A 57,671-nucleotide genomic window follows, 5' to 3' on the forward strand; every position below is an offset into this window, starting at 1 on the left:
TGCGATGGATTTGCATATAGAAAACAACATTAAGCTCGGAATCGTTAATTCATTGGATGAAGCGGATCGATTGCCGGAAGATTATGAGCCTTTGCTGGTTGGGGAAGGAAAAATTCCCCTCAAAGATATTGTTGAGGATGAGCTATTGCTCGCCCTGCCTGATTTTCCGCGTCATTCGGAAGCTTGTTTTAGAACTGAGACAAGTATCGATCGTCAGGATTCTTTGGATGTCGAGCAATCGAATTCTAATAACCCTTTTTCAATTTTAGCCAAACTAAAGCATACTGGAGTGAAATAATGGCTGTACAAAAAAGCAAAGTAACCCGTTCAAGACGTGGACAGCGTCGTTCTCATGATGCGTTAACCAGCAAGACCCTATCTCAGGATCCGTTGACTGGAGAAACTCACCTGCGTCATCACGTTAGCCCCGATGGTTTTTTCAAAGGCCGCCAAATCGTGAACACTAACGACGAAGACTAAGTTAAGTCGATTTCTTTTATATCAAGATGCTCAACCGAACCGGATTTATCCGGCTCGGTTGAGCATCTTATTTTTCAGGGTCATTCGCAGGCGTGAGTTTAACAATTTCAATTGATGCGATGGGCGGGGACCATGGGCCCGCGGTAACTATTCCGGCGTCATTGGATTGCTTAAAGAACAATCCAAACTTAAAACTGATCTTAGTAGGCGACGAAGCCGTGCTAAGAGATCATATGCCTCAGGCTTTGGTCGATTTTGCCGGTCGGCTTTCGATTCGACATGCATCGCAATGCGTCGGCATGGACGAGTCGCCTTCTAAAGCATTAAAAAATAAAAAAGATTCTTCAATGCGTGTCGCGATTAATCTGGTTAAGAGCGGCGAAGCCGATGCTTGTGTGAGCGCGGGTAATACCGGTGCGCTGATGGCGACCGCGCGCTTTGTTTTAAAAATGATTCCGGGCATAGATCGACCGGCGATTATCTCGACAATACCTTCGATATTCGGTCACACCCATGTTTTGGATTTAGGCGGCAATGTCGATTGCACGGCAGAGCATCTCTTTCAATTCGCGGTAATGGGATCCGAATTGGTCAAAGCCGTTGAAAACATCGATAATCCGACTGTTGGTTTACTCAACATCGGCGAAGAGGACGTGAAAGGTAACGAGCAAGTCAAAGCCGCCGCCAAATTGCTTGAAAACTCATCGTTAAATTATATAGGTTATGTAGAAGGGAATTCCTTGACGGCGGGTAACGTCAAGGTCGATTTGATTGTCGCCGACGGGTTTGTCGGTAATGTAGCTCTAAAATCCATTGAGGGAGCCGCTAAGATGATCGGTACCGTTTTGAAAGAAGCGTTTAATAAAAATATTTTTACGCGACTGTCTGGTTTGCTAATCTATCCGGTCATTCGATCCTTCAAGCAGCGAATAGACCCGCGGATGTATAATGGTGCCAGTTTTCTTGGCTTAAATGGTTTAGTGATCAAAAGCCATGGCGGTGCGGATGCTCTGGCGTTTAAAACGGCCGTGCAATTAGCGGAAATAGAAGTTTCCAAAGGCGTCATTAGAAAGATAGGCGAGCAGGTCGAAACCATATTATCGAAAAGAGAGAGTTTATGACGCATTGCTCTAAAATAATCGGCACAGGCGGTTACTTACCTAAGCAAATTCGCACAAATGACGATATTTCAAAGATCGTCGATACCTCTGATGCTTGGATTTATGAGCGTACAGGTATTAAAAGTCGTCGTATCGCGGCACCCGACGAGACTGCGTCAAGCATGGGGGAAATTGCCGCTCGCCAAGCTATTGAAGCAGCCGGCATAGCTCCTGAGCAAATCGATATGATTATTGTCGCGACCGGCACTCCGGATCGCGTTTATCCGAGCACCGGCTGTTTATTGCAAGAACGCTTGAACATCAAAAATTGTGTGGCGTTCGATATTCAAGCCGCTTGTTCGGGCACCATCTATGCGTTAAGTATTGCAGACCAATATATTAAATCGGGAGCAGCTAAAACCATTTTAATTGTCGGCACCGAAATTTATTCCCGGATCATGGATTGGAGCGATAGAAGCACCTGCATACTCTTTGGCGATGGTGCCGGCGCCGTTTTATTGCAAGCTTCCGATAGCCCCGGCATTTTATCGACCCACATCCACTCGGACGGCGGATATGAAGAGTTGCTCTATTTACCTAATCCGCAAGTCGCGGCAGAGTCTAATCGCGATGAACCCGGCTATGTCAATATGCGCGGTAACGAGGTGTTTAAGATTGCTGTCAATACACTCGGCCAAATAGTCGATGAAACTTTGGCGGCGAACAATATGGAACGCTCCGAGATCGACTGGTTGGTCCCGCATCAAGCCAATACGAGAATCATTGCTGCAACCGCCAAGAAGCTTAAAATGTCGATGGATAACGTCATATTGACATTAGAGACTCAAGGCAATACGTCATCGGCATCCGTGTTGCTAGCATTGAATGAAGGCATTAGAGACGGGCGAATTCAGCGCGGTCAAGTGCTCTTATTGGAGGCTTTCGGAGCAGGGTTTACGTGGGGTTCCGCTTTAATCAAATACTAGAGAATAAATGAATGACTGAACAAATTTATAATTTGGCTTTTGTCTTTCCGGGGCAAGGTTCCCAGTCGGTAGGCATGTTATCGGCCATGGCGGAAGCCTATCCGGAAATTAAGCAAACCTTTGAGCAGGCTTCCGAGGCGTTGTCTTATGACTTATGGGCGATCGTTGAAGCCGGTCCTTTAGAAAAATTAAATCAAACGGCAATAACTCAACCGGCTATGTTAGCTGCCGGCTACGCTGTTTGGAAAATCTGGAACAAGCAGTGTCCTGTCCAACCCGGTTGGGTGGCAGGACATAGTTTGGGAGAATATACCGCATTGGTTTGCTCCGGTGCGATGGCTTATGAGGATGCAATCAAGCTAGTCTCCGAAAGGGGTCGCCTGATGCAGGAGGCAGTTCCGGCAGGACAGGGCGCCATGGCTGCAATTTTAGGACTGGAAGATCACGAAGTCGTAAAACTATGCAAAGATGCGGCAGAAGGTGGTGTGGTAGCGCCGGCTAACTTTAATGCGCCTGGTCAAGTTGTCATTGCCGGGGATAAAGCAGCGGTCGAGCGCGCAATGGCGAAGGCTAAGGAAGTTGGTGCTAAACGCGCAGTTTTGCTTCCGGTTAGCGTCCCTTCGCATTGCGCGTTAATGCAGTCGGCTGCGGAGCAATTGGGCGACCTCTTACAGCAAACCAGTATCGATTCACCTCGAATCACTCTGATCCATAATGTTGACGTCAGCACCCATAGCGCTCCCGAAGTCATTCGCAATGCGTTAAAGGAGCAATTATTTAAACCGGTGCGTTGGGTAGACGGCGTCAAGTTTATGTCCGACCAAGGTGTTACGGCGTTTGTTGAATGCGGCCCGGGTAAGGTTCTCATTGGCTTGAATAAACGAATTGCCAAGAATGCCGAACATTTAAGCATCTATGATCCTGACTCATTAAATCAAGCCTTGGAGATAGTGAATGGTTAAAAATATAGCATTGGTAACCGGTGCGAGCAGAGGTATCGGTCGTGCAATTGCCGAGCAATTGGCTGCCGACGAGTTTTTTGTAATCGGAACAGCAACAAGCGACCAGGGTGCTGAAGCGATTGCCGCATACTTAGGCGACGCAGGAACAGGCATTAAACTCAATGTCGCCGATCCTGACTCGATTGATACGGTAATTAAAACCATTAATGACAATTTTGGGACGCCAAACGTTCTCGTCAATAATGCAGGTATTACCCGTGATAACTTACTGATGCGTATGAAAGATGACGAATGGGATGAGATTATTGCTACGAATCTTTCATCCGTTTTTCGCATGAGTAAAGCCGTTTTACGCGGCATGATGAAAGCTAAAACCGGTAGAATAATCAATATTTCCTCGGTAGTCGGTGCGACCGGCAATGCCGGCCAAGCCAATTATGCCGCCGCTAAAGCCGGCATCGTGGGTTTTTCCAAGTCGCTGGCCAAGGAGGTCGGTTCGCGCGGCATTACCGTGAATACTGTTGCTCCAGGGTTTATCGATACCGACATGACCCGTGAACTGGCCGAAGAGCATAAGCAGGCACTTTTAAGCTCAATACCATTAGGTCGATTGGGCGATGCTAAAGAAATTGCCTATGCCGTTTCTTATTTAGCATCGGAGCGTGCCGCGTATATCACTGGAGAAACGCTGCATGTAAACGGCGGCATGTTCATGGCATAATATTGTGATATTTTTATAATATAAAGTATAATTCCCCCGCCGTCTGGAATGAGATGACGGGATTTCTAAGTAAAACAAATAACTATACTATTGTAAGTATTATGATTTAAAAATAATCTTACATTGTTGAGGATAATAATTATGAGTAATGTTGAAGAAAGAGTAAAAAAGATTGTCGCTGAGCAATTAGGTGTTAAAGAAGATATCGCTAACGATGCTTCTTTTGTCGATGATCTTGGTGCAGACTCTTTGGATACCGTTGAACTCGTCATGGCCCTTGAAGAAGAATTCGAATGTGAAATTCCGGACGACGAAGCCGAAAAAATCACTACTGTTCAACAAGCGATCGATTACGTCGAAAAAAACGCATAAAAACTGCTTATATTTCGAACGGTCATGTTCTCGGCGATTAATGCATGATAATTTTGTTCGACGCATACACGGAAGTAAGCAGCAAACTGAGGTGTCAGCGTTATAGAACAAAAGAGCGCGCCAAACCACCGAAAATATAACCGTTCGAAGTATGTAAGTGGATGCTGTTAATATCCACTTATGCATGCCTAAATATCCCCTCTTTAAAATTAACTTCGGGTATAAAACATTGAGCACACGCCGAGTTGTAATAACTGGACTAGGCGCGGTTACGCCTTTAGCTAACACAGTTTCGGAAACCTGGGACGGAATCGTCAATGGTAAAAGCGGTATTTCCGCCATTGATTCCTTCGATATTTCTGCCTTTGCCACGACTTTCGGTGGCGTAATAAGAAACTTCGATATCTCTCAATACATTCCTGAAAAAGACGCAAAACGCATGGACGGTTTTATCCATTACGGGTTAGCCGCAGGATGCCAAGCGTTCGAGGATTCCGGCATCGAGGTTAATGATAATAATGCCGAAAGAATCGGTGTGGCAATCGGTTCGGGAATAGGCGGAATAACAGGTATTGAAGACTGTTACGCGGTATATGATAAAAGTGGGCCGAGGCGTATTTCGCCGTTTTTTGTGCCCGGCAATATTATCAATATGATTTCCGGTAATTTATCGATTAAATATGGCTTAAAAGGACCTAATTTTGCGATTGTTACCGCCTGTTCAACCGGCACACATAACATTGGCGATGCCGCTAGACTGATCAAATACGGTGATGTCGACGTAATGATCGCCGGAGGTGCCGAGCGTTGCACCACTTCACCGACCGCGATGGGCGGGTTTGCGTCAGCGAAAGCCTTATCGAGAAGAAACGATGATCCGCAACGTGCGAGTCGCCCATGGGATCGTGATCGTGACGGCTTTGTGTTAAGCGACGGTGCCGGTGTTGTTGTTCTGGAAGAGTTGGAACATGCCAAAGCACGCGGTGCGAAAATCTATGCTGAACTGGTGGGTTACGGCATGAGCGGAGACGCTTATCACATGACTTCACCTTCGCCAGGCGGAGAAGGCGCTGCTCGATGCATGAAAAATGCATTACGCGATGCCGGTTTGAATCCTGAAGACGTCGACTATATCAATGCGCATGGTACTTCTACGCCCGCCGGCGATCTCGGTGAAACACAGGCGATGAAATCCGCGTTAGGCGATCATGCCTATAAGGTTGCAGTCAGTTCAACCAAATCAATGATAGGGCACCTCTTGGGTGCTGCAGGCGGCATCGAAGCGGTACTGACAGCCTTGAGTCTCAAAAATCAAATAGCGCCGCCAACTATTAACTTAGAAAACCAAGATCCCGAATGCGATTTAGACTATGTGCCTAATGTTGCTCGGGATATGTCGATGAATGTCGCTTTGTCGAATTCTTTCGGCTTTGGCGGAACTAACGGTACGTTGATTTTTAAGCGATTCGAATAATTATCTCGATACCATAGGCGAGGCTCCGGTGTCTTTAATCAATGGTGCGATGGGGAGCACCATCGATGTTTCGGATCGCGGATTTCAATATGGCGACGGTTTATTTGAAACGATTGAAATCAATAAAGGCCGGCTGGTTTTTTTCGACAGACATATCCGCAGACTAAAGGAAGGTTGCCGGCGTTTACAGATCCCTTTAGAAGATACCGAAAATTTAGTCGCGGAAGCCGAGAGTGCAGCTAAAGATGTCGTCCGGGGCGTGTTAAAAATTATCGTAACGCGCGGAACGGGTGGGCGAGGTTATCGACAACCGGACAGAATCGAACCGACTCGAGTTATTAGCGTTTATCCATTTCCTGATTATCCCGACAATTATACTCGCAATGGCATTACTGCCAGGGTTTGTTCTACCCGTTTAGGACTAAATCCGGCACTTGCCGGCATTAAACATCTCAATCGCCTCGAACAGATTTTAGCTCGCGCCGAATGGAACGATGCTAACATTCATGAAGGTTTGATGCTCGATGCCGATGGGAACGTTATAGAAGGAACGATGACTAATTTATTTTATGTCATTAACCGACAACTCCATACCTCCGAGATTATTAGCTCCGGCGTAGCCGGCATTATGCGCGAAATTATCTTGGAACTCGCAGAATCAAATGCGTTAGTCTTGTCGAAACGTTATTTCAGTATCGGCGAATTATTAAACGCGGATGAAATATTTGTTTGTAATTCGATCATCGGTTTATGGCCGATCACCCAAATTGATGGCAAGCCATTTGCTGTCGGCCCTGTAACCCGCGAAATAACGGACTGGCTAGAACAATACAAGAAAAAATGGCTCCAAGCATGCTGAATAAACTCGTGGGTATTTCGATTGTATTAACCAGCTTTTTACTCGGCTGGCTATGGATCGATTACCAGCACTTCGTGGCTACGCCTTTAGCCGACAAGCCGGTTTATATTGAAATCAACAAAGGCGATTCGTTCGGACGTATTACTGAAAAACTTAAGGAACAAGAATTAGCGGTTAAACCGATATGGTTAAAATTATTAGCCCTGCAAACACAATCCGCAGGTCGTTTAAAAGCCGGAGACTATGAAATCGCTCAAGGCGCTACCGCTTTTGATATTCTTTCGTTATTCGCATCCGGAAAAAGCAGGCAATATGCCATTACCTTTCCGGAAGGGTGGAATTTCAATCAGTTTCTTGAGCAGATCAATAACCATCCTAATATTCAAAAAACACTAGATAAATCGGATAGCGAATCCTTACTCAGTTATTTAAATTCCGATTACGCTCATCCCGAAGGCCTTTTTTTTCCCGATACGTATTTCTTTGACAAAAACACGACCGATCTGGCTTTATTAAAAAGGGCCCACGATCGCATGCTGAGTATCCTGGATCAGGAGTGGCAGCAAAAACAGGATAATCTTCCGTTTGAGTCTCCATATCAAGCATTGATACTGGCATCGATTGTCGAAAAAGAAACGAGCGTTCCCGAGGAACGTCCGATCATTGCCGGCGTATTTATTCGCAGGCTTGAAAAAGGCATGTTACTGCAAACCGATCCAACCGTTATTTACGGCATGGGCGAGGATTATCAAGGCAATATTCGCAAAAAAGACCTGTTGACGCATACTCCATACAATACCTATGTCATTAGCGGGTTACCGCCGACGCCGATCGCGATGCCCGGAAAAGCCTCGATACATGCGGTTCTTCATCCTGAGGCAGGGGAGAGCCTCTATTTTGTTTCTAAGGGAGATGGCACGCATGCTTTTTCCGCCAATCTTGACGAACACAACAAGGCTGTAACCACTTATCAATTAAAACAATGATGATTAAAGGAAAATTCATAACGCTTGAAGGTGGAGAAGGGGTCGGTAAAACCACCAATATGAGTTTTTTAAAGGATTATCTCAGCTTACACGGAATTCCAGTGATTCTCACTCGTGAGCCCGGAGGGACCCGACTCGCTGAACATATTCGAACCTTACTATTAGAGTCATCCGACGAAGTCTTCACCGATCAAGCGGAATTGTTATTGTTGTTCGCAGCCCGCGCTCAACATCTCAAACAGGTAATCGAGCCGGCCTTACATGCCGGTTCCTGGGTAATATGCGACCGCTTTACCGATGCAACCTACGCCTATCAGGGCGGGGGGCGCAATATGAGCGCTCAAGCGATTCAGTGGCTGGAAAATTTCGTTCAAGGCAATCTACGGCCTGATTTAACCTTTTTATTCGATGCGCCGGTCGAAATAGGGCTCAAGCGCGCTCGTCATCGCAGTTCGTTAGACCGCATCGAATCCGAGACGTTAGCTTTTTTCGAACAAGTCAGGCGTGCTTATTTATTGCAGGCTAAATTGCAACCAGAACGTATCAAAGTTATTAAATCCGACCAAGCACTTATCGATGTACAAAGCGAAATAACACGTTTTTTGCACCCGTTTGTTTTTAATGACCATCACTCCTGATCTATTGCCTTGGCAGGAAGCGGACTGGCAGCATCTTGTCCGCTACATCACCGGTCAACGCATACCTCAAGCCGTATTGTTTGCCGGAAATAAAGGCATAGGCAAAAGCCGGTTGGCGGAGCGTTTCGCACATTCCTTGCTTTGCTCTCAAACAGATACTAACGGACTACCTTGCGGGCAATGTCATAGCTGTCAGTTAGTCAACGCACAAACTCATCCTGACTATATCAGATTGAATCCGGAGGAGCCCGGTAAAGCTATCAAGGTCGATCAAATCAGACACATCCTCTCGGTGTTATCATTAAAACCGCAATATGAAGCAAATCGTGTCGTCATAGTTGAACCGGCCGATCAATTAAATATCTCAGCGGTTAATGCTTTTTTGAAATTTCTTGAAGAACCGAGCGAACGAACCGTTCTGTTACTCATCACGGATAAACCAAGCCGACTTCCGGCTACTTTGATGAGTCGATGTCAAAAGGTCTATTTTTCGAAACCCGATCCGGAACGTGTTAAACAGTGGCTGTTCGACCAAGGAATAAAAAAAGATAGTGAATTATTGTTAAGCGTATCGAAAGGCTCGCCCTTGTTGGCCTTGGATTATGCGAGTAACAATACCCTTGAATTACGTCGAAAATGTTTCGATCAATGGCTCGACATCGCCGCTTTGCGCACTCATCCGTATATTGTCTCGGAACAATGGGTTAAACTGGATCCAGCCCTATTGTTGACTTGGATAACGGGATGGGTTACGGATTTAATTAAATGTTGCTTTCATTTACCTGCCGAAAGACTGATTAACCGTGATTTATTCGAAGACTTGCACAAATCCGCGCAAACTTTAGAATTATCTCGTTTGTATAGCGTCTACGATCTTATGCTTACCAGTCGAAACCGCATCGATACCCAACTCAATAAGCAATTATTATTCGATGAGCTATTAATCGAGTGGGCGCAGCTTAACGAAAAATAGGAAAAAGCATGTCTGAATCATCATCGCCCAGACAAGGAATATTATCCTTGTCGATTAAAGATAAAAACGCATTATATGCCGCTTATATGCCCTTCATTACCAATGGCGGATTGTTTATTCCGACAAATCGCGAATACGAAATGGGGCAGGAAGTTTTTATGCTGTTGAATTTAATGGAAGAAACGGAGCGATTGCCGATTGCCGGTAAAATCATTTGGAAAACACCAGCCGGTTCGGAAGGGTATCGTACTACCGGTATCGGCGTTCAGTTCAGCGACCAGGATGGCGGTATGGCACGTAATAAAATAGAAACCTATTTAGCCGGTGCGCTGGAATCGGATCGAGCCACCCATACAATGTGACGGTTTGGTTTTGTCGGGCCTTAGGATTCGGTCATAAATAACTTTCCTATTTTTAATGTTAAGGCAGGCAGGTTCGGAACCGATTGACAGGTGTCGTCGGCAGGGCAGATTTTTGCTACTACAAAATCTGTATTCATGCCATCTTTGGCAATCAGTCGCCGCCTTCAAGCCACGGATGTATTCGCGGTGTTCGGTCAAGCGAGTAACCGAACCCGCTACAAAGCTCATAACTACAGGAAATTATTTTTCACGAAATCCACGTTCCAATTTTTCCAATTAGACTCAATCCATAACATCAGTTTTACCCAATGCTAATCGACTCACACTGCCATTTAGATCGTATCGATCTTACTCCTTATCAAGATGATTTTTCTTGCTTCATGGAAGAAGTATCGAAACAACAAATTGAGCACATGCTGTGCATCAGCATCGATCTTGAAGCTTATCCTTCGATGTGCGAACTAGTAGCTCCTTATCCCCAGATCTCCTTGACGGTCGGCGTGCATCCCAATGCACATGACGGAAAGGAACCGACAACTGATGAATTAATCACGCTCGGCCAAGCCGAAAAAGTCATCGGCATCGGTGAAACCGGATTAGATTATTTTAGAAGTGAAGGGGACTTATCTTGGCAACATCAGCGATTTAGACGGCATATCGCGGCGGCGAAGAGTTTAAACAAGCCGTTAATCGTCCATACGCGAGAGGCTCGAGAAGACACTTTACGTATTTTGCAAGAAGAAGGTGCCGATTCGATCGGCGGTATCATCCATTGTTTTACCGAAGACTGGGAATTTGCGCTTCGTGCGCTCGAGTTGAATTTCTACATTTCTTTTTCTGGAATTGTAACGTTCAATAATGCCAAAGCAATACAAGAAGTAGCGCAAAAAATTCCGGTGGATCGATATTTGATTGAAACCGACTCGCCTTACCTAGCTCCGGTTCCTTTTCGCGGACGGCCTAATTATCCGATTTATGTTCGTCATGTGGCAGAGTTTATAGCAAAATTGAGAAACACAACATTTGAGACGATTGCTCAGCAAAGCAACGAGAATTTCAAGCGGCTTTTCAATTTATATCCATCGTGATAAAAATTCGGCACCGGGTTCGGGGTTGTCCGTCAAAGGACGCAGTACGTTCGTCATGTAAGCTCTATTCCAGCTCCGTGCTGGCGAGCACCCCGGCGCCTCCTAAGGCAATGCTGAAATTTGAAGTGCGAAAGGTATACAATGATACCTCATGTCTTTAACAGGATTTTTCGCCTGAAACTATTACAATATTAACGCAACAATAAAAACAATTGTTATCAGAAAACTTTTTTAGATTTTCGCGCCAATGTTTTAACGTTGACTCTTTGATGCTTTGGCTAGCTAAAGCTTGATCTTCCACACTCTGCTGCATAGAAAGAAAATTAAACAAATTATAATCGGTTAGACAAATTGGCATAACCTCTACAGATGTGTTTGTAAAGCCAGTCTGCTTGAACAAGCGATGTAAATTTCGGCCGGAATATCCATTATTCAGCACCTGAGTGATTCGATAATTCGAAAGAATTTGTTCGGTTTCCGGATGTTCGGTATCAATGGATAAACTGCTCCAATCGGTATCGGCAACCACAACGATACCTCCTCTTTTCGTCACTCTATGCATTTCGAATAATGCCCGCTCGGGATAATTGAGATGCATAAAAAGCCTTTCGCTCCGGCATGCATCAAAATAACGATCTTTGAAGGGTAGTTTGTTTGCAGTCCCTTGTATGAATTCAATTTTTTTATTCCTCAGATTGCTTTCACAACATTGCGCCGCATTTTTCAACATATCGAGATCATGATCAATCCCGATTACCTCTCCAGTGGCCCCTGTCAGTTTAGATAGCGCATTAACATCGATTCCAGGACCGCAACCTACATCAAGTAGAGTAGCGCCAGGAATAATATGCATTCGCTCATAGGTGAGCTGTTTGATAGGCAAGAAAATTTCTGCGGCTTTTTGTAGATATAAACTGTTCACTACCCCATGAAAACTGTTCATTGATTTACTAGACTCCTGGATAAATAATGGCTTTCAACTATGCTTTAAGTCTAGTCAAAAACTTCAATTAAGACAGGGAGTCATTTATGAATTCCAATTTGAGTTTGATAGATCATTATTCGAAATATTTTTGTACCCAAAAAGCTTTGACGCCGGATTTAAAAAGACAAGCATATAACCTTAGATATCGTGTGTATTATGAGGACCAAAAAATGATATCTGCCGATTCAGTTTCCAATGAACTGGAGTTTGATGAATGGGACAATGATGCGATACATAGTCTTCTGATATTGAAAAAAAATCATCTTCCAATTGGAAATGTAAGGCTCATTATTGTCAATGAGTCGTCTGATATGAAATTGCCTGTTGAGAAGCATTACAAGCATCAGTTCGACTTTTCCAAGCTAGGGTTGACAACACTTAGATCAGGAAAAACCGGGGAGATTTCAAGAATGGCTATTCTGCCATCATTCAGGCGAAGACCGGCCGATATCGATTACTCTGCCAATCAAATCGATAATCAAGTCGATTTGGAAAATAGAAGATATCCTATTAACTATATGCCGATGTGTTTAGCATTTGCAGCAATCGAATTAATGCTGGAGCAAAAACTCGATTATGGAGTAGCGTTAATGGAGCCTCGCTTAGCCAAATTGTTAGTCCGATTTGGGATCGAATTGAAACAGATTGGTCAATCCATTGAATATTTTGGTCTACGTGCGCCATTTTGTATTTTTCCTGAACATTCGTATCAAAATTTATCGCCGGAATATCGAATTCTTTTCGATACCATCAGATCGGAACTAATTCGATCTTAAGCTCGACGCACTTTCATTTACTACATGCGAACTGTTAAAAAAAATAAACAGCCGTCTCTCAGTCTGGTTTGGAAAACAATACTCGCTGTCGGCTTTGCAACCGCATTAGCGTCCGGCGCGATTGTTTTGTTCGGACAATTTTCATTGAACCAGAATTACCAGCAAGAAAGATCTCGTGTTCATCGCTTTTATCGACAAGCATTTAAAGGTATTTTGGAAGGCATCAAGAACGACAGGGTCGATATCGGTTGGTTGATTCCGGCATTTATCGATGACAAAACCAGCCCTAAAAACGCATTGGAGGTCATTAACCATTTTATCGATAACAATTGGTTTAAAATTGAAGTCGAATCGGATATTGAATCGGCATTTCTGTTTAGCTCGGATGAAAAGTTAGTTGGCTCTTGGGGGAACACGCTATATCAAGGGCAGTTTTCAGAATGGTTGGATTATGTAATTACCCACGAATCACCGTTCGATAATATTTTGTGTGAGGAGCGCTGCGTTCATTTTCATGCTACGCCGTTTTTACATCACGGAAGTTTTATAGGCGTATTTATTTTTGGTATCGATCTTGCCGATACTGTTTTAAAGATGAGAGACTTGACCGGTTCCGGGATTAGCATCTTAACGTTACCTCATGAATTTACAAATCCAAAAAAAGAATTACTTTCTATTCAGCCATGGCAAGCAAATATAGTGGCTTTAACGGATTCAGAACGGAATATCGGATTACTTAACGCCTTTAGTCGGCAATACCCCGATGGAATACCCCTTCATCCGGAGATTTTTATATTTGAGAGTAGGACTTATGAAGTAATTCCTTTTCCATTTAACGGAAACAACAACACAATACTTTTGATTATTGAAGATATTAGTCGGGGCTTAGATGAAATCAAAAAAGCAACCGCTCTCTATGCAATTAATGGATTGCTTAGTTTATTGTTGTCAGGTGGAGTATTGTTACTATTATTGATTGGACCGACACAAAAATTAAAAAGACTAATTGTATTATTGCCGTTGATCGCAAAAAAACAATACGACTTAGTGGCTAAATTATTACTTCATTCGAAAAAACACAGTTTCTTTAAAGATGAAATCGATGTTTTAGAGTCTGCCTCACATCAACTGATTTCAACCCTTAAGCAATTGGATGATGAAGTTAATTTACGCACCCAACGCCTTTCCGAGCAGGCTTTGGAACTGCAAATTGAAAAGAATTTTATTGACAATATTCTTAATTCGGCTCAAGTCATTATTATGACGGTCGATAGCGTGGGGCGTATTAAATCGGTCAATCTGTATGCGCAACATTTGCTTCAATATACGGAAGCCGAATTATTAAATACAGATTTTGTCGAATTTATTCCTACTGAAGAACATAGAGGAATGATTGAAAGTTCAATAACACAACTACCGGATAAGCATAACAATACCTTTCAATACGAATGTCCGATTTATTCCGCCGACGGTGCTCAACTCTATATCTCATGGTTTTTATCGCCATTAGTGCTCAAAGAGCTAGGTATCGATGCCGATCCTGAAGTTCTCATTGTCGGGTTGGATTTAACCGATAGACGCAAATCCGAAAAACAATTGACTTGGTTAGCCGAACACGACCCGTTGACAGGTCTATATAACCGCCGAAAATTCGAAAAAGAGTTCGAGCATGCTATCAATATGGCGACTCGCTATCATCATAGTTCTGCTTTGATATTTTTCGATGTCGATCAATTTAAATACGTTAACGATAGCAGCGGCCATCAAGTCGGTGACGAACTACTAGTTAAAGTGGCCGAAAAACTACGAAGCTTCACTCGCGATACCGATGTTATCGCTCGCTTTGGAGGCGATGAATTTATCGTAATGGCTCCTGAAATTAGCCAACAAGCAGCTGAAGATTTAGTGCAAAAAATTTGTACCGGAATGACCTCGGTATCGATAACGGACAACAATCAACAGCACCGGGTCTCGGTTAGTGCAGGCTTGTTAATGTTTCCAGAGCCTAATTGTTCTGCTCAAGACCTTTTGGCTACTGCCGATGTTGCGATGTATAAAGCCAAAGAATCCGGCCGGGGAGGGTGGCGACTCGCAAATAACGAAGATATTCATCGGAGCGAAATCAAAACGAAGGTTAATTGGAAAGCCAAAATTGAACAGGCACTGAACGATCGGCAATTCAAGCTATATTACCAACCGATCATGCATATTCGTAATAAGAGTATATCTCATTACGAATGTCTATTGAGGATGCTTGGAAGCAACGGTGAAATAATTCCGCCAGGTATGTTCATCGAAGTTGCCGAACAAACGGGACTGATTTTTCAACTTGATATGTGCGTTGTCGAACTCGCTTTTATGAAGCAGGTTGAATTGATAGAGCAAGGCGTCGATATTAGGTTGTCAATTAATTTGTCCGGGGAGACACTTTCAAATGTCGATGCATTTTCAAAAATCGATAAATTGCTGCGTTCATATGGGCTCGATGCACATAAATTTATTTTTGAAGTCACCGAAACGCAAGCCGTAACCAACCTACAGTCCGCCCATGAATTTATAAATAAAATAAACAGCATAGGCGGAAGTTTTGCTTTGGACGATTTCGGCGTGGGCTTTTCATCGATGAGCTATTTAAGACAACTGCCGGTTGAATATTTAAAAATAGACGGGTCATTTGTAAAAAATATTAATTCAAGCCTGGATGATCAATTATTTGTCAACGCCATTAACAGTGTAGGTCAAGGAATGGGCTTAAAAACGATTGCCGAATTCGTTGAAAATGACGCTATTTTCGAAAAACTGGCAACACTGGGTGTCGATTATGCCCAAGGTTACGGAATAGGCAAGCCGATGCCGTTTCTTGAATTCCATAAGTAAATTAGAAATCGTAAGACATCATAATAGTATACATGTCCCAATGCTGTGTTGTTCCTTGGGGGTTTTCCAAGTTGGATAGCCAGCCGGTTCCATTAATTCGGTGGTATTCGGCACTAAAATTTAATGCCGGCAATATTTCATAACGTAAACCAAAAGTCCAATCCTGAGCAAACCTAGAATGATTGGTAATTCCGGGTGCGGCTTGCGCGAGTTTCAAACCTTTTCTATCATCCATATCCCAAATTAAGTCGTCATAACGCACTAACGCTTCCAGAGAAGAAGTTAGTCTATAAGTGCCTTGTATATAAAAACTTTGGCCGGTAAATTGAGTATCCGGAATAGCCCCGAAATTTCTTAATTGAGCTCGGCGTATGGCATATTCGCCGGTAAGCGACCATTTTTCGGCATTGTATTGAGCGGATAAAATCAATGGATTGAATCGCCAAGAACCAGGCTGTAAAAGAGCGCCGGAGGACGGTTTATAATCGCCATTAAAGTCGGCATAGGTGACGGCCAACTTGACTAAGCCGTTTTCCCATTCATAACCGGTACGCAATACCCAGGAAATATCGCCTTCCATTTTTCCAGGGTCGGGGCCTACAATAACATTCTTGAAATCAGGATCGTCCAATCGGGGCATAACTACACCGAAATTCAACGAAAAATCGCCATAGTCGGTTCTATGCTCTCCGTAGATATAGCCGCCATCGGCTGATAACGCCAAATTTCTATTGACATCGAAATAAATCGATTGGGGTAACAATATACTAGGCCGAGTCGAAGCAACGTCGCGGGTGTCGTTGTATAAACCCAGCGGAGTAGGGACCCTGCCACCCCTGAGTGTTAATAATGAATTTTCCGACGAATACAAATTATAGCTGGCTAGTCCGTAATCGATTCGGACATTGCTATCGTCTGTTTTACCCGCATCACGCCAAACTACCTGCATGGCGACTTGTAATTCCGGCAAAATTCTATAAGAGGCATTGATACCGAGTTCTCTAAAGTCGGTTGATATCGAGTCGTCAGTTTTACCAAAAAAATTATTATCGGAAGTATGAATAAATCCTTGGGATAAAAAACCGTGAATCTGAAGGTTCTGAGGTAACCAATCGCTTTCGAAGGCTTGAGCGTTTGTAAACAGGCAGCATAAAACTATTACGATTCCGTAGTTATGCAATTTAAAAAAACAGTTTAAAGTCGACGTATGACGCATGACTGGAAAAGGCCTTATTTAATGATCAGGATTTTGATATCTTCAGTGATGTCTTCATCGCTTAAATATCCGATTGCGCCAGGTGTAGATGCGATTTTATCAACCATTTCATCCTTGCTGGCAACGGTAACGGGGGCCTGGCCGGTCCCGCTAAATACCAGCTTGTTCCAGCTTCGACGCATCTGATGTGGAAACACATTTAACACTTGTTTGCAAAATTGCTGATGGAGAGGATTGTTGTCACGCAATACAAAAACAGTGATGGGTGACCCGTCTTGCCATTGACGAAGCCGCATTCTAAAAATAGCACTCAATCCGTTTCGGCTAACAGAGTTTTGCGTTAATGCGCTGTTGACGACAGGGTAAATGCTTGGTGTGGGAGCGGATAAAACCTGCGACATCAAAACAAAGAGCAACACTAAAAATCCAAATTGCTTTCGTCGTAGATTTTTATTCGATTCGTTTGACTTCAAATGGGAAGCGCCTTAGGTCTTAAAGTGAGCTGTAAAAAAGAAATCAAAGTTTAGTTACTATTCTGTGAATATCAAATGATGGAGGGGTTAATTGATAAAGATTATTACAAGCGACAATCCTATATCGCCAATATTTAACATAATATACATTATGCGCTGTAATAGTTCTTCCAGTTTCGGGCTTCTTGGCATCCGGAAAATTACGAGTGTATCCCCAATCATTAATCCGTTTCTAGATTTAAGGTGTCGGACATTGATTTATAATATAGACGTAAATGACACGCGTAAACTCGACCAAAAAAAGCAATGGAGCCTTAAAATTGAGTCTAGAAAATCAAAATTGGTATCAAAAGATAAATTATTGACTGATCTGAAGAAAAACAATTATGAGAATCTAATAATAATTGCCATCGCTTTTCTATGGATCATTATTGAATACTTGCTAAGATTCAGTGATTGATAGTGAAAATTAACCACCAAGAACCCAAATATTCCCTTGGTGGTTAAATACCTTTTATGACGCGAGAACCTAATAGAAACTAACTACCATTGTGACTCGCCGGTTTCCGGATCGTACATCTCATGTGCGATTTTATGGCGGTTCGCAATCAATTCCTCGATGCTTGGCGATTGTGTCATCGCACGCTGAATGGCCAACTTCATTGCTTCGTAATTGGTTCGATATAAATCCTTGCGGTCGAGATCCGAATTAGTTGCGCATTCCGGCGCAATCCAAATCATTGCAATGATGCAAATTTCATTGGCCTGATCGGCCGGGATCACGCCATTGATTACACTGTCCAGTACTGCATCGGCGACTGCCGATTGCACGGGACCGCCGAATAGATTCACATAGTCGGTCGATTTTATCGTGACTTTAGGCACCATAATAGTGGCTGGCCGGACTTGTTGGTTACAGGCTCGTATGGCGAACATACGGGTATGCCCTTCGGTTTGCCCCATCAGGTTAGCAAATGCGTGACCAGCCGGCCCTCGAACGCTACCGATAAGAATTTCAGGCATGGCATCCGTGCCTTGCCCTTCACTGGAAAATACGGTGGCTTCGCCGGTTCTAAACCAAATTGACTCTGACATATAAAATACCTGTTATCGAGAAGGTTAAAAACCGGCATTCTATGCCTGACTTATAGCAATTCGCAACGAAAAAATTGCAATCGTTATCTACGGCCCAATTCGTTGCCGAGCAATGAGCCGGCCGCCGCGCCGATTCCCGATGCAATCGGATCGCCTCTTCCAACTTCATAACCTAACATGCTACCCACGGCGCCGCCTACCAGTCCTTGCGTGGATCTTTGGTCATAGCGGCTATAGCGCGGAGCCGGTACATAAGCGGGTTCCGGTATATAACGAGGCACTGTCTCGTAAACAGTGACTCTTTGCGGATAGTAATGAACCTCTTCGCGATAATAAACGCGTTCGACAGGCCGGTATCGTTTAGCTCTATGCTTCGGTTGGTAATAATGTTTGCTATAACCTTTACCTCGGCCTGGATGATGGTGTCCGCCTGAAGCCAAGGCCGATGTTGAAAAAACCAAACCCGTGATGATTATTGCTATCAATTTCATCATTGTTGAATCTCCTGAAAAAAAGTAACGCGTATAACGGTTAAAGTATCCGTAGCCGTAGTCATAACCGTTAAGCTAAGACCGGGTTACATTTTCCAAGGATTAACTTAATGACGACTTAACGAATTCCGGCAGCAATTCCCAGTTTGAGAAATTTCGCCGTATTCAGGATGCGGGGTATGCCTGTCATGAACGCCGTAAACCCATCCATGGGGCTTGACAGCGGCTCGAACGCCAAGGACGGCGTGAATGCAGATTTTGCAGGAGCAAAAATCTACGCTGCCCCTGACATCCCCGCCAAGCACACCCCGCACCCTTTTTTATCCTCAAATTGGGGATTGCTGGAATTCCGGGGTTCGCTTGCGTAATGGTAATTTTTTGTTTTCGCTCAATGCAAAAAACACGATCAGGAAAAACAATAAACTGAGTCGAGGCGCTTCGAATGGGCTACCAACCGTACCGACAACAACAAATCCCGAAATCGATGAGAGTAAGATCGCTGCATAGTAGTCACCTTTGCTAAGCGCTTTAAGCTGTCGATAACAAACATAAATCAGTAAGATTATAAATGCAGTGGTACCAAACCAGCCTAGATCGAATAATAGATGCACCCAAAAATTGTCGATATTGAGGGCTTGATGATTATCGATCGTAAAAAACCAATAATCGGTACCTTCGGAAAAGTCACCATTGCTAAGCAGATTTTTATCGTTAGAATCAATCAAGCTGATATTATCGATGTCAATGACATTGCCTTGGCTATTATTGTAAACACCCAATTTAACCGGACGTCTCGATAATTCTCCAGCTGTTTTACCCAAACTGGATCCTACATATTTTGTATTTAAGATTTTTTCCGCCCGGCTCCATGTACCCGGCTCGGAATCGATTCGTAAGGTACTCCAGACGCAACGAAACGAATATAATAACGATTTTTCACAGATGGGTAAGGTAATCGCCCCTCGCCCCGACTCCGAACGTAAATCCGCGGACAAACGATATTCAGTGTCGGGCTCTATCGCGACCCGTTGGTCTAAATAAAGCGCCCCACCTGACCCTAAACGCAAATAACGATTTCCGTCATCGCTTTGTATCTTGTAGGTGGCCGGCATACCGATGCCTCTATGCCACCAAAAATAGGTTCTTGGGTAACTGCCAACGCCCATTCCAAATAAGGTTGTCATAACATCGTCATCTCTCATGTCGAGAATAGCTTGCCAATGCTGCAGGCGAACATCCAGGTCTTGATCGATACGCTTGAAGCGCTCTTGTATAAATCCGCCTTGAAAGACCGGAATAGCCATTACCGGAACGAGTAATACCACACTCAACAGCGGTATTGATTTTCTGTTAGTACGCAAATGCTTCGCGTTAACGGCAAATAATAGACTGATCAAAAAAACGATAAACGCTACCGCAAAAGCCAGATAAGGGCCTCGGGAAAAGGTCACCATTAAGACATAAAGGCCGGCAGCAAAAATTCCAAAGCCAGCCATTCCGCCCATCAATCTGCGAGGCGAGTACAGAAACAACATTGCAATAAAAGGTAATGCCAAGACTAGATAGGCATCAATATGCCCACCACCGGTATGCATGGTTGAAAACATTGCGGTGATGCGATAATCGCTTTCGAAATTGAACAAACCGGAAAACAAAAAGCGCTCCCAAATCGAAACGCCAATGACGCCAATCAATCCCAACAACGCTCCGTAACCGAAATACTGTTTTGCCTTTGGGTATTGCTGCAATGTCTGTTTTAACAGCGGTAACAAAAAGAAGGCCCAAATGACCCCCTTGCCTACTCGTAAACTATTATAGCGGCTGTAGTAATTTGAAAAGGCGTTGATATCGATGTCTTGTAGTGGAAATAAGCCTCTGTATACGCTAATTAGATAAATTAATGCAAATAATCCTAAACATAACTTAACTGTTCCGGAAAACTGTCGGCTTGATCGAATGCTCGATTTTTGCCAATAATAAACCGCAAGGGTTGTCATGACGACCAGATCGAACTCGTCAAAAAAGAACCGACCGGTCCAAGGGGCAAAGTCTAGAACCGGTAGCATTGCCGGTAAGAGGAATAGCCAGGCATGAGGATAACGAAACAGTAAAACAGCGTAAGCAATTAATAATGCCGATAGAAATGGTGCGCCGAACGGATAATTCAATAAAGCCCAACCAATAATCAGCGCAAGAATTCCCGAGAATAAGCGCCAACGTTTATCGATTTCTTCCGGTTTGACGGTTGTCGATGATCGAATCGGATTATCTTCCGAAATAGGATTATCGTGATCGTGAAATGCTTCGGCGATCGATAAGCCCCTTCCCTGCTTGATCGTACCGTCAGCAAACCAGCGCATCGCATGATTCAGCAATTCATAGACCAATGCCGCCGAAGCAAATGCGATCAAAACATCGGTCGGATCGGGATGCTTAGGTGCTAAAAACAACTTGCCGGTTTCTATCAATGTGGCAAAAACAGCGGCAGTTAATCCGACTAAACACCAGTGAAAGCGATCGGGTTTGGAGTCTGCATAGTTCCATAACCAAAAAGCCAAGCCAATCGGAAAATACATGCCGATGTTGCTGAGCAAGCTCACCATGGCCAAGGATTCGGTCGTGTAATAGAAATAGTAAAACGGTAAAAACCGAATCGTTTCGAGTTTTTCAAACGCCTTTTCAAGACCGATCCAATTCCCGCCTGTCCAGCCGTTCAGCGCGGCTACCAAAAAGACATGGACTGGCAGAAGCGTTAACATCGTGGGCTTTAACCAAGCGATCCAATAGTCTTTGTCATGTTTAGAAAAAAAGGCAAACACGACCGCGCCTAGCCCCAGGCCTGTCATGCGCGTCAGAACCGAAATACCTTGCGACACACCAGACGCCAGAAATAATTGACCGGTTTCGACAAACAATCCGATAAAAAAACCGGTCAAGATGCAAACCAGTTTGGGGTGAGAAATATAAGGCAATAAACAGAGTAAAACTCCTAACGGAATCAATACGACTATTTCTGCCCCGAGTTTGACTAAACAGCGAATACCATCGGCGCGACAGGTATCGATGGACATAAAAAGACTGTGACTTCTGGAAGTCAGCCGAGTGTCAAGCTCTTGATGGGAAATAACAAAATCGAACGGAAAAAAACTTAAGGCAAAATAGAAGGCGATATAGAAAATAATTGCCGCTTTGATCGATAGAAAATTACCAAGCGAAAGATGACGGGATAAACGTCGAAAATAATCGCCTGAAAATAACCAAAGTCCTACGCCCATGGCCGAGCCCATGGCCTCGGCGATCAAATCATTGATTGAAACGGTACGGGGAGGGAAAAATAACTGAGCAAATTCGACCGAAACAGCCAAAACCCAACAAAACAGCAAAACCGGCACAGCAACCAGTAGTCTGGTGTATCCGCGAAATTGGCCGCCAAAACCAGCTGCCCACAAGTAAGCCAGCGGTATGTAAAGCAAAATATTCGCAACCCAGTCCGCACGCGATTCTATGCCCAGATTGAGATAACGAATATTTCGGAACTTTTCCAGCGCAACGTCGAAAGGCATTGGTCGGTAATCGAGCGGAACCAAGCTGCCATAAACGACAAACAAAGTGTATAGCGTTGCGCCGATAAGAAGTTTTTTATTCATACGAAAGCCCGCGAGTGACCATCAAGGAGCCCACAAGTCCGCCAGGGCCAGTTCAACTGCATCAAAAGGCGGCGCCTTGACTGTATCGTCATTTTGCCAGGTATGCTCAAGCAACCAATGTCCTTCCAGCAAACGATAGATTTCAAGGGTTTTTGGCCCCGGATCGACCAGCCAAAGCCACGAGACCTCGCATGCCGCATAAGTCGGCATCTTGACGGCGCGATCGATGCGCGAAGTGCCGGGCGAAATCACTTCGCAAATCCAGTCGGGAGCAATACTGAAATAAGCCTCTTCGGGTAGTTGCGGCATGCGTTCTCGCCGCCAACCGGCTAAATCCGGAACCAGAATATTTCGACCCAAATGCAATTCTGGTTCGAACAATATCCACCAGCCGCCAGGCCCTCCTCTACCTCGATGATAAGGACTGATATACTGGTCGCTGATCACCGAAGCGGCCAATGCATGCCTCGGCGCCGGACGCGGTTGAGTCATTAACTGCCCGTTAATGATTTCGCCGATGATATGTTCGGGCAGATCGAACAAGTCTTCGTAAGTCGCCTCGCGTAAAGCCGGTTGATTCATGATGGACTCCTCGGTCTAACCGTTTTGTCTATTACATTTCCTTTTTGCTCGATAAAGTCCTTTTCAAGTCGTAATGATAAATGAAACCAGGCAGCGCGAATACAACGAATAGCGACAAGGTCGTCTCATAAAACTCCCAGTCTTGACGATGTATCACGCCGTTTTGACGATATTCCAAAAAGACAGCGAGCAAACCGATTAATCCATACAGAATCAGCCATTCCAACCAGCGCCACCAGGCATTTTTCCGGATAGGAAAACGCCCAGAAAACGTTCGTTAAGCCACGGTAGATTGGCTTAGACAAACGCAGCGATTAGCATAAACACATAGGCACTGGATTACATGCTTAGTTCTTAGGCCGAAGATGCGGGAACAACAATACATCTCGAATCGACGGCGCGTCGGTAAACAGCATCACCAGACGATCGATACCTATGCCCTCGCCCGCCGTCGGCGGCATGCCGTGTTCCAATGCCGTGACATAGTCGGCATCGTAATGCATCGCTTCGTCGTCGCCGGCTTCTTTTTCCTCGACTTGTTTGCGGAAGCGTTCGGCCTGATCCTCGGCGTCGTTCAACTCGGTGAAACCGTTCGCGATTTCTCTGCCGCCGACAAAAAACTCGAAACGGTCGGTCACATGCGGGTCGTCATCGTTACGTCTGGCCAATGGCGATACTTCAACCGGATACGCAGTAATAAAGGTCGGATTCATCAACCTGTGTTCGACGGTTTTTTCGAATATCTCGATCTGAATCTTTCCGAGACCGTAACTGTCCTTGATCGGGATTTTCAAATTTTCGGCCACCTTCTCCGCCGCTTCGCGCGTCGCCAAATCGTCGGCCGTCAAACCCGAATTGAAATGCAAAATCGATTCGACCACGGTCATGCGATCGAACGGTTTGCCGAAGTCGTATTGTTCGCCTTGGTAAGTAATTAGCGTTTGGCCGAGCACTTCGAGCGCGATGCCGCGTACCATTTCTTCGGTCAAATCCATCAAATCGTGATACTCGGCATAGGCCTGATAGAATTCGAGCATCGTAAATTCCGGATTGTGCCGTGTCGACAGGCCTTCGTTACGAAAATTGCGATTAATTTCGAAGACACGTTCGAAACCGCCGACGATCAGCCGTTTCAGATACAATTCCGGTGCAATCCGTAAAAACAGCTCCATGTCCAAGGCATTGTGATGCGTCTTAAACGGACGCGCGGTCGCACCGCCGGGAATCGCCTGCATCATTGGCGTTTCGACCTCGAGAAATTGTCTCGCTACCAAGAAATCTCGAATGTACGTGACGATTTTCGAACGGATCAGGAAAGTCTTACGCGATTGCTCGCTCATGATCAAATCCAAATAACGCTGGCGATATTTGATTTCCTGATCGGCGATGCCGTGAAATTTTTCAGGCAACGGCCTAAGCGCTTTGGTCAATAAACGAATATCGTCGACCTTGATGCTCAATTCGCCGACATTGGTCTTGAACAACACTCCCTCGGCACCGATGATGTCGCCGATGTCCCATTTCTTGAACTGCTCGTTATAAAAGCCTTCCGGCAGATGGTCGCGCGCGACATAAAGCTGCATTTGGCCCGACATGTCTTGAATATGACAGAAACTCGCCTTGCCCATGATACGGCGAGTCATCATGCGTCCGGCGACCTTGACGCGAATAGGTTCGGCTTCGAGTTCTTCTTTCGACTTTTCGCCGTATTCGGCCAGCAATTCGCCGACCACGACATTGCGCCTAAAGTCGGTCGGGAAAGCTATCCCGCGTTCGCGGATTTCAGTTAATTTACCGCGGCGTTGTCTAATTTGTTCTTGTTCGTCTTGCAAAAGTTCGGACATGATTTTATGGTCTTATATAAGATTTTAAATTTTAAAAAAGTCGGTATTAAGTAAGGGGATACTCGGGGGGCACCAATGGAGAGAGCCACTTTCTTTTTGATTGCATCTCTCCTTAATATGGTGAATTTCTCGATGTGAGTTTTAGTCTTTAAACTTATAGCCCGCTTTTTAAACTCGCTTCGATAAATTGATCCAGATCACCGTCAAGTACTGCTTGAGTATTGCCGGTTTCGACGTTCGTACGCAAATCCTTGATGCGCGATTGATCCAAGACATAAGATCGAATTTGACTGCCCCAGCCGATATCGGATTTGGAATCTTCGAGCGCCTGCTGTTGTTCGCTGCGTTTCATGATTTCCATTTCATATAACTTGGCCTTGAGCTGTTTCATTGCAGTATCTTTGTTCTTGTGCTGCGAACGGTCGCTTTGACATTGCACGACGATGCCGCTCGGCCCATGCGTAATTCGCACCGCAGACTCGGTCCGATTGACGTGCTGACCGCCCGCCCCGCTGGCTCGATAGACGTCGATGCGCAAATCGGCCGGATTGATTTCGATATCGATATCGTCGTCGATTTCGGGCGATACGAACACCGATGCAAATGAGGTATGACGGCGGTTGCCGGAATCGAAAGGCGATTTTCTAACCAATCGATGCACGCCGGTTTCGGTACGCAGCCAACCGAAGGCGTATTCGCCTTCGAATTTGATCGTTGCGCTTTTGATGCCGGCGACATCGCCGGGCGATTCTTCGATCAGTTCGGTCTTAAAACCTTTCGCTTCGCCCCAGCGCAAATACATGCGCTCGATCATTGATGCCCAATCTTGTGCCTCGGTACCGCCGGAACCAGACTGGATATCGAGAAAGGCATTGTTCGCGTCCATTTCACCGGAGAACATGCGCCGAAACTCCAGTTCGGCGACTTTAGTCTCAAGTTGATCGAGGTCGCTCGCAACCGTATCAACGGTTTCTTCGTCGCCTTCTTCGACCGCCATCATCAGCAGTTCTTCGGCGTCGGCAAGGCCGCTATCCAACTCGTTGATCGTATCGACGACTTTTTCCAGTTCCACCCTTTCCTTGCCCATGGCTTGGGCCTGTTCGGGATTGTTCCAGATTGCGGGATCTTCGAGTTCTTTCAGAACTTCGACCAGGCGCTCGCTTTTGATATCGAAGTCAAAGATACCTCCTAAGCGCGTCGCCGCGGCTTTTGAGGTCGGAGATTTTGTTTTTGATAGGATTAATTTCTTGCATGAATATTTATAATCTAAAGAAACCGAAAGACCATTGGCCGAACATTGACTCGCACTCAATCAGCCTCATGGAAAAACATTAGATTATATACGATTAGCACGTTTCATTCATAAACGAAAAACGATTTCAGCAATTCCTCGTTTGAACATATGCAAGGAGTTGAGGGTGTGAAGCATGCTTGGCGAGGATGTCGGCGGCGGGGCAGGTTTTTGCTCCTGCAAAAATCTACATTCACGCCATCCTTGGCGCTTAGCCGCCGTCAAGCTCCCATGGACGGGTTCACGGCGTTCCTCGACGGCATCCTCCACACCCTTTTACCCTCAAATTGGGAATTTCTGAAACGACTGAACGGCTAATCCCAACGATCATCGCGAACTTGAATACGGTGGTTTTCGATACGCAACGGAAAACAGGGGATGTCTTCATAGGCAGGCGGCGACTTGACAGCGCCGGTTTTGACGCAAAACCGAGCGCCGTGTCTCGGGCAAATGATTTCGTCTCCGTCGAGTTCGCCGCTGGCGATTTCTGCGCCGTCATGCGTGCAGACATCCTCGATCGCGAAAAATTCGCCGTCTATTTTGAATATTGCGACGTCGGCACCATCGACATCGATAACGACATGTTCGCCATCGGCCAAGGCATCTTGATCGACGACATCTATCCAATCGGACATGATGACTCCTAGATTTTAATTTTTGACATATACATCGTAACGCAACAGTTTTCCCTGAAAACTCTGACTCGGTTTGCCGCCGAGCGGCTCGGCATAATCGGGACTCTTGACAACCACCTTCTTCGCTGCTGACTGCATCGCTGCGGAAAATAATTCATCTTTATCCGGATCATCGCCTAGCAATTCTTGCAAAATCGTCATCGATTTTTTCGCCAACGCCGATTTTTTGCGTTTCGGCGGAAACATCGGGTCGATATAGATGCAATCTGGATGTTCATCGAGCCCGGCGAGAATTTCAATCGCATTGCCGGCGATCAGTTCGGGTAACTCGAGCGACAGATTTTTGACCCACTCCAATTCACCCAAACGCCGAAAAGCATCTTGCAATAGCTCAACCATGACCGGCGAACGTTCGATGCAGCGCAAACTATAACCCATCCTGAAGATATGAAGGCTATCCTGGCCCCAGCCTGTCGTCGCATCGACAACGGTCTGCGTTTTTCGTCCCAAGGCTTGACCCAGCGGCGTGTTTTTCGGAGCAGGCCAGGAACGCTGCTCGCCGGGACGGGGTTCAATGTCGACCGCCAGACCGCCTTTTTTCAGTAGCTCACAGTCGAGCAGTTTCAGCACACCATCGCGCCAGGTCAAATAAAATGATTCAAGCTGATCGAAATTGGGTTCGGACGTTACTCTAAGCGGAACGCCCAACCTTTCGGCCAATCGCTTAAAATCATCGGCATTGCCCTGCCCTTCATAAAGCACCGCGAGTTTGCCCAAATAAAGTGGCTCAGTCAAAGGCGCTTATTCGGTCGAAATCGATTGCTTTTCGTTTTTGAGCGCGGCATCGAGCGTATGCCAAGCCAGCGTTGCGCATTTGACGCGCGCCGGATACTCTCTGACGCCAGCTAACACGGCCAGTTTGCCGACCGCTTCGAGATTGATTTGTTCGTCCTTGCCAGTCGTCATTTCGTGAAAAGTTTTGAACAGGGCTTCGGCTTCGGCTTCGGTTTTGCCTTTGACGATTTCGGTCATCAACGAAACCGAGGCGGTCGAAATTGCGCAACCTGAACCCTGAAAGCTCGCGTCTTCGATCACATCGCCGTTCATTTTCAAAAACAGCGTCAGACGGTCGCCGCACAGCGGATTGAAACCGTCCACTTTCCTATCCGCATTCTCGATGATCCTGAAATTACGCGGATTGCGGTTGTGGTCGAAAATGACCTCTTGGTAAAGATCTCTTAAATCGTCAAACATTAACCAAATACCTCTATTAAAGATTCTATGCCGTTCATCAATACATCGATTTCCTGCTTCGTATTATATATCGCGAACGACGCTCGTGCGGTTGCGGGCACTTCGAAAAAGTCCATGACCGGCATCGCGCAATGGTGTCCTGCTCTAACCGCAATACCGAGACTGTCGAGCATCGTGCCGATGTCGTGCGGATGGATATGATTGAGCACGAACGACAGGATCGCGCCTTTTTCGCTTGCTTCGCCGACGATTCGAAGGCCTTTGATCTTCTTAGCCTGTTCGGTCGCGTAATCGAGTAGTTCGGCCTCATATGCGGCGATAGCATCCATACCGATTGCGCTTAGATAATCGATTGCGGCACCAAGGGCTATTGCGTCGGCGATGCTCGGTGTGCCGGCCTCGAACTTATAAGGCAGCGTATTGTACTCGGTTTCTTCGAACGTAACCCTGCGAATCATATCGCCGCCGCCTTGATACGGCGGCATCGCTTCGAGCAAGGCTTGTTTGCCGTACAACACGCCGATGCCGGATGGACCGTATAGCTTATGGCCGGAAAAGGCATAAAAATCACAATCCAATTCTTGCACATCGACTGGCATGTGCGGTATCGCTTGCGCGCCATCAAGCAATACCGGAATGTTTCTTTCATGAGCGGCGGCAATAATTTGTTTAACCGGATTGATCGTACCCAGCGCATTCGACATATGCGCGACCGCAACCAAGCGGGTTTTATCGCCGATCAGTTTAATGAATTCGTCGAAAATCAGTTCGCCGCGAAGATTAATCGGAGCGACTTTCAGTATCGCGCCGGTCTGTTCGCACAGCATCTGCCACGGCACGATGTTGGAATGGTGCTCCATTGCGCTGATCAGAATCTCGTCGCCGGCTTTGATATTGGCTTTGCCGTAACTTTGCGCGACCAGATTGATCGATTCGGTCGTACCCTTCGTGAAAATGATTTCCTTGTCCGATCCGGCATTGATGAAATCCTTGATCTTTTCCCGAGCGCCTTCGAACTTATCGGTCGAGCGCACGCTAAGCGTATGCACGCCGCGATGCACGTTCGCGTAATCATGGCGATAGACATGACTGATGCAATCGATCACGACGTTCGGTTTCTGGCTGGAGGCTGCATTGTCAAGATAGACCAGCGGTTTATTACGGATTTTCTCGTTCAGAATCGGAAAATCGTTGCGTATTTTATCGATAGGAAATTGAGTCATGGTTTGCTTGTTTGGCGTATATTCTTTATATTTTATCTTTTTGTCACTATTCAGCGCATGCGGTAGGTTGGTGTCAGGCATTGATTTCTAAGGACGCGTGAATACATCCCTGTAAGCTCTGACTGCAACGTCCTGTTGCAGACAGCCTTATAAACCAATGCCTGGCACCTTCTCATACATGACTTATGCTGAATAATGACATCTTTTTTAAAATCAACCGGTTTCAATTATGGCGATCGCAAATCCTCGAAAACATCTGACCGATATCGACGAATGGCGCAGATTGGGCGAAGCCGGCATTTTCCCGCCCGACAGCCGTCTCGAATTGATCAACGGAGAAATCTTGGAAATGTCCCCGATAGGCTGCAATCATGCAGGTCATGTCATCCGGCTAATGAATTTCTTTGCCATTCACGTAGCCGGAAAGGCTATCATGAATGCGCAAAATCCTTTGCGACTCGGCGATCTGTCCGAACCGGAACCCGACTTCATGCTCTTGAAACCGAACCTGGACTTTTACTCGACCCGTCATCCTGTCGCCGCCGATGTGTTATTGCTGATCGAAGTCGCCGATTCGTCGCTCGAATTCGACCGCAATCAAAAAATGCATCTTTATGCCATGCACCGAATTCCCGAGTACTGGCTAGTCAACCTCAACGAGGCCAGGGTCGAAATTTACCGAAAGCCGGCCGGCGATCTTTATGCCGAGAAGCGAACATTGACGTCCGGTGATTCGATCGCCTTGTCCGAACTCCCAGAAATCACAATCGATATCGGCGACATAATTTAACCTGAGTTCGAAATATAAAAAGCATATATTCCAGATGGTCAAGTCAGTATCAGGCCTCGCTGGAAGAAGTGTGCGCAGCATGGATGCTGTGCTCAAGCTATTCACGGCGTCTTCTGGAAGCGAGGCCTGATACTGGCTGAGTTTCTTAACCCGAACTCAGGCTGCTTTAGGCTTTTATCATTTATCTCTTCAAAACAATAAAACCACAAAGAACACCGAGTTCACAGAGGCATGGCTACAAATGCTCTGTGTTCCCTGTGGATGAATCAACGGCCAATACCGGTTACAACCAATCTTGCATAATCCCCTGCTGCGGAAATCGTTTCAGCACTTCCGCGAGCACCAGATCGTGTAGGCTTTTTTGCGTTATCTTAGTAACCATCTCGTTCGCAAACGCAAACGTCAGCATATTGCGAGCGGTTTCCTCGTCGACACAGCGCGATTGCAGATAAAACACCGATTTTTCGTCGAGTTGTCCAACCGTCACGCCATGCGCACATTTGACATCGTCGGCATAGATTTCCAATTGCGGCTTGGTGTCGGCTTCGGCATCGTTCGAAAGCAATAAATTTCGGTTGTTCATTTCCGAATCGGTTTTTTGTGCATCCTCGGCGACCACGACCCGGCCTTGAAACACGCCGCGCGCCCTGCCGTCCAGAACGCCTTTATAAAGTTCGCGGCTGATGCCGTAAGGCTCGAGATGATTGATGCGCGTATGATTGTCGAGATGCTGCCGTTTGACACCCAGATACAAGCCGTTCAAATGGCATTCACTGCCATGGCTCAAATCGCTGTGAATGTCGCTTCTCGCCAATAGGCTTCCGAAGGCGAAATTGTGATGATTGAAACGCGCGTCACGGGCTTGTTTCACGTAAGTACCGCCGAAATGATAGGCTTTTTCCGATTCGCATTGCAGTTTGATCATCGTCAAATCAGCGTTCGGCTCGACGAATACTTCGGTAACCGCTGCCGACAGATAGGCTTGATCGACGCCGACGTAGGTTTCGATGACTTGGGCCTGTGCCATCGATTCGGCAATCACGAGATTGCGCGTCGCCGCCAAGCGATTCGGATCGGTGACAACATGCAGCAACTGCACGGGTTTGTCCAAAACGGTCTTCGCTGGTATGCGTATGTATGCACCATCTGTAAACCACGCCGTATTGAATGCGACGAAACTGTGCTCATCGATACCAACCGCTTTGCCTAAATAAGGCTCGATTTGCCCGTCACCGGCTTCGAGCGATTCTTTTAGGCTTTTTATCGTAACGTTTTCCGGAAGCCCTGCCAGAACGGAAAATTCAGCCGAGTAATAACCGTCGACCAGCACGATTTGCCAGCAATCGGCCAAACGATAATTTTCGAGCCAATCTTTGTCGATTTGATTGTCACTCGGTTCAAGACGCGGTTCGAACAAATTTTTTTCGATGCCGGAAACGTTCGTATAGCGCCATTCTTCTTCCCGTAGCGACGGAAAACCGCACCCGGAAAATTGCTTCAGCGCATCACTGCGCAATGCGCGCAGCCACGGCAGCGACCCGCCGGGTAACGTCGTTTCGATTTTCGAATATTCTGCCGTGTAACGGCTAGCGGTTTGCGTAGTCATATCAAGCGGCCTGTTTGTTTTCAACCCAGCTATAGCCTTTTTCCTCGAGCTCCAAGGCCAACTCCGGCCCGCCCGATTTGACGATTTGTCCGTGCGCCAAGACATGCACGAAATCCGGCTTGATGTAATCGAGCAGTCGTTGATAATGCGTGATCATCACGAACGAACGCTCCGGCGAACGTATCGAATTGACGCCTTCGGCGACGACTTTCAATGCATCGATGTCGAGACCGGAATCGGTCTCGTCGAGAATGCACAGTTTCGGCTCCAACACCGCCATCTGCAGGATTTCGTTGCGTTTCTTCTCACCGCCCGAAAAGCCTTCGTTAACGGCCCGGTACAGAAATTTTTCATCCATTTCAAGCAAACGGACTTTTTCTTTGATCAGCGTCAGAAAATCCATCGCATCGACCTCGGACAAGCCTTGGTGTTTGCGAATCGAATTCAACGCTGCTTTGAGCAAATAGATATTGCTGACACCCGGAATTTCGACCGGATACTGAAATGCCAAAAACACGCCTTCGCGGGCTCTGATTTCAGGCGCCATTTCAGTCAGGTCTTTGCCTTCGTAAGTCACTTGACCTTGGGTGACGGTATAACCGCTTTTTCCGGACAAAACATGGGATAGCGTGCTTTTTCCGGAACCGTTAGGCCCCATGATGGCATGAATTTCGCCGGGTTTCACTTGAAGATTAATACCTTTCAAAATTGGTTTGTCGCCCACGCTGACGTGGAGATTTTCAATGTTGAGCATGTTGATTTCCTAAAAATTTATATGGTTTGATCGTTATAAAGCCGCGTTCATTAGATGATCGTCGCTAACCTACCGATCCTTCCAAACTGAGTCCTAACAAAGCCTGAGCCTCGACCGCGAATTCCATCGGCAATTCCTTGAAGACTTCCTTGCAAAAACCATTGACGATCATCGAAACGGCGTCTTCGGCCGAAAGACCGCGTTGTTGGCAGAAAAACAGTTGATCCTCGCTGATTTTCGACGTCGTCGCTTCGTGTTCGACCTGCGCTGAAGGTTGTTTTACCTCGACGTACGGAAACGTGTGCGCGCCGCATTTGTCGCCGACCAAGAGCGAATCGCATTGCGTATAGTTGCGTGCGTTTTCTGCGCCCTTCAAGACCTTGACCAAGCCCCGGTAAGTGTTCTGCGCGTGTCCTGCCGAAATGCCTTTCGAAATGATCGTGCTCCGCGTGTTCTTGCCGATATGTATCATCTTGGTGCCGGTATCGGCTTGCTGATAATTGTTGGTCAGCGCGACCGAATAAAATTCGCCGATCGAATTATTGCCGGTCAGCACGCAGCTCGGATATTTCCAGGTGATCGCCGATCCGGTTTCGACCTGCGTCCACGAAACCTTCGAATTGTCGCCACGGCAATCGGCTCGCTTGGTCACGAAATTATAAATTCCGCCCTTGCCTTCTTTATCGCCGGGATACCAATTTTGCACGGTCGAATATTTGATTTCGGCATTCTCCAATGCGATCAGCTCGACGACCGCGGCGTGCAACTGGTTTTCATCGCGCATTGGTGCGGTACAGCCTTCGAGATAACTGACGTGACTGCCTTCGTCGGCAATGATCAGCGTTCTTTCGAACTGGCCAGTATTGGCCGCGTTGATGCGAAAATAAGTCGACAATTCCATCGGGCAGCGCACGCCTTTCGGAATATAGACGAACGAACCGTCGGTAAACACGGCCGAGTTTAAGGCTGCGAAATAGTTGTCGCCGGTCGGCACGACCGAGCCGAGATATTGTTGAACCAATTCCGGGTATTCACGTAAGGCTTCGGATATCGGGCAGAAGATTACCCCTGCCTCTTTCAGCTTGCTCTTAAATGTGGTTGCAACCGAAACACTGTCGAACACTGCATCGACCGCAACCCCGGCCAAACGCTCTTGCTCGTCGAGCGGAATACCGAGCTTTTTATAGGCTTCCAAGATTTGCGGATCGACTTCGTCAAGGCTTTTCGGCCCGTCTTCCTTACGCTTAGGTGCAGAATAATAACTGACTGCTTGATAATCGATCGGTTCGAACTTAACGAAGGCCCATTCAGGCGACTTCATTGTTTGCCAATGGCGAAACGCTTTCAGCCTGTACTCCAGCATAAACTCGGGTTCGTTTTTGATTTTCCAGAGCTTGTGAATTACTTCTTCGTCCAAACCGGGCGGAAAAGTGTCGGTTTCCAATTCCGTGACAAAGCCTTGCTTGTATTCTTTTCCGATCAGTTGTTCGATTTCTTTTGCGCTTGCTGACATTTCGTTCTCCGTCGTTACCGGTAAAGACTCGCTACCGGCACATAAAATTCATCCGGCTTCGATGCCGGCAAAATCAAATCCGCTAGTGTAATTGAATCAAGCGCATTAAAGATGGCTTGATTGATTTTCCCCCAACTGCCGCGAATTTCGCAGCCGCCGGCCTGTTCGCAGTTTTGTTGCGAAATACTGCATTCGGTTAAAGCAATAGGGCCTTCTACGGCGCTAATAATGCTCGCCACAGTAATATATTCGGGTAAGTTCGCCAACTCATAACCGCCTTTCGCGCCTCGAGTCGAGCAAACTAGCCCAGCCTTGGCGAGTTGTTTTAAAAGTTTACTGACCGTTGCCGGTGCAATACCGGTTATATCGGCGATTTCATTGGCAGCATGCATCTGGAAGCGGTTTTTTGCCATATAGCTTAAAATCACTGTCGCATAATCTGTTAACTTGCCTAGACGCAACATACTCTGCTCCAAAAATTCAGGACTATTTTAGTCCTATTTAATACCATAGTAAAGCGCTTGGTTATTATTTTTTCCATTAGGCTTTTTTATGGGGTTATACCCATCGCACTTCAACTTTCGGCATTGACGTATGGAGGCACCGGGGTGTTAGGTCGATTTTTGCTCCTGCAAAATCGACCTAACACCCCGGCGCCGAAATTTGACCAGCAAAGGGTATAGATTAATCATGGGGCCGCATGCCAATAGCGCCGACGGGCTAAGCGCTGCGCTTCCAATTTTAGCGTGTGTTTTGTCGTCGTTACGGTCAAAGCCCCATGACGCCCAGTATCAAACCAATTAATGTTTAAATCATCCAAACGTTCGATGACTTCTTGATGAGGAAATCCGAAACGGTTCTTATAACCGGATGGAATTAGCGCATAATTTGGGGAAACGGCTTGCAAAAAAGCATGAGTCGAGGAAGTCTTACTGCCATGATGCGGAACGATCAAAATATCGGCAAGCAAATCGGAAGCGTAATTTTTGATTAACCATGCCTCAGCGTTTTTTTCAATATCGCCGGTCAACAAGATACTGCCTTGCTCGGCGATAACCTTGAGCACGCAGGAATTATCATTGTTCGAACGAAAACCGGCCGTTTCGCCAGGCGCTAACATAACAAATGAGACGCCGTCCCATGACCAACTTTGACCGGTTCTACAAAAATCAGCCGATATATGATCAATTCGCTCCGGCACACTGCTCAAAACCGCATCGGTCCTAATACTGCTGAGTAATGAAGCCGCGCCACCGATATGATCATTGTCGCCGTGACTGATGATCAGTTTATCGACTCGATCGATGCCTTGATAACGTAAAAACGGCAACAAGACCGATGTGCCGCTATCCGATCCGGAATCGAAACGAATTCCGGTATCGAATACCAAAACATGCTTTGCGGTTTGCACTACGGTAGCTAAACCTTGTCCGACATCGAGTAAGGTTAGTTTGGCCTCGCCATCTTCCGGGCGATCCAAGCTCGGAAAAAATAATGGACAAAGCATTAGGCATCCCAGCCAGCGCCCGGTTAATCCTCGCGGCGTCAACAAAATAAAAACACCCAGCACAAAAAAAGCCACTGCAATCAACGTAGGTTGAGGATAATAAACTGTCGCGAATGGCCAATCGGCTAATTTAGCCAAAAACCAAAGCAATCCTTTTAATATTGAGTCGACTAGCAACAATAGGGGTTCCGCTAACCCAGGTATCGTCCCGAGAAGAAACATGGAAGGAAGCAGAATGGGTACAACCAGAAAGCTAACGACAGGAACAGCAATTAAATTTGCCAGTGGCGCAATTAATGACGTTTGCTGAAAAAAGAATAACAATACCGGCGCAAGCGCAAATGCCATCGCCCAATGAATTTTTAGCGCCGCCAGCCAGCGATTTGTTTTCTGAAGTCTCCCTCCTGCAATGAAGACTATAAAGATAACCGCCAAAAACGAGAGCCAAAAACCGGGTGATAATATTGCCAAGGGATCCATCGTCAGTACGGCAAATAAAGCTAACGCTAATGTTTTGGAGAGACTAACGTTTCTTTGCCAAATGACCGAAAGCATAACTGCTGCCAGCATGATCAATGCGCGTTGTGTCGGCACCGAAAACCCGGCCAAACCGGCATAGAACGCAGCGATAAACAGCGCCGCAAGTGCGCCGACATAATGGGGCGACCATCTCAATACTCCGGTTCGGGCCCAGAATTTAAGGATCGTTAAATACATCAGCCCTGAAATCAGCCCGATATGCAAACCGGAAATCGCTATTAAATGAACGGTTCCGGTGTTACGGAAAATATTCCATTGGGCCGAACTTAGCTGTTGCCTTTCGCCGATTGCCAGAGCCTTGATAATGCCGATCGTATCGCTTGAAGCACCTGTGTTATTGAGCCTATCCGAAAGCTGTTGACGCCAAGTTGAAATATCAAAAAACGACGTCTTATCCGAAACCATAACTGGCGTCGGTCTATCACGAACATAACCGGTTGCCCCGATGCCTTCGCTCAGTAACCAACGTTCAAAATCGAAACCGCCCGGATTCAAATTGCCATGCGGTCGTTTGAGTTTGACCGAAAACGACCAATACTGACCGGCTTTAATTTCGTGCTTAGGATTGTACCAACTCAAGCGCAGTTTCTTAGGTGTGCCTTCAGGACCCTGAATATCGGTTAGGTTGAAACGCACACGTCTATCGCTTTGACGGGGCAGTCCGGTCACGCGACCCTCTATCGGTATTATCTTGCTTTCCAAGTCGACCGGGAGTCGATTCGATAAAGCATTTGATGCATAAACAATCGCCCATAGCATACCGAACAAAAAGATTGCGGCTTTTCGATACTTAAGTCTGAGTAAGATTCCGACCAAAACGCAAACAGAGACTAGCCAATGCCATCCTCCAGGCAATTGTGGAAATTGTTGAACCGTCCAAATACCGGCTGCGAAGAAAAGCGCAGATTCAACCATCGATTCTCCGAATGATTTATGCTTTTTCGGCTTAAAAGAAACCTGATAAACTACGGGCCTGAAAAACTATAACTACAAAGATCATGCCTAAAAAGCTCATCAAAAAGTATCTGCCTCATCCCGATAAAATCAAAGGACACAAAAACCTACAATTTTTGGGTGAGCGTTTACACGAACCGAATTTATGGCATTTAAACCGCCGTTCGGTAGCGCTAGCTTTTGCAATCGGTTTATTTACCGCCTGGATTCCTGTCCCCGGCCAGATGGCAATCGCTGCGGCCGGGGCTTTTTATTTTCGGGCCAACTTACCGCTGTCCGTCGCTCTGGTGTGGATTACCAACCCCTTGACGATGCCTCCGATGTTTTATTTTGCCTACCGCGTCGGCTTGTTGTTGATGGCAAGAAAGCCACATGAGGACGTCGAGTTTACTGTTGAAAACGTCATGACCGAATTAAGCGATATTTGGGCGCCGTTTTTACTCGGTTGCTTGGTAATTGGTACGATATGCTCGACTGCCGGCTATTTCGGCATGAGCAATCTCTGGCGCTATCATGTCGGTAAGCGCTGGACTAAGCGGCAGAAGCGCTAGTTCCTGTACTTAATAGGATATGGTCATAAATAACCTCCCTATTTCCTGTAGGGTTCGGTTGCTCGATTGACAGGAGTCGGCGGCAGGGATCGTCAGGTTCAGCGTCAGAGATGACAAGGTATATTAGGACATGGCTCTAAATAACTTGTTTTTACTCCTTTTAGATCAAAAAACCGTCTACGAATAAAAGGCATGGAATGTGTCTAGCAAGGACCGCCGTAAACCCATCCATGGGGGCTTGTCGGCAGCTCGAACGCCAAGGATGGCGTGAATGCAAATTTTGCATGGAGCAAAAATCTGCCCTGCTGCCGACATCCCCGCTAGCCACACCTCACACCTTTATTAAAGTTAGTCAACTTTACAAGTATAAAGGGGGTAGTTTCGTGCAAATGCATGAAAATCGATGAAATGTGAATGATGTAGTCTTGACAAGAGATAGAAAAGCCACATCCTTTTACCTTTCACCTTTCACCTTTCACCTTTCACCTTTCACCTTTCACCTTTCACCTTTCACCTTTCAGTGATTGACGATCAGACCATCTTCCATATGCAACACGGTATCCATGCGCTGAGCTAAAACCGGATCGTGAGTAACGACCAAGAAGCTCACTTTGAGTTCGCGATTCAACTCCAACATCAATTGATAAATTTGCTCGGCAGTTTTACTATCTAGATTACCGGTCGGTTCGTCGGCCAATACGCATTTCGGTTGATTGATCAATGCTCTGGCAACGGCGGCCCGCTGCCTCTCACCACCGGATAACTCTCCGGGCTTATGCTCCACTCGATGCCCTAAACCGACTCGTTGCAATAGCTCATCGGCCTTATGACGAGCTTGACCGACTGTTTCGCCTCCGATCAACAACGGCATCGCCACATTTTCCAATACCGTAAACTCGCCCAGCAAATGATGAAATTGGTAAATGAAGCCCAAAGAGCTGTTTCTCAGTTTATTTAATTTAGTCGAATTGACTTTATTGAGATTGACTCCGTCCAAAACGACTTCGCCGCCATCGGGTTTATCGAGACCGCCGAGCATATGCAGTAAGGTGCTTTTACCTGAACCCGAGGCGCCCATGATAGCCACACGTTCGCCAATGCCGATATTTAAATCGACGCCTTTCAACACATCGACATTGAGTCCGCCTTGCTTGAAACTCTTTGTCAAATCGCGGCATTGTAAAATAGTCGAATCATTCATATCTTAAAACTTCCGCGGGATTAATTTTTGATGCTTGCCAGGCAGGATAAAGGGTTGCGAGTAACGATAACGAAAAAGCCATTCCTGCGATTGTATACACATCCTCCCATTCCAGTTTCGAAGGTAACTCGCTGATGTAATAGACATCGGCCGCCATGAACTGCACGCCGAAAAGCTGTTCGATCGCCGGCACAATGGTTTCGACATTCAGCGCCAAGGCAATCCCCCCTGCAGTACCTAGCAAAGTACCGACCACACCGATAATCCCACCCAAAACAATGAAAATCCCCATGACCGAAGGCGAGGATAGTCCCTGAGTTTTCAAAATAGCGATATCACCGCGCTTATCGGTTACAACCATGACCAGCGTCGATACAATATTGAAAGCGGCCACCGCGACGATTAAAAGCAAGATGATAAACATGACCCGCTTTTCGGTTTGAATCGCGCGGAAAAAGTTACTGTGCGCTTGCGTCCAATCGCTAACCCGATAATCCTCATACAATGCTTGAGCGATGGATCGACTGATTTGCGGCGCATTGAACAAATCGTCAAGCTTTAAGCGTAGACCGGAAACCGCCTCCCCCATTCTGAACAATCTTGATGCATCATCCAGATGGATAATCGCCATGTTTCGGTCATACTCATACATGCCGACTTCGAAAATACCGCTAACGGTAAATCGGCGCATACGAGGCAATATTCCGGCCGGCGTGGACGTGATTTGAGGGGTGATTACAGTAATTTTGTCTCCAACCATCGCGCCGAGATAGGCGGCCAATTCCGCACCTAAAACGATGTTGTATTCGCCGGGTATTAGTTGTTCGAGCGAACCGGCCTTCATTTTTTCGGCAACTTCGGAAACCTGATGCTCCACGTTCGGCAAGATGCCTCGCAGCATCGTACCGCTGACTCGTCGGTCCGCATTAATCATGACTTGGCCGTTAATAAATGGAGCCGTACCTTCTATATTAGGATAGTTGCCAATCAAACCGTTTAGTTTTTGCCAGTCCTCCAATTGGCCATCGAGCCCTGTAACGGTGGCATGTGAAGTCATACCTAAAATCCGTTCGCGCAATTCCGCTTCGAAACCGTTCATCACCGATAAGACGGTAATCAATGCGGTCACTCCCAATGCGATGCCGAGTATAGATGTCAGCGTGATGAATGAAATAAATTGTGTACGGCGTTTTGCCCGCGTATAGCGCAGGCCAATATACAAAATGAGAGGCTTAAACATTCAGTGTTGGATAGAGGATGGACGAAATTAGGATTTTTTGCAATTAACGCACAATCCATATAAGTACAAGCTGTGATCGGTTAATTCATAACCCAGCTTGTCGGCGATTTCTTTTTGTCTGCTTTCTATGACCGGGTCGGTGAATTCGTCGACTTTTCCACATTTGACGCAGACGATATGATCATGATGACCGCCAGTATTTAGTTCGAAGACCGAATTTCCACCTTCGAAATGATGTCTTGCAACCAAACCGGCGGCTTCAAATTGAGTCAAAACCCTATAAACAGTGGCTAGTCCGATTTCTTCATTTTCACTCAACAGGATTTTGTAGACCTGTTCGGCAGTTAGATGACGATCGTCTTTTTGGCTTTCAAGAATTTCAAGAATTTTAACGCGAGGTAGAGTGACCTTTAAGCCTGCGTCCCTTAAATCTTGTTTTTCCAAAATAAAATCTCCTATCAAAAAATGGATCGTTTTGCTTTCCGGGATAAATTAAATCTATTAGGTACCAGAAAATGTAGCGAACTGAAAAGCAAAAAGCTATTGTAGCCTTTTTTACTCGTAATGAGCATACAGTTTAACAGTACAGAACCAGCAATTCCCAGTTTGAGCATTTTCGCCAATCTTAGGGTGTGGGGTATGCCTGTCGAGGAACGCCGTAAACCCATCCATGGGGGCTTGGCGGCAGCTCCCTGCTGCCGACATCCTTGCCAAGCACACTCCACATCCTTTTTGATCCTCAAATTGGGAATTGCTGGTACACAACTGCATTCTAGGATAATTATTGTAATTGATGTAAGATTCCCGTTTTGCTTATCCCTTAGACGCTAAATGAGAAAGCCGCTTGTCTTTTCATGCTTCCTAGCAAGCTTAATACTCGCTTCATGTACGACTATCATGGAAAACTTGCCGGGCGTCTATACATTGGACATTCAACAAGGCAATATGATCGACCAGGAAACCATCGATCAGTTGCGTCCTGGCATGAATAAACGCCAAGTTTTATACATCATGGGGTCACCCATGTTGCTCGACCCCTTTCAACAGCAACGTTGGGATTATATTTTCTCTGAACAATTGGGAGGGGGAGCTAGACTGCAAAAAAAAGTATCTCTAATCTTCGATGAGGATCAATTGATAGGAGTACAAGGCGATTTCAGACCCAGCTCAAAACCCACCGAACGAGTCTCGCACGAGACAACACTCGTGTTACCCAAGCGCAAATTAGATAAAACGGTTTGGGAAAAAATAACCGGGTTATTCAGTAGCGATGAAACAACAAGCAGCTCAATCGAATTCAAAAAACCGGACGTCAACGTAATCGATAATGATCCGCTGACTTCATCTTCCCGCGTTAATTGATGCGAAAATTCCTTAAGAGAGCCGAACTAGCTGAAGGAATTTAACAAGCTATACCTTTCGCACTTCAAACTTCGGTAGTGCCCGAGGTGGTGCCGGGCGTCCGACAAAGGCTTTGCCAGCATGGAGCTGGCATAGAGCCTACATGGACGTATTCACGGCGTCCTTTGACGGACACCCCTGTGCCGAATTTTGATCTACGATGGGTATAAACGCTTATTCTTTTGCAGCCTTACTTCTTCTCGACTCCTTAGGATCATGCAGTAATGGCCGGTAAATTTCTACTCTGTCAAATTCCTTTAACACCTGATTCAGTTTGCAGGCGCCGCTAAAAATACCCACCTTAACTTGAGACAAGTCGATTTCAGGAAAGCGTACTAAAATCCCCGATTTGATAATAGCATCCTCGACAGTCGCACCCTCCGGTAATGTGGTGTTTAAAATAACCTGCTCTTCCGGTTTGGCATAAGCGACTTCCACCCTAATTAATTTTTCAGCCATATATATCCTTTGCACGCTCGGTAAACGAAGCCACCATGGTATTGCATATTTGATTAAAGACGGCTCCGAAAGCCAGACTCGCCAATTTTCCGGACATTTCGAACTCAAGATCCAATGAGATTTTACTCGCATCCTCCCGCAGAGGCATAAAATCCCACTTGCCTTCCAGGTACGTGAATGGCCCGTTCAGTAATTCAATCGTAATCCGACCGCCATGGTCCAGTTGATTACGGGTTGCAAACGATTTTTTGAACCCTCCCTTAGCAATCATCAATTCGGCTTCGACAACGTCATCATTGCGAGACAAAATCCGACTGCCTGAGCACCAGGGCAAAAACTCCGGATACGCTTCGATATTATCGACCAGGTCGAACATCTTTTGCGCGGAGTATTTAACCAGCGCGCTTTTTTGTACCAACACCATGTTTACAGCACTCCGACCACGTTCAAAAACACCAGAAAAACTGCTGCGGGAGAGACGTATCGAACCAGAAACCACCAGATTTGGTAATGTATTGGCCTGGAACTACGCAATTCATGCTCGCTATCTTCGGGTTTCATGATCCAGCCTGCAAAAACGGCCACACAGAAACCGCCGATGGGTAATAATAAATTAGCCGTCAAATAATCCAATAAATCGAAAATGGTCCGATCGAAAATTTTAAAATCCGACCACACATTAAAAGAAAAGACCGTGCCTAAACCTATAACCCACGTTGCAAGGCCGGCCCAGACACATGCTTTCTTGCGATCAACTGCTTTGTTCTCGACCAGCCATGCTACAGCCGGCTCAATCAGCGATATTGACGAAGAAAGCGCCGCAAAAACCAGCAAAACGAAAAATAAAATTCCAAACAGCCAGCCGCCGGTCATATTGCCGAATGCAATCGGTAGCGTTTGAAAAATCAATCCGGGGCCGGCTGCGATTTCCAAGTTATTTGCAAAAACAATTGGAAAAATAGCGATACCGGCCAGCAAAGCAACAGCGGTATCTGCCCCTGCGATCAAGATACTGGTCCGCGTAATCGAAATGCTATTCGGCAAATAAGAACCGTACACCATGATTGCGCCCATGCCTAGACTCAATGTAAAAAACGCATGCCCCATTGCAGTCAGCACGGCTTGACCGGTAATTTTGCTAAAGTCAGGATTGAACAAAAAATTAATGCCTTGTTCGTAAGCACCGGTCGTCATCGCATATGCAACCAACAACATTAGAATAGTAAACAAACCGGGCATCAAAAATCTGACCGCTTTCTCCAAGCCGCCGGCAACCCCTTTTGAGACCACTAGCATGGTCGCCAGCATAAAAATACTATGCCAAAAAATTTGTTGCGGCGGACTGTTCATTAAACCGCTAAAAGTATCTTTGATTGTTGTGCCGTCCGCACCTGAAAAGCCGCCGAAAAAAGCTTTGAAAACATAGGAAAGGCCCCAACCGGCTATTACGCTGTAGTAAGACAAAATCAAAAAACCGGCAATAACGCCCAGCCAACCCACATAATGCCATCTTGGATCGGCATTCGCCTCGTCGGCCAAATCAGACATCGTATTGATCGGACTTTGCCGTCCTCGGCGGCCGATAAGCGATTCCGCGATCATAATCGGAAGGCCTATCAGCAAAATACAAAGCAAATAAACGATAACGAAAGCTCCGCCACCGTTTTCTCCTGCAATGTAAGGAAATTTCCAGATATTGCCTAAACCGACCGCCGAACCGGTCGCTGCCAAAATGAATGCGAAGCGCGATGACCATTCACCATGAATTGATTTCTTTGTTTGCGTCATTTCCGTGCCTGTTCTTTGCTATAAAGCTGAATAATTATCGATAAATCGAGTAAAATACCAAAATTATTAGATCCCGTCAGTTTATAAATCCACTTAACACGCCATGGCCGATAAAAAATCGAAGAAAAAAAACAAGTCGCAAAACAATACCATCGCCACCAATCGCCAGGCTACGCACGAATATTTTATTGAAGAACGCTTCGAAGCGGGTTTAGTCTTAGAGGGCTGGGAAGTCAAAAGCCTGAGAGAAGGCCGGGCGCAACTAAAGGAAAGTTATGTGCAAATCAAGCGCGGCGAAGCGTGGTTGTATGGCGCTCATATCTCGCCGCTATTGTCCGCTTCCACACATGTCAATCCGGATTCCATACGCGGTAGAAAGCTTCTGCTGCATCGTCAAGAACTGAACAAATTGATCGGCAGCGTCGAGCGCAAAGGGTATACATTGATTCCTTTATCAATGTATTGGAAAAACGGTCGAGCCAAAATTGAAATTGGCCTGGCCAAAGGCAAAAAATTACATGACAAGCGAACGGCATCGAAAGACCGAGATTGGCAGCGCGAAAAAGAACGCTTGATGAAACACGCTTAATAATAGATAGCGGTTAACAGTCAGCAGTGAGCGGACGGAAGTACCTTGGCCGTTCGATCGTTCCCAAGCGCTTTGCTTGGGAATGCAGTATGAGAAGCTCCCCCTTCGACAAGAGCTCAGGGCAAGAGTTTCTCGAAATCGGTAAGCTTGCATGAAGGGCCGCTCAAACAAGAGGTTGGGAAAAAGCTTTTTACCCCAGTTTTTTTTTACAAATAAGGCTGGAATGGCGCTATAGCGCCATAATATTTATTATTTTTATTACTATTCAATATCTTATACCCAGAAAAATGTTAATGCTGGGTTAACATAACAATAGATAACTATGACTTTGACTGAATTTCTCGACAAATTAAAATCCAATAAACCGGTCGATTTCGAAGAAACGATGGCTGTGATAGCCGAACACTACGAATATCAACCAGCCGAATTTAGCAACGGTCTCGAACATAATAAATTGATCAATAAAGCCGGTACAAACGAAGGCTCCTGCAAAATTTTCGCGTTCGCAAAAATGAACGGACTCGATGAGCAACAAACCTTGAATCTATTCGGCGATTATTATCGTTTGGACGTGTTGAACGATCCAACCGGAACCGGCCATCAAAACATCCGAAATTTCATGCGCTACGGCTGGCAAGGTATACAATTCAAGAGTATGCCGCTTACGCTCAAATAGCCGTTTCGGAACGATGTCTACGTTGCGGCTAAAAACTAAATGGATATCGATTTTCTGATCGTAGGACAAGGACTGGCCGGAAGCCTGCTTGCCTTTGAGCTGATACAACGCAATGCAAGGATCATGGTCGTCGACGACGACCGCGAAAATGCTTCGCAAGTCGCAGCTGGCCTCATCAATCCTGTTACCGGCATACGCCTGGTCAAATCCGATCGGGTAGACGATTTATTGCCGGAAGCCAAAGCGCTCTACAGCCGTCTGTCGAAAGTTTTCGCACGGAATTTTCTCGTAGAAAAGAGGATGTTTCGCCTGTTGCGCAACAAGGCCGAGCTAGCGCAATGTCAAAAACGCTTGAACGACTCGGAGTATGCTGCCTACGTATCGAAAATACATCCACGAGAATCATTCGCTTATCCCTTCCATGACTGCCGCTGGCTATTGGAGCAAAAACAAACCGGTTATCTAAAGACCCGTCCGCTGCTCGTTGCTTTGCGGGACTTCTTTATCGGTCTCGACAGCTATCGAAAAGTCACGTTCGATTTTCGTGGCGCACAAGTCTTTGAGTCTTTGTACCGGCAAGGACTCAAGCCGAAACAGATCATTTTTTGCGAAGGATACCGTTTAATCAATAACCCGTGGTTTTACTGGCTACCATTGCAAGCGGTCAAAGGCGAGATACTGACCATCGAAAGCGATTTTGCCTTACCGGAACAGATCATCAATTTCGGCAATTGGCTGATTCCTATCGGGCAAAATCGTTGCCGGACCGGCGCTACATTCGACAGGCATTGCACCGACACAAGCATTACTGAGCAGGCCAAGAATCAAATGATTCAATCGCTTTCTAAGATAGATCCACGTTTCGAGTCCAAAACGCGCATCGTCGATCAACAGGCCAACATCCGCCCCTGCACGCCGGACCGAATGCCTTTTCTAGGCAGACATCCCGCAAATACCAAGCTTTGGGTATTCAATGGTTTCGGCGCCAAGGGTAGCCTGCAAATCCCGTGGTACAGCCGTCATTTGGCCGATACCTTACTTAACGACGCAACCTTAGATAAGCACTGCAACATCCAACGTTATTATGAAACGCATTTCCTTGGTTCACGAAGCGCATAAAGCTTTACAGACTATACTGCAAGCCGGCGATTACGCGATCGATGCCACAGTCGGCAACGGGCACGATACGCTGTTTCTGGCTCGGCATGTCGGTCCCGAAGGCATCGTGCTCGGATTCGACATTCAGCAAAGCGCGATCGATAAAACGCGGCGCAGACTTGAACAAGGAAAAATCGACACTCCGGTCGAGCTATTCAGAGCGAATCATGCGGAAATGACAAATATGATTCCTGCGCAGTTTCACGGACGCATCAAAGCGGTCATGTTCAATCTGGGATATCTTCCTGGCGGCGACAAATTGCTGATCACTCGAACCGATACGACGATTGCAGCCCTGAATCAAGCCCTTCGAATGCTTGCACCGGATGGTTTATTGACGATACTTGCCTATCCTGGCCATCCCGGCGGCGACCAAGAAGCCGATGAAGTCGACAAATGGTGCGCCGATTTGGAGGGTTCCCGTTACGATAAGTCATGCATCAACAGTCAGGAAAATCAAAAGAGTACGCCCCGCCTTTACCTCATTAAACCAGCCTGAAATTCTAGAATACGAGTTAAGCGTCACTTAAGTTTTATATGTTAAGCCTTTGACCAGTCATATGGGTTCCTCTATACTGTGATAGCGATACGATACTATACTTTAAAAATCACCAAGGAGAAAAATGATGTATACGTTCAAGCCTGTCGCAGTGGCTTTAGTTTTAACGTTAGGTGCTTACACCCCAATCAGTCATGCAGAGGAAAGCTATCTTTCTCGAGTTGGCGATAAATTTTTAGGTGGTGTTGCAAATATGTTTACCGGTCTTGCTGAAGTACCTAAAAACTTGATCGATGTAACCAACAAAACTAACCCGGTTGTCGGTGCGACAGGCGGATTGATCAACGGAACATTACAAACTGTAGGAAGAACTGCTTCCGGGGTTTTCGACATTATCACGAGCCCGATCCCAACCGAAAGTATGGTAGAACCGAAATATGTTTGGACGGAGTTCGATCGTCCTACATCATATGGCGGCACTTTTAAATAAGCTCAAACCCTTACTCCCCGATCTTTTCGGGGAGTTTCTTCTTGCCTCTTTCTTGCTTTCCCCCTGTCATACCTATCGCACTGCACAAATTTCAGCATTAGCGAATAGAAGGACAGAAGTGTTCGGTAGCTTGCAAAATTCATATTCACACCTTCTTAGCAATTAACAATCTTTGCTACAACACAAACACGCGGAATAATTTCGAAAGTTACTCACAAAACCTGTGGATAACTCTGTGGATTCGTTGTTTTTTAATTCGCTAACGCACCGGTTTTATTACGTTTCAGTCAAATTGTCTAAAATCCATACAACACTTTAATTAATACAAAATCAATAGCTTACATTATTAACATAAGTTTCAAACGGTTGCCGTTACTAGCGAGATAAGCCTTTGATTTGCTCTGTGTACAACTCGTAGCGACTACGAACTATTGCCGCTGATCCCAGGCCTTTTCGATGCGCTTTTCCGAAATCGGATACGGGGTTTTTAATTGCTGAGCGAACACCGACACGCGAAATTCCTCGAGCATCCAGCGGAACGCTTCTTGTTCCGGTAGCACGACGGTTTTCTTGGCTCGGTTCGCGACATCTTTCCAGTAGCGCGTGCAATAACGCTGCACGAGCGGTATTTTGGGCGCATCGCCCACAATTTTATCGAGACGGTATTCGATCGCCTTTAAATAGCGCGGTATTTGTTTTAGTTGCGTCAGCTGCGTATTGCGAATGAATCCCGAATAAATCATCAGGCTCAATTGTGCGTTGATGTCCTTGACCGAAGCATTATCGGCTTGCAAGCGATCAATGCGGCTTTTGATCGAAACGTAACGCTCGATGATTTCCAAAACGGTTTTGCCGGCTTCGTTCGCAAACGAAACCAACTCGCTCTTATGTTCACCCAAACTTTGCTCGAATGCTTCTTGTGTTCTGATTATGCGGTCACCGACGAATAATTGCGAAAACACGGCGTGTAACAAATCTTCCTTATAGGAAACGCCATGATATTTTTTTAAAATCGGATGCACAGATAATTGATTGGCAACCAGCTCGGCAGCCGGGGAATGAGGCATGTTCTTTGCCAGATAGGTTTTTTCCTTCTTCAACTGCAACTGGAACAACCGAGTCAAACCGGCTCTGTGTAAGCGGTCGGCTTTATCACGCGTATCGAAAATCTTGACGCCGACCGAATCGCCTTCGTCGACGATCGCAGGGAAGCCGATAAACGACTGGCCTTCATGTATGAATTCATAAGTTTCCGGCAAATCGTCAAAGGCCCATTGAATACAGCCTGTGAAATTCAATTCATCGGCGGCCTTTTTGTCGAAACTGTCGACAGCCTCGACGGCGTATTTATCCTGTAGCTTTTTCAGATCGCGCCCGTAGTCGAGCAACTTGCCGTGCTCGTCGACGATACGAAAATTCATCGTCAAGTGCTCGGGCAAGGTTTCCGGATGCCATTCGGTCAACGGAATTGCTTCGCCGGTCAACTTACGCAAACGCATGCCGAGCCACTCATATAACGAACCCTTGAAATCAGGCTCGATTTCGAGGCACTGCTTCGCCGTCTGCGGCACCGGCACGAAATGCTTACGCAGTTGTTTCGGCAACGACTTGATCAACGCGATGAGTTTTTCTTCCAGCATGCCCGGCACCAACCAATCGAAAGGTTGCGCAATCACTTGATTGAGTTGATGTACCGGAATGACCGCAGTCACGCCGTCTTCGTCGTGTCCCGGTTCAAAACGATATTGCAAATCGAAACTCAAACGTCCAATTTGCTTGCTGTCCGGAAAGTCCCATTCATTGATGTAATCATCCTGCTCGCGAGTCAAATCCTCCTTGGTCAGGCACAGAAATTTCGGATTGTCGCGTTCGACGGTTTTGCGCCACTGATCGAACGTAATGCCGTTGACGACCGATTCGGGAATTTTTTTATCATAAAACTGATACAGCCATTCCTCGTCCTCGATCAAATCGACGCGCCGGCCCTTATGCTGAATGTAGCCGACTTCCTCAAGTAATTGCTGGTTAGCTTTGAAGAAAGGCGCATTGGTTTGATAATCCTGATTGACCAGCCCGAAACGAATAAAATAGTCGCGCGCCGCCTTCGGATCGACGTGTTCGTATGGAATCTTACGCTTCGCCTGCAGCGTCAAACCGTACAGTAGCGTGCGCTCGTAGATACCGCTACGCCCTGCCTTCTTCTCCCAATGCGGATCGTAATAATTGCGTTTGACCAGATGCCCGGAACAGGCCTCGATCCATTCCGGTTCGATGCGGGCGACCGTTCGCGCATAGACCTTGCTGGTTTCGACCTGCTCGGCGGCCATGATCCATTTCGGACGCGCCTTGTGCAATCCCGAACCCGGAAAGATGAAAAACTTGAGTCCGCGCGCGCCGAGGTATTCGTATTGCTCGTGCCGGAAGCCGATATTCGACAACAGGCCCGGTAGCAAGGCGCGGTGAATTTCGCCGTAACCGGCCTCGATCATGTTTGGCTTGAGCTTTAATTCGCCTTTGATCACCTGCATGATCTGTGCATGAATGTCGAACCACTCCTTCATACGGACATAGGATATAAACTGATCTTTACAATATTTGCGAAGCTTGTTGTTCGACAGATGCTTTTTCTGCTCCTCGAAATGATTCCACAGGTTCAGCAAGGTCAGAAAATCGGATTCTTCATGACGGAAAACGGCATGTTTGGCATCCGCCTGTTGCATCTTGTCGGCCGGCTTTTCTCGCGGATCTTGTATGCTCAACGCTGCGACTATGATCGATACTTCATGAAGGCATTGATATTCAGCCGCTGCCAACAGCATCCTGGCCAATTTAGGATCGGTCGGCAGTTTTGCGAGCTGCTTGCCGACTTCGGTCAAATTACCCTGTTTATCGAGCGCATTGACTTCATGCAGCATCATTTTGCCGTCGCGGATCATCTTGTCCTCGGGCGGCTCGATGAACGGAAAATCCTCGATATCGCCGAGGTTCAGCGCAATCATCTGCAGAATCACCGACGACAGATTGGTGCGCAGAATTTCCGGTTCGGTAAATACCGGACGCGCTTGAAAATCCTCTTCCGAATACAGGCGAATGCAGATACCTTCGGCTACGCGGCCGCAGCGCCCTGCCCTTTGATTGGCACTGGCCTGCGAGATACGCTCGATCGGCAGGCGTTGAATCTTGCTGCGATGACTGTAACGGCTGATACGCGCGTGTCCGGTATCGATCACGCAGCGGATGCCCGGGACCGTCAGCGAGGTTTCAGCGACATTGGTCGCGAGCACGATGCGCTGCCCGCCTTTAGGCTTGAACACCCGCTCTTGTTCGGCAACGCTGAGTTTCGAATACAGCGGCAGAATTTCGTAGCCGGTTGGATGATGCTTGCGTAGCGATTCGGTCGTTTCGCGGATTTCCCGCTCGCCGCTCAAAAATATCAAAATATCGCCGCGCATGTTACGCGCAAGTTCGTCGACCGCGTCTAAAATGGCCTGTTGTAAATCGGCCGTCGTCTCGTCATCTTCCTCGATCTGGTCGATCGGCCTGTAACGAATTTCAACCGGATAAGTACGCCCGGAAACTTCGATGATAGGCGCATCGGCGAAATGTTTCGAAAAACGCTGAGGGTCGATCGTCGCCGACGTCACGATCAATTTCAGATCGGGACGCTTCGGCAACAGCCATTTCATGTAGCCGAGCAGAAAATCGATGTTCAGGCTGCGCTCGTGCGCCTCGTCGATGATGATCGTATCGTACTGATTCAAATACGGATCGTTTTGCGTTTCGGCCAACAAAATACCGTCAGTCATTAATTTGACCAACGATTCCTTGCGAGTTTGATCGTGAAAACGAACTTTATAACCGACCGATTTGCCGACCGGCTCGCCCAACTCCTCGGCAATGCGGTCCGCTACCGTGCGCGCGGCGATGCGGCGCGGTTGCGTGTGACCGATGTAGCCGGCAGAACCTCGTCCGATAGCCAAACAAATTTTCGGCAATTGCGTGGTCTTGCCGGAACCGGTCTCGCCGCAGACGATCACGACTTGATGGTCTTGAATCAACTGAGCGATTTCGTCTTTTTTGCCGCTGACCGGCAAATCGGGAAATGAGATGGCGGGTATCGACGCGCGCCGTTTCGAGAACAATGCCGCCGATTGTTCGATGCGGCCGGATAGTGTCACGAGTGCATCGGCCGAAGCTTTGCCGTTTTTCAAGTCATGGCGTAAACGGTCGAGTTGGCGTTTCAGGCGTTGCCGGTCCTGATTCAGGCATTCCGGTAATCGATGGGCAAGCTGTTTGATTTGGGCGTGCAAAGACATGCGTTAAATACAGTAAAAAAGCGGCATTATACTGTAAATAATCAGCTGAACCATGACATAACAGCAATTCCCAGTTTGAGCAGTTTCGCCGATTTTAGGGTGTGGAGTATGTATGTCGAGGAACGCCGTAAACCCATCCATCGGGCTTGGCGGCAGCTCGAACGCCAAGGATGGCGTGTAGTAGGGCAATGCAGGAGCAATTGCCGAGGAGCAAAATCCACCCTGCTGCCGACATCCTCGCCAAGCATACCCCACACCTTTTTGATCTCCAAATTGGGAATTGCTGAAGAATTACTAAGTAAATATTTCTGAGTGTGTTACTATGGATTTTGTAAGGTCTTAGCGTGATTTTTGCTCATGACAAGGCCCTGCACTGGCTAAAGCTAGACAAGACGCTCTATTGCGCATCAGGCTTGCGAAACACGCGCCTTACCAGCGATTGTAATCCCGAGGTTTTAGCGATAGCCAAAATTTTTAACTCACCAAAGGTAAACTAGAACATGAAATTTTTAAAACAGATCGTCATCGCTCTCGCCATCACGTTTTCCGTAGGAAGCTTTACTCAAGTCGTGGCCGCAGGAAAAATTGAAAACGCAACACCGGAAGAAGTGGGCGCATCTATTGCTAGCGCAGCAAAAAACTCTGAAGATGCCTTGGCTGCCTTAAAAAATGGAGAAGCTGACGAAACTGTATTGGAACTAATTGAAGCAGCCCGTCAAGACTCTAAACGCATTGAAGTCGGCAGATTGGATGTCAAAAGAACAAGAGCCGCAGCTCATTTGAAAAATGCACGTAGCGCCATCAGAAAAGGCGACAAAACTAAAGCCGAGGCTTCATTAGTCGAGGCCGTTAAAGGCTACCAAGAAGTCAAAGCCGAATATTAATTTACGTTAAACCGGCGCTTGGGCAACTATAGGTTGCCCAAGCTTGACCAAACACCGCAAGATTCCAATATAGCTCTTGTATCTAATTCCGTTCGCGCGTTAACGTTCTCCTGAGACCCGTTCTCCCCTAGCTCACCTACTTTTTAATTTAGAGCAGCTCGAAAATCTGCTAGAATTCCATCCTTTTTACTTCACATAATAAAGGATCGCCATGTCGGAATTTCAAAATGTTTCTGTCATCAAAAAGGCCAACGTCTACCATAATGGTAATGTTACGAGTCGTACCGTCAAATTTTCCGACGGCAGCATCAAAACTTTAGGCTTTATGTTGCCGGGAGAATACACCTTTAACACCGCCGATAAAGAATTGATGGAAATCATCGACGGCGAACTCGAAGTATTATTGCCGGACTCCGAACAGTGGCAAAAAGTTAAGGGGGGCGAATCGTTCGACGTTCCTGCGAATGCGCAATTTAAAATCAACATCAAAAGCCCAACCGATTATTGTTGCTCTTATTTTAAATAACGCGGATAAATAACAATAACTCTTCTTAACCCCTACTCATAATCAAATTTCGGCATTTTTGTAATGGTCGCAGTGTATTCGGCAGATATTTGCTACACCACCATCAAAATAGCTATTATGCCACTCAGTGCTTAGTCGGTCATTACCGGGTAAACTTTACCGGAAAGATCGACAACACTCCGATCGGCAACCCCGAAGACTTCGATGTCATAAGGTAACTTTGCATAATAACTGTCATGCTGATGCCCATGAAAAATTTTTTTAACCCCCATGGCCTTGGCAATATCATCAATCGCGCTAAAACCGTATTCATGGCAACCGGGCGCTTCATGCGTCACCAATATATCGGCTTTAAGGCGTTTCAATGACTCCACCTCGTCATGCCAAATCGCCGATTTTAATTTAAGCGACAATCCGTTTTTTTTAATATGCCCGGGCTGATTGGCGAGATAATGCGCTTTATTTTTCCATCTGGGCTTTTGCGGCGGATACCAGATGCGCCCAAGGAATATTCCGCCTAAACCGGCTATTCGAAGTCCGGCGATTTCATGGACTTTCAAATGAAGGCCGTATTCGGCCAATTCGGAGTTGAAAAGATAATGATAACGGAGGGGAAAGTCGAAATCGTGGTTGCCTGGAATCCACCAAATTCGTGTCAAACCGATTATCTTTTGTAGATAGCGCTCCAAAGGCCGCTCAAGGTCGCAATCGCCTAATAAAACCACTGCATCAGGTCTATTTTCAATCGCCGCATCAATCAAAGATTGAAAATCTCCATGGGGGTCTCCGGCAAATAAAATCCGATTATTCCGGCTCATAGACTATCGATGGACATTTTGAAGTCATCACTTGATATAAGAAAGCAACCGATTTTGACGTGCGGAGGTATTTGAAGCAAGTGAAATTGCTAAATACCCCTTACCGGTAAAATCGTTATAGACCGTTCATGCTTCGACTTGGCTCAGCACGAACGACCTACAACACATGCCAACTGCTCTTTTTAGATTTAAAAGCGATCCCTTAAAAGCTTGACAAGCTATCCAGTACACGCTCGATGTCGGCCTCCGAATGATAAAAGTGCGGTGAAAAGCGAACTCCTTGGCCTCTCAATGCGCAAACGATACCGCAGGCTTGCAATTGCTCGAACAACAGCTTATTCGCCAGTGTTTTATGTCTAAATACGACGATACCGGATTTCAATTTGCGAGTTCGAAGGCTAATCAATTCCAAGCGTTCATTTTGCATAATACCTTCGGCAAGCCGATCGGCGTTGGCGAGAACTGCTGCTTCAACATGATCCATACCGGTTTCCAGCAGCAATGACAAACTGGCCGATAAGGCATGAATTCCCAGCATATTTGGACTTCCGCACTCGAATCGCTTCGCGCCGGGATGTACTTCCCAGGGCTTGTTTTCATAGTTATGGATGTGTTTAATCATGTGCCAGCCGAACTGAGTCAATTGCAATTGAGCTCGGGCGGCCGGATGCGTATAAAAAACCCCCAAGCCTTCGGGACCGCACATCCATTTATGACCGTCGGCCATCACAAAATCGGCTTGATAGGTTTGCACATCGAATTCAACAGCACCTAAACTTTGAATCGCGTCGATGCAGTAAAAGATACCGTTGGCTTTACAAAACCGGCCTATTTTTTCCAAATCCAGACGTAAGCCCGAAGCGAATTCTATCGAACTCACGGTCAATAAGCGCGTATTGTTATCGACTAATGCAAATAGCGCCTCTTCCGGAGCGGAAGTACCGTTCAAGTCTGCCTGGCGAAATTCGACGCCACGTCCTGCCAAGGATTGCCAGGGTATTCGATTGGAAGGAAATTCCTCGTTTGTCGAGACGATATTGTCGCCGTCGTTCCAATCCAAACCGTAAGCGACAAACGAAAGCGCTTCTGAAGTATTTTTAACCAACGCGATATCGTCAGACGAAGGCGCATTCAACAAAGCTTGAAATTGAACGCGAAGCTCGTTTTCTTTTTTGAGCCAATCGGGATAATGGTAAGCACCGAACTGCGTGTTTTGTTCGGCAAATGCTTTTACGGCATTGCATGCCCGTAGTGGCCAGGGAGCAACAGCAGCATGGTTTAAATAAATTAATTCCCCGGTCAATGGAAATTCAGGATGATTCATACGTCAAGTCCGTTCTAGTAATGTCCCGGGGAAGACTAAACAAGCAACCGCCGTAATGCAAGCATCTGCGTCAATTAGACGCGCCTGTCACCGCCTAATCAGACCCGATCGAAACTGAATGCCATGCATTCTATGGCGTAAAAACCAATACAACGATAAAATAGCCGGTTTTATAAAAATCACCTTTCAATCCCTAGAGGCCATTATGAATCAAGATACCATTAACCTAGTTCAACAATACTACGCTGCTTTCAATGCCGGCGACATGGATACCTTTTTAAGCTTGCTGACCGATGACGTCATTCACGATATCAATCAAGGCGAGCGCCAAATCGGCAAAGAAGCCTTTACGCAGTTCATGGCCTGCATGAACAATAATTACAAGGAAGAATTGGTCGACATGGTGATCATGGCTACCCCGGACGGCAAACGCGCCGCAGCGGAGTTCGTCGTCTTAGGCGAATACCTAAAAACCGATGAAGGCTTGCCGGAAGCCGCCGGGCAAACTTATCGCCTGCCTGCCGGCGCCTTCTTCGAAATCCGCGATAATAAAGTCGCCCGAATTACCAATTACTACAATTTGCAAGACTGGATTGCTCAAGTCAGCAGCTAATACGGCTTTCATTCGATTCCCGTGCTCCGGCGCGGGAATCGAATGCCTAAATTTCCAAATCCGGCGGACCTGATTACCACGTTCCGGTATTTTGCATCGACGCCCAAGGCTCCTTCGGCTCCAACGGCTCGCTTTTTTGCAGTAACTCGATCGAAATTTCATCCGGCGAGCGAATGAAGGCCATATGACCGTCCCGAGGCGGACGGTTGATCGTAACCCCTGCATCCGTCAATTGTTGGCACGTCTCGTAAATGTCGTCAACCTCGAAAGCCAAATGGCCGAAGTTGCGGCCGCCGGTGTATTCCTCAGGGTCCCAATTGTAGGTCAATTCCAGCAACGGCGCCTCTTGGATCTCGGCCTGCTCCTTATCTTTCGGCGCCGCCAAATAAACGAGCGTAAAGCGGCCCGGCTCGCTCTCCATTCGCTTGGTTTCGATCAATCCGAGCTTATTGCAATAAAAATCCAATGCTTCTTCCAAATCGCGAACCCGTACCATCGTGTGTAAATAACGCATCTTATTGACTCCTTAAATACAAAAAAACAGTTTATGGGAATTTCACTCCGAGATTCAACCTTCCAATCTTACTCAGGATTGCCGAATTTTGAGTACCCTCAAACCTTCGAAGTGTTATTATCGGCTTGTGCCATTCATAGCGCTCATATAACATAGCTATGCACTAATTAGAAGTAATATAGAGGCCACCCCTATGTGCAACACCTGCGGTTGTAATATCACGCCCGGTAATCGTCCGTTTGTTTTAACGGAAAAACCGGCTAACGGTACCACGACGGTCACGGTACTGAAAAATTTACTCGCCAAAAACGACAGCCAAGCCGAACATAACCGGAGCCATTTCGATGCCCGGAAAGTCTTGGCGATCAACCTGATGTCCTCGCCCGGCTCGGGCAAAACCGCCTTGCTCGAAGCGACGATCAAGCGCCTGAACGGTTCTTTGCGCTTGGCCGTAATCGAAGGCGATCTTGAAACCGAGAACGATGCCGCCAGAATTCGCGCGCATGGCGTTCCCGCCTATCAAATCACGACAGGGACTGCGTGTCATCTCGACGCGCATCTGGTTCACGACGCCCTGCATCATATCGACTTGTCGTCTATCGATATCTTGTTCATAGAAAATGTCGGCAACCTCGTTTGTCCGGCCAGTTTCGATCTAGGACATCATCTGAACGTCACCCTGCTCTCAACGACCGAAGGCGACGACAAACCGGCCAAGTATCCGGTCATGTTCCGAGCGGCGGATTTGATGCTGATCACCAAGACCGACTTATTGCCGTTTCTCGACGATTTTTCACCGGAAAGGGCCGAACAAGCACTACGTAATTTAGCCAGTAAAGCTCCTGTGTTTAACCTATCTTCTCGGCAGAATGGCGATTCCGGATTGGGTGCCTGGATTGATTGGCTGCACGAACAACTCCAAGCGCATCGAAATAAACTGGCGCAACAACAAACGACACGCCCTAACGTCCAGCGCGACGGCCAACTATTACACGCCGATCCGGCGCAAGTCCGCTTTCGCCCGGTTCTTAAAGCCGGCGCACCAGCCTAAGGTCTTCCAATGGCACTCGACGATGCACGACAATGGCTCGATAAAATCCGCGCACTGCCGTTGACCTCGCCGGTGCGCATCATGAACGTCTGTGGCGGTCATGAGCGTTCGATTTCGATGGCGGGACTCAGAAGCGCCCTGCCCGACATGATCGATCTAATTCCGGGTCCCGGCTGCCCGGTTTGCGTTTGTCCGGAAGAAGACATTTATCAAGCGATACAAATCGGCCTGAACGAACCCGATAGCATCGTCGTGGCGTTCGGCGACATGCTGCGCGTGCCGGTCAATGTTTCGAGCAAGTCGGTACGTTCTCTCGAACAAGCTAAAGCCGCCGGCGCCGACATTCGCCCGATCGCCTCGCCTTCCGAAGCGGTTCGAATTGCGAAATCCGAACCCGGTAAAACTGTCGTGTTTTTCGTCGCCGGTTTTGAAACGACCTGCGCCCCGGTCGCCGGCATGCTCGCCGAAGGCATTCCCGATAACTTGCTGCTTCTGATGAGCGGCCGCCTGACTTGGCCG

58 protein-coding genes (2 of these 58 only partly in view) are annotated in these 57,671 nt (G+C 46.6%); 29 read left to right on the forward strand and 29 right to left on the reverse strand.

The window, feature by feature from the left end; translation table 11 throughout:
* The 14 genes from METBU_RS0104915 to METBU_RS0104975 form a co-directional block, all read left to right on the forward strand.
* Positions 1-298, forward strand: partial view of a YceD family protein gene (locus METBU_RS0104915; RefSeq protein ID WP_017839569.1) — the 3' portion only. 227 nt of this gene lie to the left of the window's left edge; only the last 298 of its 525 coding nucleotides appear in the window; its start codon lies off the left edge, out of view; its stop codon occupies positions 296-298.
* Positions 298-480 (forward strand): 50S ribosomal protein L32, encoded by a 183-nt coding sequence (gene rpmF / locus METBU_RS25850; RefSeq protein WP_083877628.1) that lies wholly within the window; start codon positions 298-300, stop codon positions 478-480. Before METBU_RS0104915 ends, rpmF begins: the two co-directional genes overlap by 1 nt.
* 92 nt (positions 481-572) lie before the next feature.
* On the forward strand, positions 573-1,601 hold the full coding sequence (gene plsX / locus METBU_RS0104920) for a phosphate acyltransferase PlsX (protein WP_083877629.1): 1,029 nt from the start codon (positions 573-575) through the stop codon (positions 1,599-1,601).
* On the forward strand, positions 1,598-2,566 hold the full coding sequence (locus METBU_RS0104925; RefSeq protein WP_017839571.1) for a beta-ketoacyl-ACP synthase III: 969 nt from the start codon (positions 1,598-1,600) through the stop codon (positions 2,564-2,566). Before plsX ends, METBU_RS0104925 begins: the two co-directional genes overlap by 4 nt.
* An 11-nt stretch (positions 2,567-2,577) precedes the next feature.
* The gene (gene fabD, locus METBU_RS0104930) at positions 2,578-3,528 is read left to right on the forward strand and encodes an ACP S-malonyltransferase (protein WP_017839572.1); all 951 of its coding nucleotides are present in this window, start codon (positions 2,578-2,580) and stop codon (positions 3,526-3,528) included.
* The gene (gene fabG / locus METBU_RS0104935) at positions 3,521-4,249 is read left to right on the forward strand and encodes a 3-oxoacyl-ACP reductase FabG (protein ID WP_017839573.1); all 729 of its coding nucleotides are present in this window, start codon (positions 3,521-3,523) and stop codon (positions 4,247-4,249) included. The genes fabD and fabG overlap by 8 nt, the downstream gene beginning before the upstream one ends.
* A 141-nt stretch (positions 4,250-4,390) precedes the next feature.
* Entirely contained in the window at positions 4,391-4,621 is a 231-nt protein-coding gene (acpP, locus tag METBU_RS0104940) for an acyl carrier protein (protein WP_014148504.1), read from the forward strand.
* Between the two features lie 229 nt (positions 4,622-4,850).
* On the forward strand, positions 4,851-6,095 hold the full coding sequence (gene fabF / locus METBU_RS0104945; RefSeq protein ID WP_026130034.1) for a beta-ketoacyl-ACP synthase II: 1,245 nt from the start codon (positions 4,851-4,853) through the stop codon (positions 6,093-6,095).
* A gap of 28 nt (positions 6,096-6,123) precedes the next feature.
* Complete coding sequence (gene pabC, locus METBU_RS0104950; protein ID WP_026130035.1) at positions 6,124-6,954, forward strand: aminodeoxychorismate lyase; 831 nt, start codon at positions 6,124-6,126, stop codon at positions 6,952-6,954.
* A complete protein-coding gene (gene mltG, locus METBU_RS0104955) occupies positions 6,948-7,940 on the forward strand; it encodes an endolytic transglycosylase MltG (protein WP_017839577.1) in 993 nt (330 codons plus the stop codon). The genes pabC and mltG overlap by 7 nt, the downstream gene beginning before the upstream one ends.
* Positions 7,940-8,578, forward strand: coding sequence for a dTMP kinase (gene tmk / locus METBU_RS0104960; protein WP_026130036.1), 639 nt, complete (start codon positions 7,940-7,942; stop codon positions 8,576-8,578). Before mltG ends, tmk begins: the two co-directional genes overlap by 1 nt.
* Entirely contained in the window at positions 8,562-9,551 is a 990-nt protein-coding gene (locus METBU_RS0104965) for a DNA polymerase III subunit delta' (RefSeq protein ID WP_017839579.1), read from the forward strand. The genes tmk and METBU_RS0104965 overlap by 17 nt, the downstream gene beginning before the upstream one ends.
* Positions 9,552-9,559: 8 nt before the next feature.
* On the forward strand, positions 9,560-9,913 hold the full coding sequence (locus METBU_RS0104970) for a PilZ domain-containing protein (protein WP_014148498.1): 354 nt from the start codon (positions 9,560-9,562) through the stop codon (positions 9,911-9,913).
* A gap of 308 nt (positions 9,914-10,221) precedes the next feature.
* The gene (locus METBU_RS0104975; protein WP_026130037.1) at positions 10,222-11,001 is read left to right on the forward strand and encodes a TatD family hydrolase; all 780 of its coding nucleotides are present in this window, start codon (positions 10,222-10,224) and stop codon (positions 10,999-11,001) included.
* Positions 11,002-11,158: 157 nt separating this feature from the next.
* On the opposite strand, the gene METBU_RS0104980 is transcribed toward METBU_RS0104975, so the two are convergent.
* Positions 11,159-11,944, reverse strand: coding sequence for a methyltransferase domain-containing protein (locus METBU_RS0104980; protein WP_017839581.1), 786 nt, complete (start codon positions 11,942-11,944; stop codon positions 11,159-11,161).
* Between the two features lie 86 nt (positions 11,945-12,030).
* On the opposite strand from METBU_RS0104980, the gene METBU_RS0104985 reads away from it, so the two are divergent.
* Positions 12,031-12,762 carry a PEP-CTERM/exosortase system-associated acyltransferase gene (locus METBU_RS0104985; RefSeq protein WP_017839582.1) on the forward strand — a complete coding sequence of 244 codons (732 nt, stop codon included), beginning with the start codon at positions 12,031-12,033 and terminating at the stop codon, positions 12,760-12,762.
* Between the two features lie 24 nt (positions 12,763-12,786).
* Positions 12,787-15,639 (forward strand): bifunctional diguanylate cyclase/phosphodiesterase, encoded by a 2,853-nt coding sequence (locus tag METBU_RS0104990; RefSeq protein ID WP_017839583.1) that lies wholly within the window; start codon positions 12,787-12,789, stop codon positions 15,637-15,639.
* A 1-nt stretch (position 15,640) separates the two neighbouring features.
* Here METBU_RS0104990 and METBU_RS0104995 read toward each other — a convergent pair whose 3' ends face one another.
* From METBU_RS0104995 to METBU_RS0105060, 13 genes are all read right to left on the reverse strand, one after another.
* Positions 15,641-16,855: a porin family protein gene (locus METBU_RS0104995; protein ID WP_017839584.1), complete on the reverse strand. Its 1,215-nt coding sequence runs from the start codon at positions 16,853-16,855 to the stop codon at positions 15,641-15,643.
* Positions 16,856-16,869: 14 nt separating this feature from the next.
* Entirely contained in the window at positions 16,870-17,328 is a 459-nt protein-coding gene (locus tag METBU_RS0105000; protein ID WP_235726382.1) for a substrate-binding domain-containing protein, read from the reverse strand.
* 543 nt (positions 17,329-17,871) lie between these two features.
* Complete coding sequence (fae, locus tag METBU_RS0105010) at positions 17,872-18,423, reverse strand: formaldehyde-activating enzyme (protein ID WP_017839587.1); 552 nt, start codon at positions 18,421-18,423, stop codon at positions 17,872-17,874.
* A gap of 83 nt (positions 18,424-18,506) precedes the next feature.
* Entirely contained in the window at positions 18,507-18,917 is a 411-nt protein-coding gene (locus METBU_RS0105015; protein WP_017839588.1) for a hypothetical protein, read from the reverse strand.
* Positions 18,918-19,240: 323 nt separating this feature from the next.
* Positions 19,241-22,561 (reverse strand): VanZ family protein, encoded by a 3,321-nt coding sequence (locus METBU_RS0105020; protein ID WP_017839589.1) that lies wholly within the window; start codon positions 22,559-22,561, stop codon positions 19,241-19,243.
* Positions 22,562-22,582: 21 nt separating this feature from the next.
* Positions 22,583-23,143 (reverse strand): Uma2 family endonuclease, encoded by a 561-nt coding sequence (locus METBU_RS0105025; protein ID WP_017839590.1) that lies wholly within the window; start codon positions 23,141-23,143, stop codon positions 22,583-22,585.
* Between the two features lie 31 nt (positions 23,144-23,174).
* The gene (locus METBU_RS23360; RefSeq protein WP_017839591.1) at positions 23,175-23,369 is read right to left on the reverse strand and encodes a DUF2818 family protein; all 195 of its coding nucleotides are present in this window, start codon (positions 23,367-23,369) and stop codon (positions 23,175-23,177) included.
* Between the two features lie 121 nt (positions 23,370-23,490).
* On the reverse strand, positions 23,491-24,987 hold the full coding sequence (gene lysS, locus METBU_RS0105035) for a lysine--tRNA ligase (RefSeq protein ID WP_017839592.1): 1,497 nt from the start codon (positions 24,985-24,987) through the stop codon (positions 23,491-23,493).
* 154 nt (positions 24,988-25,141) lie between these two features.
* Positions 25,142-26,240 (reverse strand): peptide chain release factor 2 gene (gene prfB / locus METBU_RS27275; RefSeq protein ID WP_138767145.1). Its coding sequence is split into 2 segments (ribosomal slippage): positions 25,142-26,164 and positions 26,166-26,240, totalling 1,098 coding nucleotides; the frame shifts between segments, so codons are not numbered across the junction.
* Between the two features lie 352 nt (positions 26,241-26,592).
* The gene (locus METBU_RS0105045; protein WP_014148485.1) at positions 26,593-26,913 is read right to left on the reverse strand and encodes a non-heme iron oxygenase ferredoxin subunit; all 321 of its coding nucleotides are present in this window, start codon (positions 26,911-26,913) and stop codon (positions 26,593-26,595) included.
* A 15-nt stretch (positions 26,914-26,928) separates the two neighbouring features.
* Positions 26,929-27,708: a class I SAM-dependent methyltransferase gene (locus METBU_RS0105050; RefSeq protein WP_017839593.1), complete on the reverse strand. Its 780-nt coding sequence runs from the start codon at positions 27,706-27,708 to the stop codon at positions 26,929-26,931.
* A gap of 6 nt (positions 27,709-27,714) precedes the next feature.
* The gene (sufU, locus tag METBU_RS0105055; protein WP_014148483.1) at positions 27,715-28,167 is read right to left on the reverse strand and encodes a Fe-S cluster assembly sulfur transfer protein SufU; all 453 of its coding nucleotides are present in this window, start codon (positions 28,165-28,167) and stop codon (positions 27,715-27,717) included.
* A complete protein-coding gene (locus METBU_RS0105060) occupies positions 28,167-29,390 on the reverse strand; it encodes a cysteine desulfurase (protein ID WP_026130040.1) in 1,224 nt (407 codons plus the stop codon). The genes sufU and METBU_RS0105060 overlap by 1 nt, the downstream gene beginning before the upstream one ends.
* A 229-nt stretch (positions 29,391-29,619) precedes the next feature.
* Here METBU_RS0105060 and METBU_RS0105065 point away from each other — a divergent pair, with 229 nt between their 5' ends.
* Positions 29,620-30,180: a Uma2 family endonuclease gene (locus METBU_RS0105065; protein WP_017839595.1), complete on the forward strand. Its 561-nt coding sequence runs from the start codon at positions 29,620-29,622 to the stop codon at positions 30,178-30,180.
* Positions 30,181-30,463: 283 nt separating this feature from the next.
* On the opposite strand, the gene sufD is transcribed toward METBU_RS0105065, so the two are convergent.
* The 5 genes from sufD to METBU_RS0105090 form a co-directional block, all read right to left on the reverse strand.
* Complete coding sequence (gene sufD, locus METBU_RS0105070) at positions 30,464-31,786, reverse strand: Fe-S cluster assembly protein SufD (protein ID WP_017839596.1); 1,323 nt, start codon at positions 31,784-31,786, stop codon at positions 30,464-30,466.
* Between the two features lies 1 nt (position 31,787).
* Positions 31,788-32,540 carry a Fe-S cluster assembly ATPase SufC gene (sufC, locus tag METBU_RS0105075; protein ID WP_017839597.1) on the reverse strand — a complete coding sequence of 251 codons (753 nt, stop codon included), beginning with the start codon at positions 32,538-32,540 and terminating at the stop codon, positions 31,788-31,790.
* A gap of 64 nt (positions 32,541-32,604) precedes the next feature.
* Positions 32,605-34,053 carry a Fe-S cluster assembly protein SufB gene (sufB, locus tag METBU_RS0105080; protein WP_017839598.1) on the reverse strand — a complete coding sequence of 483 codons (1,449 nt, stop codon included), beginning with the start codon at positions 34,051-34,053 and terminating at the stop codon, positions 32,605-32,607.
* Between the two features lie 14 nt (positions 34,054-34,067).
* Positions 34,068-34,517 carry an SUF system Fe-S cluster assembly regulator gene (locus tag METBU_RS0105085; RefSeq protein ID WP_014148475.1) on the reverse strand — a complete coding sequence of 150 codons (450 nt, stop codon included), beginning with the start codon at positions 34,515-34,517 and terminating at the stop codon, positions 34,068-34,070.
* Between the two features lie 224 nt (positions 34,518-34,741).
* On the reverse strand, positions 34,742-37,015 hold the full coding sequence (locus METBU_RS0105090; protein ID WP_017839599.1) for a DNA internalization-related competence protein ComEC/Rec2: 2,274 nt from the start codon (positions 37,013-37,015) through the stop codon (positions 34,742-34,744).
* Positions 37,016-37,098: 83 nt separating this feature from the next.
* On the opposite strand from METBU_RS0105090, the gene METBU_RS0105095 reads away from it, so the two are divergent.
* Complete coding sequence (locus METBU_RS0105095) at positions 37,099-37,605, forward strand: DUF2062 domain-containing protein (protein ID WP_017839600.1); 507 nt, start codon at positions 37,099-37,101, stop codon at positions 37,603-37,605.
* Between the two features lie 517 nt (positions 37,606-38,122).
* On the opposite strand, the gene lolD is transcribed toward METBU_RS0105095, so the two are convergent.
* From lolD to fur, 3 genes are read right to left on the reverse strand one after another with little or no spacing between them, the layout of a single operon-like run.
* Positions 38,123-38,806, reverse strand: coding sequence for a lipoprotein-releasing ABC transporter ATP-binding protein LolD (lolD, locus tag METBU_RS0105100; protein ID WP_014148472.1), 684 nt, complete (start codon positions 38,804-38,806; stop codon positions 38,123-38,125).
* A complete protein-coding gene (locus METBU_RS0105105; RefSeq protein ID WP_017839601.1) occupies positions 38,799-40,046 on the reverse strand; it encodes a lipoprotein-releasing ABC transporter permease subunit in 1,248 nt (415 codons plus the stop codon). Before METBU_RS0105105 ends, lolD begins: the two co-directional genes overlap by 8 nt.
* 27 nt (positions 40,047-40,073) lie before the next feature.
* Positions 40,074-40,490 (reverse strand): ferric iron uptake transcriptional regulator, encoded by a 417-nt coding sequence (gene fur / locus METBU_RS0105110; protein WP_014148470.1) that lies wholly within the window; start codon positions 40,488-40,490, stop codon positions 40,074-40,076.
* A gap of 453 nt (positions 40,491-40,943) precedes the next feature.
* Between fur and METBU_RS23365 the strand changes: the two genes are divergently transcribed.
* Positions 40,944-41,408, forward strand: coding sequence for an outer membrane protein assembly factor BamE (locus METBU_RS23365; protein ID WP_017839602.1), 465 nt, complete (start codon positions 40,944-40,946; stop codon positions 41,406-41,408).
* Between the two features lie 213 nt (positions 41,409-41,621).
* Here METBU_RS23365 and METBU_RS0105120 read toward each other — a convergent pair whose 3' ends face one another.
* From METBU_RS0105120 to METBU_RS0105130, 3 genes are read right to left on the reverse strand one after another with little or no spacing between them, the layout of a single operon-like run.
* Positions 41,622-41,891 carry an RnfH family protein gene (locus tag METBU_RS0105120; protein WP_235726451.1) on the reverse strand — a complete coding sequence of 90 codons (270 nt, stop codon included), beginning with the start codon at positions 41,889-41,891 and terminating at the stop codon, positions 41,622-41,624.
* 7 nt (positions 41,892-41,898) lie between these two features.
* Positions 41,899-42,330: a type II toxin-antitoxin system RatA family toxin gene (locus METBU_RS0105125; protein WP_017839604.1), complete on the reverse strand. Its 432-nt coding sequence runs from the start codon at positions 42,328-42,330 to the stop codon at positions 41,899-41,901.
* Positions 42,331-42,332: 2 nt separating this feature from the next.
* Entirely contained in the window at positions 42,333-43,694 is a 1,362-nt protein-coding gene (locus tag METBU_RS0105130; RefSeq protein WP_017839605.1) for a sodium-dependent transporter, read from the reverse strand.
* A gap of 103 nt (positions 43,695-43,797) precedes the next feature.
* On the opposite strand from METBU_RS0105130, the gene smpB reads away from it, so the two are divergent.
* The 5 genes from smpB (at position 43,798) to METBU_RS0105155 (ending at position 47,106) form a co-directional block, all read left to right on the forward strand.
* The gene (smpB, locus tag METBU_RS0105135; RefSeq protein WP_017839606.1) at positions 43,798-44,283 is read left to right on the forward strand and encodes an SsrA-binding protein SmpB; all 486 of its coding nucleotides are present in this window, start codon (positions 43,798-43,800) and stop codon (positions 44,281-44,283) included.
* Positions 44,284-44,605: 322 nt separating this feature from the next.
* Complete coding sequence (locus tag METBU_RS0105140) at positions 44,606-44,959, forward strand: HopJ type III effector protein (RefSeq protein WP_017839607.1); 354 nt, start codon at positions 44,606-44,608, stop codon at positions 44,957-44,959.
* Positions 44,960-44,998: 39 nt separating this feature from the next.
* On the forward strand, positions 44,999-46,078 hold the full coding sequence (locus METBU_RS0105145) for an NAD(P)/FAD-dependent oxidoreductase (RefSeq protein WP_017839608.1): 1,080 nt from the start codon (positions 44,999-45,001) through the stop codon (positions 46,076-46,078).
* Positions 46,044-46,616, forward strand: coding sequence for a tRNA 5-(aminomethyl)-2-thiouridylate-methyltransferase MnmM (mnmM, locus tag METBU_RS0105150; RefSeq protein WP_017839609.1), 573 nt, complete (start codon positions 46,044-46,046; stop codon positions 46,614-46,616). Before METBU_RS0105145 ends, mnmM begins: the two co-directional genes overlap by 35 nt.
* A gap of 127 nt (positions 46,617-46,743) precedes the next feature.
* Positions 46,744-47,106 carry an exosortase system-associated protein, TIGR04073 family gene (locus tag METBU_RS0105155; RefSeq protein WP_014148459.1) on the forward strand — a complete coding sequence of 121 codons (363 nt, stop codon included), beginning with the start codon at positions 46,744-46,746 and terminating at the stop codon, positions 47,104-47,106.
* A 428-nt stretch (positions 47,107-47,534) separates the two neighbouring features.
* Here METBU_RS0105155 and hrpA read toward each other — a convergent pair whose 3' ends face one another.
* Positions 47,535-51,422 carry an ATP-dependent RNA helicase HrpA gene (hrpA, locus tag METBU_RS0105160; RefSeq protein WP_017839610.1) on the reverse strand — a complete coding sequence of 1,296 codons (3,888 nt, stop codon included), beginning with the start codon at positions 51,420-51,422 and terminating at the stop codon, positions 47,535-47,537.
* Positions 51,423-51,922: 500 nt separating this feature from the next.
* Between hrpA and METBU_RS0105165 the strand changes: the two genes are divergently transcribed.
* Positions 51,923-52,306 carry a hypothetical protein gene (locus tag METBU_RS0105165; protein ID WP_017839611.1) on the forward strand — a complete coding sequence of 128 codons (384 nt, stop codon included), beginning with the start codon at positions 51,923-51,925 and terminating at the stop codon, positions 52,304-52,306.
* Between the two features lie 211 nt (positions 52,307-52,517).
* A complete protein-coding gene (ppnP, locus tag METBU_RS0105170) occupies positions 52,518-52,832 on the forward strand; it encodes a pyrimidine/purine nucleoside phosphorylase (RefSeq protein ID WP_017839612.1) in 315 nt (104 codons plus the stop codon).
* A gap of 131 nt (positions 52,833-52,963) precedes the next feature.
* Here ppnP and METBU_RS0105175 read toward each other — a convergent pair whose 3' ends face one another.
* The gene (locus tag METBU_RS0105175; RefSeq protein ID WP_017839613.1) at positions 52,964-53,650 is read right to left on the reverse strand and encodes a metallophosphoesterase family protein; all 687 of its coding nucleotides are present in this window, start codon (positions 53,648-53,650) and stop codon (positions 52,964-52,966) included.
* A 202-nt stretch (positions 53,651-53,852) separates the two neighbouring features.
* Positions 53,853-54,974 (reverse strand): aminotransferase class V-fold PLP-dependent enzyme, encoded by a 1,122-nt coding sequence (locus METBU_RS0105180; RefSeq protein ID WP_017839614.1) that lies wholly within the window; start codon positions 54,972-54,974, stop codon positions 53,853-53,855.
* 205 nt (positions 54,975-55,179) lie between these two features.
* Here METBU_RS0105180 and METBU_RS0105185 point away from each other — a divergent pair, with 205 nt between their 5' ends.
* A complete protein-coding gene (locus METBU_RS0105185) occupies positions 55,180-55,587 on the forward strand; it encodes a ketosteroid isomerase-related protein (RefSeq protein ID WP_026130041.1) in 408 nt (135 codons plus the stop codon).
* 73 nt (positions 55,588-55,660) lie between these two features.
* On the opposite strand, the gene METBU_RS0105190 is transcribed toward METBU_RS0105185, so the two are convergent.
* Complete coding sequence (locus METBU_RS0105190; protein WP_017839616.1) at positions 55,661-56,101, reverse strand: VOC family protein; 441 nt, start codon at positions 56,099-56,101, stop codon at positions 55,661-55,663.
* A 193-nt stretch (positions 56,102-56,294) separates the two neighbouring features.
* Here METBU_RS0105190 and hypB point away from each other — a divergent pair, with 193 nt between their 5' ends.
* Positions 56,295-57,152 carry a hydrogenase nickel incorporation protein HypB gene (gene hypB, locus METBU_RS0105195; protein ID WP_017839617.1) on the forward strand — a complete coding sequence of 286 codons (858 nt, stop codon included), beginning with the start codon at positions 56,295-56,297 and terminating at the stop codon, positions 57,150-57,152.
* A gap of 9 nt (positions 57,153-57,161) precedes the next feature.
* On the forward strand, positions 57,162-57,671 hold the start of the coding sequence (hypD, locus tag METBU_RS23370) for a hydrogenase formation protein HypD (protein WP_017839618.1). Its footprint extends 618 nt past the window's final position; the window shows 510 of its 1,128 coding nt (coding positions 1-510); its start codon is at positions 57,162-57,164; its stop codon lies off the right edge, out of view.

The sequence above is a fragment of the Methylotuvimicrobium buryatense 5G genome, from assembly GCF_000341735.1.
GTDB lineage: Bacteria > Pseudomonadota > Gammaproteobacteria > Methylococcales > Methylomonadaceae > Methylotuvimicrobium > Methylotuvimicrobium buryatense.

Excerpts from the sequence above, each read along its gene's own strand:
- rpmF (WP_083877628.1), top strand. The coding sequence starts at position 298 with ATGGCTGTACAAAAAAGCAAAGTAACCCGTTCAAGACGTGGACAGCGT.
- METBU_RS0104925 (WP_017839571.1), top strand. The coding sequence starts at position 1,598 with ATGACGCATTGCTCTAAAATAATCGGCACAGGCGGTTACTTACCTAAG.
- fabD (WP_017839572.1), top strand. The coding sequence starts at position 2,578 with ATGACTGAACAAATTTATAATTTGGCTTTTGTCTTTCCGGGGCAAGGT.
- fabG (WP_017839573.1), top strand. The coding sequence starts at position 3,521 with ATGGTTAAAAATATAGCATTGGTAACCGGTGCGAGCAGAGGTATCGGT.
- acpP (WP_014148504.1), top strand. The coding sequence starts at position 4,391 with ATGAGTAATGTTGAAGAAAGAGTAAAAAAGATTGTCGCTGAGCAATTA.
- mltG (WP_017839577.1), top strand. The coding sequence starts at position 6,948 with ATGCTGAATAAACTCGTGGGTATTTCGATTGTATTAACCAGCTTTTTA.
- tmk (WP_026130036.1), top strand. The coding sequence starts at position 7,940 with ATGATTAAAGGAAAATTCATAACGCTTGAAGGTGGAGAAGGGGTCGGT.
- METBU_RS0104965 (WP_017839579.1), top strand. The coding sequence starts at position 8,562 with ATGACCATCACTCCTGATCTATTGCCTTGGCAGGAAGCGGACTGGCAG.
- METBU_RS0104970 (WP_014148498.1), top strand. The coding sequence starts at position 9,560 with ATGTCTGAATCATCATCGCCCAGACAAGGAATATTATCCTTGTCGATT.
- METBU_RS0104975 (WP_026130037.1), top strand. The coding sequence starts at position 10,222 with ATGCTAATCGACTCACACTGCCATTTAGATCGTATCGATCTTACTCCT.
- METBU_RS0104980 (WP_017839581.1), bottom strand. The coding sequence starts at position 11,944 with ATGAACAGTTTTCATGGGGTAGTGAACAGTTTATATCTACAAAAAGCC.
- METBU_RS0104985 (WP_017839582.1), top strand. The coding sequence starts at position 12,031 with ATGAATTCCAATTTGAGTTTGATAGATCATTATTCGAAATATTTTTGT.
- METBU_RS0104990 (WP_017839583.1), top strand. The coding sequence starts at position 12,787 with ATGCGAACTGTTAAAAAAAATAAACAGCCGTCTCTCAGTCTGGTTTGG.
- METBU_RS0104995 (WP_017839584.1), bottom strand. The coding sequence starts at position 16,855 with ATGCGTCATACGTCGACTTTAAACTGTTTTTTTAAATTGCATAACTAC.
- fae (WP_017839587.1), bottom strand. The coding sequence starts at position 18,423 with ATGTCAGAGTCAATTTGGTTTAGAACCGGCGAAGCCACCGTATTTTCC.
- METBU_RS0105015 (WP_017839588.1), bottom strand. The coding sequence starts at position 18,917 with ATGATGAAATTGATAGCAATAATCATCACGGGTTTGGTTTTTTCAACA.
- METBU_RS0105020 (WP_017839589.1), bottom strand. The coding sequence starts at position 22,561 with ATGAATAAAAAACTTCTTATCGGCGCAACGCTATACACTTTGTTTGTC.
- METBU_RS0105025 (WP_017839590.1), bottom strand. The coding sequence starts at position 23,143 with ATGAATCAACCGGCTTTACGCGAGGCGACTTACGAAGACTTGTTCGAT.
- lysS (WP_017839592.1), bottom strand. The coding sequence starts at position 24,987 with ATGTCCGAACTTTTGCAAGACGAACAAGAACAAATTAGACAACGCCGC.
- METBU_RS0105045 (WP_014148485.1), bottom strand. The coding sequence starts at position 26,913 with ATGTCCGATTGGATAGATGTCGTCGATCAAGATGCCTTGGCCGATGGC.
- sufU (WP_014148483.1), bottom strand. The coding sequence starts at position 28,167 with ATGTTTGACGATTTAAGAGATCTTTACCAAGAGGTCATTTTCGACCAC.
- METBU_RS0105060 (WP_026130040.1), bottom strand. The coding sequence starts at position 29,390 with ATGACTCAATTTCCTATCGATAAAATACGCAACGATTTTCCGATTCTG.
- METBU_RS0105065 (WP_017839595.1), top strand. The coding sequence starts at position 29,620 with ATGGCGATCGCAAATCCTCGAAAACATCTGACCGATATCGACGAATGG.
- sufD (WP_017839596.1), bottom strand. The coding sequence starts at position 31,786 with ATGACTACGCAAACCGCTAGCCGTTACACGGCAGAATATTCGAAAATC.
- sufC (WP_017839597.1), bottom strand. The coding sequence starts at position 32,540 with ATGCTCAACATTGAAAATCTCCACGTCAGCGTGGGCGACAAACCAATT.
- sufB (WP_017839598.1), bottom strand. The coding sequence starts at position 34,053 with ATGTCAGCAAGCGCAAAAGAAATCGAACAACTGATCGGAAAAGAATAC.
- METBU_RS0105085 (WP_014148475.1), bottom strand. The coding sequence starts at position 34,517 with ATGTTGCGTCTAGGCAAGTTAACAGATTATGCGACAGTGATTTTAAGC.
- METBU_RS0105090 (WP_017839599.1), bottom strand. The coding sequence starts at position 37,015 with ATGGTTGAATCTGCGCTTTTCTTCGCAGCCGGTATTTGGACGGTTCAA.
- METBU_RS0105095 (WP_017839600.1), top strand. The coding sequence starts at position 37,099 with ATGCCTAAAAAGCTCATCAAAAAGTATCTGCCTCATCCCGATAAAATC.
- lolD (WP_014148472.1), bottom strand. The coding sequence starts at position 38,806 with ATGAATGATTCGACTATTTTACAATGCCGCGATTTGACAAAGAGTTTC.
- METBU_RS0105105 (WP_017839601.1), bottom strand. The coding sequence starts at position 40,046 with ATGTTTAAGCCTCTCATTTTGTATATTGGCCTGCGCTATACGCGGGCA.
- METBU_RS23365 (WP_017839602.1), top strand. The coding sequence starts at position 40,944 with ATGGAAAACTTGCCGGGCGTCTATACATTGGACATTCAACAAGGCAAT.
- METBU_RS0105125 (WP_017839604.1), bottom strand. The coding sequence starts at position 42,330 with ATGGTGTTGGTACAAAAAAGCGCGCTGGTTAAATACTCCGCGCAAAAG.
- METBU_RS0105130 (WP_017839605.1), bottom strand. The coding sequence starts at position 43,694 with ATGACGCAAACAAAGAAATCAATTCATGGTGAATGGTCATCGCGCTTC.
- smpB (WP_017839606.1), top strand. The coding sequence starts at position 43,798 with ATGGCCGATAAAAAATCGAAGAAAAAAAACAAGTCGCAAAACAATACC.
- METBU_RS0105140 (WP_017839607.1), top strand. The coding sequence starts at position 44,606 with ATGACTTTGACTGAATTTCTCGACAAATTAAAATCCAATAAACCGGTC.
- METBU_RS0105145 (WP_017839608.1), top strand. The coding sequence starts at position 44,999 with ATGGATATCGATTTTCTGATCGTAGGACAAGGACTGGCCGGAAGCCTG.
- mnmM (WP_017839609.1), top strand. The coding sequence starts at position 46,044 with ATGAAACGCATTTCCTTGGTTCACGAAGCGCATAAAGCTTTACAGACT.
- METBU_RS0105155 (WP_014148459.1), top strand. The coding sequence starts at position 46,744 with ATGTATACGTTCAAGCCTGTCGCAGTGGCTTTAGTTTTAACGTTAGGT.
- hrpA (WP_017839610.1), bottom strand. The coding sequence starts at position 51,422 with ATGTCTTTGCACGCCCAAATCAAACAGCTTGCCCATCGATTACCGGAA.
- METBU_RS0105165 (WP_017839611.1), top strand. The coding sequence starts at position 51,923 with ATGAAATTTTTAAAACAGATCGTCATCGCTCTCGCCATCACGTTTTCC.
- ppnP (WP_017839612.1), top strand. The coding sequence starts at position 52,518 with ATGTCGGAATTTCAAAATGTTTCTGTCATCAAAAAGGCCAACGTCTAC.
- METBU_RS0105175 (WP_017839613.1), bottom strand. The coding sequence starts at position 53,650 with ATGAGCCGGAATAATCGGATTTTATTTGCCGGAGACCCCCATGGAGAT.
- METBU_RS0105180 (WP_017839614.1), bottom strand. The coding sequence starts at position 54,974 with ATGAATCATCCTGAATTTCCATTGACCGGGGAATTAATTTATTTAAAC.
- METBU_RS0105185 (WP_026130041.1), top strand. The coding sequence starts at position 55,180 with ATGAATCAAGATACCATTAACCTAGTTCAACAATACTACGCTGCTTTC.
- METBU_RS0105190 (WP_017839616.1), bottom strand. The coding sequence starts at position 56,101 with ATGCGTTATTTACACACGATGGTACGGGTTCGCGATTTGGAAGAAGCA.
- hypB (WP_017839617.1), top strand. The coding sequence starts at position 56,295 with ATGTGCAACACCTGCGGTTGTAATATCACGCCCGGTAATCGTCCGTTT.